General features: G+C 62.1%; 49 protein-coding genes and 3 pseudogenes (2 of these 52 only partly in view). 21 read left to right on the plus strand and 31 right to left on the minus strand.

The window, feature by feature from the left end; translation table 11 throughout:
- Positions 1-98: the 3' portion of a DeoR/GlpR family DNA-binding transcription regulator gene (locus U5A67_RS30175; RefSeq protein WP_321817194.1), read on the plus strand. It extends 658 nt beyond the left edge of the window; only the last 98 of its 756 coding nucleotides appear in the window; its start codon lies off the left edge, out of view; the stop codon is at positions 96-98.
- Between the two features lie 53 nt (positions 99-151).
- Here the strand turns inward: U5A67_RS30175 and U5A67_RS30180 are convergent, their stop codons facing one another.
- Positions 152-481 carry a hypothetical protein gene (locus U5A67_RS30180; protein WP_321817195.1) on the minus strand — a complete coding sequence of 110 codons (330 nt, stop codon included), beginning with the start codon at positions 479-481 and terminating at the stop codon, positions 152-154.
- Positions 482-975: 494 nt separating this feature from the next.
- Here U5A67_RS30180 and U5A67_RS30185 point away from each other — a divergent pair, with 494 nt between their 5' ends.
- From U5A67_RS30185 to U5A67_RS30195, 3 genes are all read left to right on the plus strand, one after another.
- Positions 976-3,249 (plus strand): PA14 domain-containing protein, encoded by a 2,274-nt coding sequence (locus tag U5A67_RS30185; RefSeq protein ID WP_321817196.1) that lies wholly within the window; start codon positions 976-978, stop codon positions 3,247-3,249.
- A 347-nt stretch (positions 3,250-3,596) separates the two neighbouring features.
- Complete coding sequence (locus tag U5A67_RS30190) at positions 3,597-4,124, plus strand: hypothetical protein (protein WP_321817197.1); 528 nt, start codon at positions 3,597-3,599, stop codon at positions 4,122-4,124.
- The gene (locus tag U5A67_RS30195; RefSeq protein ID WP_321817198.1) at positions 4,090-4,842 is read left to right on the plus strand and encodes a nucleotidyl transferase AbiEii/AbiGii toxin family protein; all 753 of its coding nucleotides are present in this window, start codon (positions 4,090-4,092) and stop codon (positions 4,840-4,842) included. Before U5A67_RS30190 ends, U5A67_RS30195 begins: the two co-directional genes overlap by 35 nt.
- Positions 4,843-5,052: 210 nt before the next feature.
- Here U5A67_RS30195 and U5A67_RS30200 read toward each other — a convergent pair whose 3' ends face one another.
- The 5 genes and pseudogenes from U5A67_RS30200 to U5A67_RS30220 form a co-directional block, all read right to left on the minus strand.
- Positions 5,053-5,163, minus strand: coding sequence for a PepSY domain-containing protein (locus U5A67_RS30200; protein WP_415767964.1), 111 nt, complete (start codon positions 5,161-5,163; stop codon positions 5,053-5,055).
- A 185-nt stretch (positions 5,164-5,348) separates the two neighbouring features.
- Positions 5,349-5,636, minus strand: coding sequence for a PAAR domain-containing protein (locus U5A67_RS30205; RefSeq protein ID WP_321817199.1), 288 nt, complete (start codon positions 5,634-5,636; stop codon positions 5,349-5,351).
- Positions 5,637-5,663: 27 nt separating this feature from the next.
- Positions 5,664-6,767 (minus strand): glycosyl hydrolase, encoded by a 1,104-nt coding sequence (locus U5A67_RS30210; RefSeq protein ID WP_321959771.1) that lies wholly within the window; start codon positions 6,765-6,767, stop codon positions 5,664-5,666.
- A gap of 86 nt (positions 6,768-6,853) precedes the next feature.
- Positions 6,854-7,771, minus strand: coding sequence for a hypothetical protein (locus tag U5A67_RS30215; protein WP_321817201.1), 918 nt, complete (start codon positions 7,769-7,771; stop codon positions 6,854-6,856).
- Positions 7,772-7,773: 2 nt separating this feature from the next.
- Positions 7,774-10,448: pseudogene (locus tag U5A67_RS30220) on the minus strand (type VI secretion system Vgr family protein).
- Positions 10,449-10,831: 383 nt separating this feature from the next.
- Between U5A67_RS30220 and U5A67_RS30225 the strand changes: the two are divergent.
- Positions 10,832-11,383, plus strand: a pseudogene (locus U5A67_RS30225) (IS110 family transposase); the annotation flags it as partial.
- Positions 11,384-11,648: 265 nt separating this feature from the next.
- Here the strand turns inward: U5A67_RS30225 and U5A67_RS30230 are convergent.
- The 3 genes from U5A67_RS30230 to U5A67_RS30240 all read right to left on the minus strand — a co-directional run bounded on the left by U5A67_RS30230 (position 11,649) and on the right by U5A67_RS30240 (position 13,978).
- Positions 11,649-12,344, minus strand: coding sequence for a DUF6250 domain-containing protein (locus U5A67_RS30230; RefSeq protein ID WP_321817202.1), 696 nt, complete (start codon positions 12,342-12,344; stop codon positions 11,649-11,651).
- Positions 12,345-12,452: 108 nt separating this feature from the next.
- Complete coding sequence (locus U5A67_RS30235) at positions 12,453-13,424, minus strand: FecR family protein (RefSeq protein WP_321817203.1); 972 nt, start codon at positions 13,422-13,424, stop codon at positions 12,453-12,455.
- Positions 13,421-13,978: a sigma-70 family RNA polymerase sigma factor gene (locus U5A67_RS30240; protein ID WP_321817204.1), complete on the minus strand. Its 558-nt coding sequence runs from the start codon at positions 13,976-13,978 to the stop codon at positions 13,421-13,423. Before U5A67_RS30240 ends, U5A67_RS30235 begins: the two co-directional genes overlap by 4 nt.
- A 310-nt stretch (positions 13,979-14,288) precedes the next feature.
- On the opposite strand from U5A67_RS30240, the gene U5A67_RS30245 reads away from it, so the two are divergent.
- Positions 14,289-16,892, plus strand: a complete 2,604-nt coding sequence (locus tag U5A67_RS30245; RefSeq protein WP_321817205.1) for a TonB-dependent receptor — start codon at positions 14,289-14,291, stop codon at positions 16,890-16,892.
- 98 nt (positions 16,893-16,990) lie between these two features.
- Here U5A67_RS30245 and U5A67_RS30250 read toward each other — a convergent pair whose 3' ends face one another.
- Positions 16,991-18,394, minus strand: a complete 1,404-nt coding sequence (locus U5A67_RS30250; RefSeq protein ID WP_321817206.1) for an oligogalacturonate lyase family protein — start codon at positions 18,392-18,394, stop codon at positions 16,991-16,993.
- Positions 18,395-18,581: 187 nt separating this feature from the next.
- Positions 18,582-18,881 carry a hypothetical protein gene (locus U5A67_RS30255; RefSeq protein WP_321817207.1) on the minus strand — a complete coding sequence of 100 codons (300 nt, stop codon included), beginning with the start codon at positions 18,879-18,881 and terminating at the stop codon, positions 18,582-18,584.
- Between the two features lie 330 nt (positions 18,882-19,211).
- On the opposite strand from U5A67_RS30255, the gene U5A67_RS30260 reads away from it, so the two are divergent.
- Positions 19,212-20,522 (plus strand): dicarboxylate/amino acid:cation symporter, encoded by a 1,311-nt coding sequence (locus U5A67_RS30260; RefSeq protein ID WP_321817208.1) that lies wholly within the window; start codon positions 19,212-19,214, stop codon positions 20,520-20,522.
- 97 nt (positions 20,523-20,619) lie between these two features.
- Here U5A67_RS30260 and U5A67_RS30265 read toward each other — a convergent pair whose 3' ends face one another.
- Entirely contained in the window at positions 20,620-20,742 is a 123-nt protein-coding gene (locus U5A67_RS30265) for a hypothetical protein (RefSeq protein ID WP_277397966.1), read from the minus strand.
- 900 nt (positions 20,743-21,642) lie between these two features.
- Between U5A67_RS30265 and U5A67_RS30270 the strand changes: the two genes are divergently transcribed.
- Positions 21,643-22,722 carry an aromatic ring-hydroxylating dioxygenase subunit alpha gene (locus U5A67_RS30270; protein ID WP_321817209.1) on the plus strand — a complete coding sequence of 360 codons (1,080 nt, stop codon included), beginning with the start codon at positions 21,643-21,645 and terminating at the stop codon, positions 22,720-22,722.
- 96 nt (positions 22,723-22,818) lie between these two features.
- Here U5A67_RS30270 and U5A67_RS30275 read toward each other — a convergent pair whose 3' ends face one another.
- The 5 genes from U5A67_RS30275 to U5A67_RS30295 all read right to left on the minus strand — a co-directional run bounded on the left by U5A67_RS30275 (position 22,819) and on the right by U5A67_RS30295 (position 25,888).
- The gene (locus U5A67_RS30275) at positions 22,819-23,295 is read right to left on the minus strand and encodes a PRC-barrel domain-containing protein (protein WP_321817210.1); all 477 of its coding nucleotides are present in this window, start codon (positions 23,293-23,295) and stop codon (positions 22,819-22,821) included.
- Between the two features lie 110 nt (positions 23,296-23,405).
- Positions 23,406-23,609, minus strand: a complete 204-nt coding sequence (locus tag U5A67_RS30280; protein WP_205987821.1) for a hypothetical protein — start codon at positions 23,607-23,609, stop codon at positions 23,406-23,408.
- 85 nt (positions 23,610-23,694) lie between these two features.
- Positions 23,695-24,723: a flagellar motor protein MotB gene (motB, locus tag U5A67_RS30285; RefSeq protein WP_321817211.1), complete on the minus strand. Its 1,029-nt coding sequence runs from the start codon at positions 24,721-24,723 to the stop codon at positions 23,695-23,697.
- A gap of 46 nt (positions 24,724-24,769) precedes the next feature.
- Positions 24,770-25,639 (minus strand): flagellar motor stator protein MotA, encoded by an 870-nt coding sequence (motA, locus tag U5A67_RS30290; RefSeq protein ID WP_205987819.1) that lies wholly within the window; start codon positions 25,637-25,639, stop codon positions 24,770-24,772.
- A 45-nt stretch (positions 25,640-25,684) separates the two neighbouring features.
- Entirely contained in the window at positions 25,685-25,888 is a 204-nt protein-coding gene (locus tag U5A67_RS30295) for a hypothetical protein (RefSeq protein WP_321817212.1), read from the minus strand.
- A gap of 400 nt (positions 25,889-26,288) precedes the next feature.
- Between U5A67_RS30295 and U5A67_RS30300 the strand changes: the two genes are divergently transcribed.
- The 6 genes and pseudogenes from U5A67_RS30300 (at position 26,289) to U5A67_RS30325 (ending at position 31,101) form a co-directional block, all read left to right on the plus strand.
- Positions 26,289-28,151, plus strand: coding sequence for a diguanylate cyclase domain-containing protein (locus U5A67_RS30300; RefSeq protein ID WP_321817213.1), 1,863 nt, complete (start codon positions 26,289-26,291; stop codon positions 28,149-28,151).
- A gap of 260 nt (positions 28,152-28,411) precedes the next feature.
- Positions 28,412-29,071, plus strand: coding sequence for a biliverdin-producing heme oxygenase (locus U5A67_RS30305; protein WP_321817214.1), 660 nt, complete (start codon positions 28,412-28,414; stop codon positions 29,069-29,071).
- Positions 29,072-29,368: 297 nt separating this feature from the next.
- Positions 29,369-29,761 (plus strand): annotated as a pseudogene (locus U5A67_RS30310) (DUF5672 family protein); the annotation flags it as partial.
- A gap of 232 nt (positions 29,762-29,993) precedes the next feature.
- Complete coding sequence (locus tag U5A67_RS30315) at positions 29,994-30,311, plus strand: hypothetical protein (protein ID WP_321817215.1); 318 nt, start codon at positions 29,994-29,996, stop codon at positions 30,309-30,311.
- 187 nt (positions 30,312-30,498) lie between these two features.
- Positions 30,499-30,681 (plus strand): hypothetical protein, encoded by a 183-nt coding sequence (locus U5A67_RS30320; RefSeq protein ID WP_321817216.1) that lies wholly within the window; start codon positions 30,499-30,501, stop codon positions 30,679-30,681.
- 48 nt (positions 30,682-30,729) lie between these two features.
- Positions 30,730-31,101 (plus strand): nucleotide pyrophosphohydrolase, encoded by a 372-nt coding sequence (locus U5A67_RS30325; protein ID WP_321817217.1) that lies wholly within the window; start codon positions 30,730-30,732, stop codon positions 31,099-31,101.
- Between the two features lie 29 nt (positions 31,102-31,130).
- On the opposite strand, the gene U5A67_RS30330 is transcribed toward U5A67_RS30325, so the two are convergent.
- The 6 genes from U5A67_RS30330 to U5A67_RS30355 form a co-directional block, all read right to left on the minus strand.
- Positions 31,131-31,568: a response regulator gene (locus U5A67_RS30330; protein ID WP_205987812.1), complete on the minus strand. Its 438-nt coding sequence runs from the start codon at positions 31,566-31,568 to the stop codon at positions 31,131-31,133.
- Positions 31,569-31,650: 82 nt separating this feature from the next.
- A complete protein-coding gene (locus U5A67_RS30335; protein WP_321817218.1) occupies positions 31,651-34,050 on the minus strand; it encodes an ATP-binding protein in 2,400 nt (799 codons plus the stop codon).
- A gap of 91 nt (positions 34,051-34,141) precedes the next feature.
- On the minus strand, positions 34,142-36,322 hold the full coding sequence (glgX, locus tag U5A67_RS30340; RefSeq protein ID WP_321817219.1) for a glycogen debranching protein GlgX: 2,181 nt from the start codon (positions 36,320-36,322) through the stop codon (positions 34,142-34,144).
- Between the two features lie 49 nt (positions 36,323-36,371).
- Positions 36,372-37,934, minus strand: a complete 1,563-nt coding sequence (gene glgA / locus U5A67_RS30345; protein WP_321817243.1) for a glycogen synthase GlgA — start codon at positions 37,932-37,934, stop codon at positions 36,372-36,374.
- A 354-nt stretch (positions 37,935-38,288) separates the two neighbouring features.
- Positions 38,289-38,609, minus strand: coding sequence for an antibiotic biosynthesis monooxygenase (locus U5A67_RS30350; RefSeq protein WP_321817220.1), 321 nt, complete (start codon positions 38,607-38,609; stop codon positions 38,289-38,291).
- Between the two features lie 101 nt (positions 38,610-38,710).
- Positions 38,711-39,487, minus strand: coding sequence for a hypothetical protein (locus U5A67_RS30355; protein ID WP_321817221.1), 777 nt, complete (start codon positions 39,485-39,487; stop codon positions 38,711-38,713).
- 128 nt (positions 39,488-39,615) lie between these two features.
- Between U5A67_RS30355 and gcvA the strand changes: the two genes are divergently transcribed.
- Positions 39,616-40,527, plus strand: a complete 912-nt coding sequence (gene gcvA, locus U5A67_RS30360; RefSeq protein ID WP_321817222.1) for a transcriptional regulator GcvA — start codon at positions 39,616-39,618, stop codon at positions 40,525-40,527.
- Positions 40,528-40,676: 149 nt separating this feature from the next.
- On the opposite strand, the gene U5A67_RS30365 is transcribed toward gcvA, so the two are convergent.
- From U5A67_RS30365 to U5A67_RS30385, 5 genes are all read right to left on the minus strand, one after another.
- Entirely contained in the window at positions 40,677-42,116 is a 1,440-nt protein-coding gene (locus tag U5A67_RS30365) for an efflux transporter outer membrane subunit (RefSeq protein ID WP_321817223.1), read from the minus strand.
- Positions 42,113-43,288: an efflux RND transporter periplasmic adaptor subunit gene (locus U5A67_RS30370; RefSeq protein ID WP_321817224.1), complete on the minus strand. Its 1,176-nt coding sequence runs from the start codon at positions 43,286-43,288 to the stop codon at positions 42,113-42,115. The genes U5A67_RS30365 and U5A67_RS30370 overlap by 4 nt, the downstream gene beginning before the upstream one ends.
- Before the next feature lie 35 nt (positions 43,289-43,323).
- Positions 43,324-46,554 (minus strand): efflux RND transporter permease subunit, encoded by a 3,231-nt coding sequence (locus U5A67_RS30375; protein WP_321817225.1) that lies wholly within the window; start codon positions 46,552-46,554, stop codon positions 43,324-43,326.
- A 394-nt stretch (positions 46,555-46,948) separates the two neighbouring features.
- Positions 46,949-48,238 carry a serine hydrolase gene (locus U5A67_RS30380; protein ID WP_321817226.1) on the minus strand — a complete coding sequence of 430 codons (1,290 nt, stop codon included), beginning with the start codon at positions 48,236-48,238 and terminating at the stop codon, positions 46,949-46,951.
- Positions 48,239-48,284: 46 nt separating this feature from the next.
- Positions 48,285-50,048: a CocE/NonD family hydrolase gene (locus U5A67_RS30385; protein ID WP_321817227.1), complete on the minus strand. Its 1,764-nt coding sequence runs from the start codon at positions 50,046-50,048 to the stop codon at positions 48,285-48,287.
- Positions 50,049-50,296: 248 nt separating this feature from the next.
- On the opposite strand from U5A67_RS30385, the gene U5A67_RS30390 reads away from it, so the two are divergent.
- Positions 50,297-50,743, plus strand: a complete 447-nt coding sequence (locus U5A67_RS30390) for a DUF3237 domain-containing protein (RefSeq protein WP_321959772.1) — start codon at positions 50,297-50,299, stop codon at positions 50,741-50,743.
- Here the strand turns inward: U5A67_RS30390 and U5A67_RS30395 are convergent.
- Both U5A67_RS30395 and U5A67_RS30400 read right to left on the minus strand, forming a co-directional pair.
- Positions 50,728-51,786 carry a helix-turn-helix transcriptional regulator gene (locus U5A67_RS30395; RefSeq protein WP_205986791.1) on the minus strand — a complete coding sequence of 353 codons (1,059 nt, stop codon included), beginning with the start codon at positions 51,784-51,786 and terminating at the stop codon, positions 50,728-50,730. The two genes, U5A67_RS30390 and U5A67_RS30395, sit on opposite strands and share 16 nt — an antisense overlap.
- Positions 51,780-51,983, minus strand: a complete 204-nt coding sequence (locus tag U5A67_RS30400) for a hypothetical protein (RefSeq protein WP_321817229.1) — start codon at positions 51,981-51,983, stop codon at positions 51,780-51,782. The genes U5A67_RS30395 and U5A67_RS30400 overlap by 7 nt, the downstream gene beginning before the upstream one ends.
- Before the next feature lie 216 nt (positions 51,984-52,199).
- Between U5A67_RS30400 and U5A67_RS30405 the strand changes: the two genes are divergently transcribed.
- The 5 genes from U5A67_RS30405 (at position 52,200) to U5A67_RS30425 (ending at position 56,690) form a co-directional block, all read left to right on the plus strand.
- Entirely contained in the window at positions 52,200-53,312 is a 1,113-nt protein-coding gene (locus U5A67_RS30405; RefSeq protein WP_321959773.1) for a porin, read from the plus strand.
- 46 nt (positions 53,313-53,358) lie between these two features.
- Positions 53,359-54,564 carry an MFS transporter gene (locus U5A67_RS30410; RefSeq protein WP_321817231.1) on the plus strand — a complete coding sequence of 402 codons (1,206 nt, stop codon included), beginning with the start codon at positions 53,359-53,361 and terminating at the stop codon, positions 54,562-54,564.
- A 31-nt stretch (positions 54,565-54,595) separates the two neighbouring features.
- A complete protein-coding gene (locus tag U5A67_RS30415; protein WP_321817232.1) occupies positions 54,596-55,057 on the plus strand; it encodes a DUF3237 domain-containing protein in 462 nt (153 codons plus the stop codon).
- Between the two features lie 68 nt (positions 55,058-55,125).
- Positions 55,126-55,476: a DUF4148 domain-containing protein gene (locus U5A67_RS30420; RefSeq protein WP_321817233.1), complete on the plus strand. Its 351-nt coding sequence runs from the start codon at positions 55,126-55,128 to the stop codon at positions 55,474-55,476.
- Between the two features lie 95 nt (positions 55,477-55,571).
- Positions 55,572-56,690, plus strand: coding sequence for an MBL fold metallo-hydrolase (locus tag U5A67_RS30425; protein ID WP_321817234.1), 1,119 nt, complete (start codon positions 55,572-55,574; stop codon positions 56,688-56,690).
- A gap of 500 nt (positions 56,691-57,190) precedes the next feature.
- On the opposite strand, the gene U5A67_RS30430 is transcribed toward U5A67_RS30425, so the two are convergent.
- On the minus strand, positions 57,191-57,671 hold the 3' portion of the coding sequence (locus U5A67_RS30430) for a carbapenem self-resistance protein CarG family protein (RefSeq protein WP_205986785.1). Its footprint extends 110 nt past the window's final position; the window shows 481 of its 591 coding nt (coding positions 111-591); its start codon lies beyond the right edge, outside the window; it ends in the stop codon at positions 57,191-57,193.

Here is a 57,671-nt window from a genome sequence, read left to right on the forward strand (position 1 = left end):
GACTGGATCTCGCGCAGACATTGATCGTCGATGCGGCGGCGGGCACGAAGCTCACGCGTCCGCTGGAAGAAGCGGGGCTCACGGTCGTGAAGGCCTGAGCGGATGGATTCAGGGCTGCGCAATCGTGAACCGCAATCTGCGCGGCCCGGCGCTAGTCCGCAACCGGCATGGGCATGTTCGCGACATCGACTTTCACACGCGACAGAAGCCGGTCGGCGTCCTTGCTCTTGAGGCGCAGCGCGCCAGCGGCGACCGCTTTCGCTCGTACGGCGGGGCGAACCCAGTAAAACGGCGCGCCGTGCGGCGTGAAGGTGCCGTCGGCCGTGCGTGCGGGAATCCAGGAAGCCGGGTCCAGTCCGATTTGCGTCGCCATGGCGAACAGGGCGTCGGGCGTCGGATCGTCTGAAAACAGGCGGCAATGTTGGGCTTGCGGCCCCCGAACGCTCCAGGCGCCGCTTTTCAGTTCGTCTACGTAGATCATGAGGGTGGGCTAAGGAAATACAGGTTGGGGGAGCGCAGGATGTGCGCCGCCCACGATTACGAAAATGCGAAGCCGGCGATCACACGATCACGGATCGCGTTGCCAGACGAGAGCCTAGCCGCATGCGTCTCGTGTGGCGATGATGGAACCGTGAAAGTAATTTCATCGCGAGGACGGTCGCTGAACTGACTCCACGAAGCTGGACTGTTGAACGCCAAGCGCCCAAGGGCTGGGTCCGGTATTGCACGGAACTCAGCCCTTTGCTTTTTTGGGGTGACGCAAAGAGATCACCGTTGCGCGCGAGTCAGGGAAACTCCTGGTGCAGGAGTTGATGACTAATAATATTATTAATTTTACCGTATCGCTGCTCTTGTTTCATCGCTTCCGTTTCCCAGTAATTGGATCGCAGTGCATAGATGGCAGCATCGCTATGCCCGATAAATTAATAATAATTTTCGACCTTTTATAAATACGGGTGATTTCAGGAGATACAGGTGCGCAACTTATTCGTGCTTTCGGCAAGCGCGGTGATTCTGGCCGCGTGCGGCGGCAACAGCGATTCACCCACCCCCACAGCGGTAGCGGACGCGCAGACGTCCGCCGCGAATTCAGCATCGGCGAGCGTGCAAAACGAATTCCGGCTGGCGGGCTCCACGCCGCTCGGCATGCGAACCACCACGCCAGCCGTCGTCATCAGCGATCCGGACAAGAATCTTTCGCCGTACACGCCACCCGCGCCACCCGCAGCGCTCACCAGCACCACGCTCAGTTTCGGCGACTTCACGAGCTATCTCGCGGCGGGCTCGACGCAAGGCTGGGTGCCCGGCGCGACGCCATCGAGCATCGCGATTCCGGCGCCCACCACCAACGGCACGGGCGCGGGCGACAAGGCCGTCGCGCTTGGCAGCATGTATGCGACAGCTTCCTACGAGGCGGACGTCACGGTCGGCAATCCAGTCGGCACGGGACCGGCCAACGCCGGCTTCATCGTACGCACGACCAATCCGACGGCGGGCGGCCCGGATAGCCTGACGGGCTATTTCATCGGCCTCGACACGGGCTCGCACACGCTGGTCGTCGGCCGCGAGAACAACAACTGGACGCAGTTCATCCAGTACCCGAACAGCGCGATCGTCGGCGGCAGCACGCACCATCTGAAGGTCACGACGAGCGGCACGGCCATCACCGTCGATCTCGACCAGCAACGCGTGATCAGCGCGAACGATGCGACCAACGCGCTGCCCGCCGCGTTCGCGAGCGGCAGCTTCGGCGTGCGGCGCTTCGGCGTCGGCGCGACGTTCAGCAACATCACTATCAAGACCTATCCGGCCGTGAAGTCGCCGACTTTCGATTTCTCGAAAGTGGTCGGCATGGTCTATACGCCGTCGTCGGCCGTCAATGCAATCGACTTCTGGGAGAACTACGATCCCGCCGTCGTCAATCGTGAACTGACGTACGCGCAGACCTATGGCGTCAACACGATCGCCGTCTATCTGCACTACCTCGTGTGGGCCAACGACCGCGTCGCGTTCCTGAGCAAGTTCGAGAACCTGCTGGAGATTGCTTCGCGGCACGGCATCAAGGTGTCGCCGATCTTCTACGACGACTGCTGGAACCCGACACCGCAATACGGACCGCAACCGGCTCCCGTCTGGGGCGTGCACAACAGCCAGTGGGTGCAGTCGCCGGGCACGCCGGTCGAACAGGCGTACTTCCAGCCGACGGCATCGAACGCGTCGGTGACCTACAAGGCGAGCCTCGCGAACTACATCACCGATTTCGTCGCGCCGCATCGCAACGACTCGCGCATCATCTTCTGGGAGCCGATGAACGAGCCGGGTTGCAGCGGCAACGGTTCGCTGCAGCAAACGCGTGCGGTGCTGATGAACGATGCGCGTATCGCGATCCTGAATGCGGGCGCCACGCAGCCGATCAATTCGCCGCAGGTGCAGGAGGATGAGGGCACGTACTTCTCCGACTTCTACGCGTTCCATCCGTATGGCAATCCGTACACGGGCCCGGTCAACGGCAGCTATGTGAGTGCGCTGAACTCGGAGACGCTACAGCGCGGCTTCACGGGCACGGCGGGGCAGACGATGCCGGGCATCGTGTCGAACTACGGCGGCAGCACGGGCTTCATCGTCTGGGAACTGATGATCGGGCGCACCAACACGCGCTTCCACTGGGGCCAGACGCCGACCGCACCCGCGACCGTCGAACCGGCGACGCCGTTTCAGGGCACGCTCTACCCCGATGGTCACCCGTGGCAGACGTCGGAAGTTCAGGCGCTGACGGGCGGATTCGACGTGAAGCTGCCGGTGCTCAACGTCGCGTACTACAACGATCCGAGTTTCAGCAGCGCGCCGGTGAAGACGTCGGTCACGCCGCTCGTCGATTTCGACCTGAACACGGAGCGCGGCACCGACTCGCCGGATGCCTCGGCGGGCGTCAATGCGACGAACTACGGTATTCGCTGGACGGGGGCGATCGAGGCGTCGCAGTCAGGCCTTTACACGTTCTCGATCGACAGCGACAACATCGCCCGGTTGTGGATCAACAGCGTCGAAGTCATCAACAAGAAGACGTCGACACGCTCGACGACAAGCGGCGTCGTATTGCTGAATGCCCGGCAGCCGACGTCGATCAAGGTCGAATATGTGCACGGAACGGGGCCGGCAAACATGCATCTGTCCTGGTGGAATCCGCTGGCGCAAAGTCCTGCTGCTGTGCGGATCGTGCCGTCGGATCCGCTCGTGACGACGAACTGAGTTTGATTCAGTCATGCTAATGAAACCGGCGTTGCAGCAGCGGCGCCGGTTTTTTCTTATCGTCTGGCATTGGGGACATTGCGCTGTTGGAGTGCGCGGGTTGCCACCTACTTTTGCCAACTGCGCGCGGCGATGCCGAAAAAGACGGTTCGCATTTTCTAAAGCGGTGCTCCGTTTTGAAAAGCCTTTAAAGAGGTGGCGCTGTGAGGGCGGTGATGATCGACATGTATGTCGTCATCGGAAAATAGGGCCGTAGCGATTGCAAAAAAGAAGGCTTGGGTGCGAAAAAATTGACCTAAAGATCAATTGGTCTAAAATTCGGGTTGAACAAATGTATGGAGGTCCCTATGAGCGTCGAACTCGATGCAGGGGCAGTACTTGGCCGGATTTTCGAGGAAGCGAAGGCCAAGGGACTGTCGCAGCGCGATCTGGCTGACCAGTCGGGGCTGACCGCCGAGGGGCTCTCGCGGTTGAAGAAGCGCGGCAAGGGCCGGCTTGACACCGTCGAGCGGCTCGCGAGCCTCGTTGGCATGCGACTGGAGCTTGTGCCGGTCGGTCAGCCGTCGGAGCGCCCCAACCAGCGGATCAAGCGCCCGCCAGCGTCCGCGGCGAGCTTTCGCGAACGTCACCCGGAACTTGTCTGGTCCAACAGCCGCGCTTCAAATGAAGTGTTTATTCAGCGCGCGTTGCTCGACCCGCGCTTCGATGTGATTCTCGATGCAGCCACCGAATTTGGCCCGTCCATAGTCGAGCGGCAATGGCGTGAGCTTGTTGACGCGGGATCGATCGAGGCCCGCCGCGCCGCGCCCACTACCGAGCGAATTTTGAGGCACATCCGTGATGGATACGAGCAAGCTACGCGACGACACGCGTGAAGTCTGGGAGGTCGTGCGCGACAGTCCGCTTCTCGCCGGCTTTGTGCTTATCGGCGGCACGGCCCTGACCCTTCGGATCGGGCACCGCATCAGCGAAGACCTCGATTTTGCCTATTTCGGTGGCGCGAGACTCCCTCGGCGGCGCATCGAGGCGCTCGCGGCTGAGGTGAAAACGCACGGCATCACCATGCGGTTGAACCAGAGTCCGCTGGCGCTGGAGGAGTTCCTCGAGTCCGGCCTTGATCTGGCCGATTACCAGATGAACTATGTAGCGATCGACACCGTCAAGGTGACTTTCGTGCGTCTCGATGAGTTGCCGAACCGGGTCTTCGAAAGTAATCAGCCGGCAGGTCCGCTGCGGGTCGCCACGATCGCCGAGATCTTCGAAACAAAGTGCTTCGTCTGTGCGGATCGCTCGAAAACCCGCGACTGGTTTGATCTCTGGGTTCTCATGACGCAGCACGGTTATACGATCGATGATTTTTATCAGGTCTTCCAGAAATACGATGCCGCCAACAAATTCGCCATCGCGGCGATGCGTTTGCGGTCGGGGCGGCCCGACCCAGGCGACGAAGGTTATGAGCAACTGCTGACGGCTGCGCCGACGCTGCCGGAGTTGACCAACTTTTTTGTTCGAGGCCTGGACGAACTGGAAGTCCAGTTAGCCGCCAAAGCCTTCAGGGCGATCCAGTGTAATCCCAAGCTCGACGTGGACTAGACGCCTGGTGCGCGTCGCCTCGGCGTGGGCGCAGTGAGACGCACCATATATAAGAAAGTCAGTTCGGCGGATAAACACGAACACGGCTTCCGCAACCTCGGGCGACGATCCGTGGCTCCTCACGCTGGAAGATACCGAGAGCAGGTTGGCTGCGTGCCGCGCACCGGATCTCGAGTCTTCTTCACGTTTCGCAGCGGCAAGGGGCAACGTTCATGGCTCGATGCCTGTTGCGACCATTGCCGTACCGGCCAGACCCAGCATGAAATACAGCGCACGGGTAGGCAGGTCCGCGAAGCGACCGATGTGCAACGCGTACAACATTCTCTAGTAAGTTGGATGGATGCCGATGCGTGAAATGATGTCTGGCGAAGGCTTCTAACCGGTGATGCTCGCACAAGCCATACGAATCCCGATCCAGCAGAGTGAATCCTCTGGGCGCGGGATAGTCGCGAGTACTTGCAAGACGAGCAACACCGGTTGCCATGCAGGTTGTGTGTTACAGGCTATCAGGCATCCACGGACATCGACTGCTGCGAAGAAACGAGCCTCGGCGGCGGATCGCAACTGCAAATGCACAGGTCGTCGCTCAACGCAGCATGTCGACCATCTGGCGCAGTCATTACCTGTCGTGGCCCATCACATTTGATTTTCCCGGTCGTTTCGCATGCCGGACATTGCACATCATCGCCTTCGTGAGCAACGTCGCGGCCTTCGAACCGGATCGACGTCGGAGCGGCGACTATCGTTCCGTTCGCAGTGGTCTTGTCGTCGTTGAGTATCAGATAGCGTTGCATGACTGGATCTGTTGGATGAGCCGTTGACTAGAATTGCCGTTTTTTCAGCGTATAAACAGACAACCCGTACTCTGTGTTCGTATCGGAATCGAAATAGCCACCGAACATCAACCCGTCATCCGATTGCCTCCACGACTTGCCCGCGTCGGTGCTGTACAGGCTGTAGTCCTGCGGGGCACCGCTGCCGCTGCTATCTGTTGCATAGGTGATCAGTACGCCTCGCGTACCAACGACCAGACCTCCCATGCTCAGAGGCGCGGCGAACTCATGAAGCTGATGTACTGCTGAGGGTTGTGCACTGTCCCACCTGGAGATAATCCCCCCTTGTCCCATTTCGTCGGAATGCGCGCCACGACTAGAGAGAGCGTAGACCATATAGCTATTCTCATCTTTTGACGTGGATTTCATGTCGACTACAGTTTGACCGGGCAATACGGTTTCCGGCTCAAACTGCTGGTCGCTCCAGCGAAGTCGATAAATTACGCTAGAGGCCTTGGTTTCCTTTAGTTCATTCACATAGTACGCAACACGTAATACCCCGTCCTGACTGAGGTCTACGCCATCGAAAGTCGCCCGCGGCTTTCCTTGGCTTGCAAGCGGGGGGGCGGGAATCTGTTGCCAGGACTCACCACCGTCGTTCGTTCGCCATACGTCTGGTCCCCAGCCAATCGCGTATCCACGCATTGTGTCGAGGAAAAGCAGGTGTCCTATATTGCGGCTTTCCGGCCACTTGAGTTGTGTCCAGGTCTTTCCGCCGTCTCTTGAACGCCAAAGTCTCGTCGTCTGGGGAGTCAGACCATCCGATGGAATGGGCGACGTATAGTCCATCCAACCGGTGCTAACAAACAAAGTGTTCCAGTCGTTCGAATACCACCATACTCCATCCTGCCCGGGTTCCGAAAACAGGCGCTCCAGTCGCCCGTTGATCGAACCTCTCAGGATACTGACTGTCCAGCGATTCATGCGCTGATTCGTGTCGCTCATCCATGCTTGCGTTGGCTCGGCGACATCAGGATTCGTGGACTCGCTCGCCGGCTTGAAGGTGATGACTGGACCCGCGACTTTCAGGCTTATCGCCTTGTCTCCGTGGATGACGAAGCTCCCGCCGCCATAAGGTTTTTCGTCCTTCATGAAATTCGTTGAGATGGTTTCCCAGCTACTCGACATTTTCTCGTATCCGTACGTTACGGCCGCCGCAACTAGCAACGCGCCACAAATCAATTTCCACCGCATGTCAGTGTGCAACTTCGGTTGAACTTGAAGGAAAGTAACCGCTGAACGGTATAGCTAACGGCATCGACACCTTGCCCGATGGCGTCCCCAGCCTCGCTTGTCCTCGTTTTCGCGACCACCCATCCGCTGTCTACGGCCTGCCCCCAGGTTCGCGAGTCTGCCCATTCCTGAATATTAGGCTGCATGGCGATTCTCGCCATATCAACGGGTCCTAGATCAGCCAGGCCACCATCGAGATACGCTAGTGGGTGTGTTTTGAACGCAAACGTTTTGAATGTCTCTTCGTTCAGTTCAAGCATGAATTGCGCAACAGACATATTAAAACTGCCATTACCCGGTTTGCGGCTGGATTGCCTGATGGCGTTGCCGCGCATGTTTTGGCTCAGCCCATCTTCCATGTTGGACTGAAGAAAAAATCGCGCACTTTTCAGCCATGCCTGACCTTTCGGGCTCAGTTTCGGATAGAGCTTCGCGCCATAATTCGAACAGTAGTAATAGCCGTAACTGACGTAGTAGCTAGGCGGGCGGTGGCTGCAACCGATGTGGCGCATCATGAAGTTCCCGTGCCTCGACCAATCCGAGTCTTCGCTGGGTGCCTGAATCAACGATTCTCGACGATTCAGAAGTTCCTGAAATGTCTTCTTGTCCTTGGCAGGCTCCCAGAATTCCGCCCAGTTCTTGACGGCCTCCCACGCGCTCGCGGTGCTAACCTTGGTCACGGTCTCCCAATATTCACCGTGCAGCGGCTGGTAGTAGTAAGGGCACGTTCCGATAAACGATTTCGCGGCGGGAGTCACAATCTTATTGCAGATGGCGACCGGTACTTTCGGCCGGACAGCGTAGCCGCTTGGCGTCAGCATGGACGATCCGGTACCCAACACGCCTGGTTGTTCATCTGCCATTTTCAGCCTTCGAGAAATTGAATCGTGACGTCTTTCGGGACGTGGCTCTGGGTAAGACCCGTCTCGCCAAGTGCATTGGTCTTTCCTTCCATGAGCAGGCTGTCTCCGGAAAACATCCGGAAACGGACATTGGAGGCGGGAATGTCGCTACCCGCCCAATGTGCGATAAATGCCTGATCGTAGTCCCCAGCATCTTCCGGCAAGGACGGCGACGACGTTGACAGGCTAGTCGGGCCAGCAAAAGAATGTTGCGCCCCTTTGATGTCGATCTTTCCGGGGGCGTGAATTTCAATATTGCCATCCTTGATCCGGATATAGGCTCCGCCAGAGGTCAACAGGATTTCCTGCTTCGCGGCTGCTTCGATATTTTCCGTCGCGGACAGCACCTTCAATGTCTTCTGCGCAGTGAGTTCGATATTGTCCGAGTGCGCCTGAATCTCGATCTTTCCTTTCGCCGCGAACCACTTCATTCCGGCGTTCTGTACGAAGAGGCTGATCTTCTCCGCGACGCTCGCCACCAGCGATTTCCCGCTCGCGATAAACGTGCCCTGTCCGCTTACGAAATTGATCTGTCTATCGCTCGCGACATGCACTGACTGCTGCGTTGACAGGGCAATACCAGACGGGCTTGCGACCAGCATCAAGGGCTCCTTGAAGGCATTTACATTGCCTGTTCCGCCACCGGCTGTTCTGCCTCCCGACTGCGAACCTTGCATGCTGTTCTGCGTCGCATCGGTGAAACGCTTTAACGCATCGTGCCCGACTTCAAGGCTTTCTGCCTGATGTTGACGGCTTGCCCGTGATAGCGACTCCATGGCGCTTTCGGCATTGATGAGTTGCTGCTGCGCTTCGCGCACGTCCATCTGCTGACTGTTCGCCGGCTTGGGATGGGTTGTGATGTACAGGCCCTGCGCGGCACTCACGGCACCATATGAATCCGCACTCAGCGCAAATCCGGAGCCAAGATACGAGCCACGTGTGTTGCCGCTTTGATCGATGAGATACCCGAGGTGGAGTTGGCTGTTGGCGGTGCTACTGAATAGCCGGGCGCGGTTTTGCCCCGTTGCATCGTCCAGAACCATTTCGTTGTAACCCGAGCCCGAATACTCTTTCGACCGGTAGCCCGACAAAATGCCGTTTGTATGCCAATGTGGCTGGACGCTCCCGTTGTAGACCCGATGGAGCACTATCGGGCGGTCGCAATCTCCGCCCACATAGCCAATCAACACTTCCTCGCCAACACGCGGAACGTGGACGCTCCCGTAGCCGCCACCAGTATCGGACTGCGCGACTCTAACCCAGCATGACGCGCCGGCGTCGCCGGAATTCTGGCGGTCCCAGACGAACAACACCTTCACCCGGTTCAGTTCGTCCGTATAAACTTCTTCGCCTCGTGGCCCGACAACAATGGCAGTCTCCAGATGCATCTGCGGCTTTTTGTGTTCGAACGGGCTGTGGTACGGCACCGTCACGCGCTGCGCCTCAACTTCGACCAGGTAGAAGCCTGTTGTTCCGTCTACGCAGGTGACGGTCTCTCCCGTGTTCCCCGATTTCAACCGTGACAATTCGTTCTGGAGACTGTGAGGAAAGCTCATCTCCTGATCAGATAGCGGCAGGTTGTTTTCGATGTAGCGCCGCACCTTGATCGCCGCGAATTCGCGCTGGCTAGCCTGATCGCAATCGTGCTGCGGATGACCGCCCAGCTCGAAGCGCCGTCCTGCGTCGATCGCGCGAACGCCACCCACCGCGAAGAATCGTTTGGCGCGAGATTCCCACTCTTCCAGGTGAATCTTCGAGAGATGTTCGCCGCGATCCTGGGACAGGTACGTGTAGGCGCCGGTGTATTCGTAGACTTCGGCCTGCTCTGGCAAGCTTCCCTGGTCGGGCATCGTCGGCAGGGACGTACCTTTGGGATTGACGGAGGAAGAGGGGGCCTTGTAGTCGAACGTACGCGTCGCATACGCGGTACTTTGTAAAGTCCGCGCCCCTGACCATTGTGTGAACGCATCCGTTTCGCTGCCTGTACCTGCCCGATAGAAGCTGACAGGATTCGGTGAGACCTCGTCGAGCGAATGGATATCGTCCGTGACGACGAGTGTATGCGACTTGCCGTCCGTAGCCTGTCGCCAGAAGCCGAACAGTCCTTCCTCCTCCATCAGGCGATGGACGAAGTTCCAGTCGGTTTCGCTCTGGCGGCAATACGAGCGTTCGGGCAGCGGCTTGCGCAAAGCAAACTGAAACTGGCCGCTTGCCTGCGGATGCATGTTGAATACGTCCGTGATGATGGTGTCGGCGCTCTTGTCCTGCCAGTACCGCATGTCGCTGCGGAAACGGAGGAAATGCATCCACGACGCGCAGGTCAATTGGTAACTGGAAAGGCTGCCATCTCCGCCTAGTCTGCGGGCGGTATGAATGTACCCGTTGATCGGGAGGTACGATTTGTCCGCCTGCTGGATCCACAGCGTCATGGGTTGCGCAATCAGCTTTTTAAGCTCGATGTCGCCTGCTGCGGAAACCATGTCGAGCGTGACACTGAAATCACGACCCAATTCAGAATAAATTACCGACCTGCAGGGCGAAAGCGCATTATCAGGTAATACTGGGATGTCTGTTCTTATCAGGCGGTCTTGCTGAACAATCCACCATGGATTAACTGAGACAAATCAGTTGGGTTCATGCGAATTCCATCTTTTTTGCGTGTTACCGCCTGACGCCGGAGTATTTGCCGCGCCGGTCGCCGGACATGTGGCGGCCTGATTCTAGATTTTATGGACCAATGATGTCAACGGAGCGGCCGCTAGAGATTCGCGAATTGATGCGATATCGTGCGTGAATATATTCTTGCTCAGAAATTAGGAAATTTAATTCATGATTTTACGCAGCAAGCATAAAGACGCGCGATATCGATGTGATATTTCGCGGTTGATAATCGAGCGATGGCATCTCTAGAGAGTGAAAGGGACTTCCCCGTCCCGAGGCTGCGGCGGAAGCCGCGAGTCGGCATCAATGTGCCAGGATGAAGTTGCGAACGTTCATCGATACCAGCGAGAGGGGAAATCCATGCCTATTGTCACTATCGGAATCGATCTTGCCAAGAATGTCTTCGCCGTTCACGGTGTGGACGAGATCGGCAAAGCGATGCTGATCAAGCCGCGTGTGCCGCGAGATCAACTGGTGGCGTTGATCTCGCAGTTGCCAGCGTGCCTCATCGGAATGGAAGCGTGCTTTGGCGCTCATCACTGGGCCCGTGTGTTTCAGCAGCACGGCCATACAGTCAAACTCATGGCGCCCAATCTTGTCGCGCCTTATCGCATGTCGGGCAAGCGCGGCAAGAATGACGCGGCGGATGCCGCCGCAATCTGCGAAGCGGTAACGCGACCGAGCATGCGTTTTGTCCCGCTGAAGGACGAACATCAGCAGGCGACGCTTTGCCTGCATCGGACACGACAGGGTTTCGTCGAAGAGAGGACTGCGACCTACAACCGGTTGCGAGGCCTGCTCTCGGAATTCGGTGTAGTGCTGCCACAGAGACCGGAGAAGTTGCGCAGATACATCACTGAACATCTGGACACTTTACCAGGCTGGGCGAAGCGTAGCATCAGCGACCTGCTTGTCCAGGGTGGCTACCGCGCAGGCATCACTTCATCGAGCGCGAAACTCAGCATCCGCTCGATCCTGCCTTAAGCGATGACGCGCAGTTGGGAATTCCTGCAGCCCAATATGGATGTCACCGTTTTTGAGCGGAATGGCGACGTAGTCATGAGTCGTGGTGCGATCGAGTTGGTGGTCTGTGCGCGCAGATCGCACTGGATGCGAGCCGTGCGCGCAATGTGGACGTTTGCCATTAGACGGTTCTTGCCACACATCCGTGGCACAGTCAGGGGAGTGGGCGAATCCTGAAGTCGCGAATCATCTGGCGCGATGCGGTCGAGCGAAAAGCAAACCAGCCCGACTCGGGCAGCGGGCCCGCAGCGGCAAAGCAGGGCGTGCCGTCGAGGTAAAAGCGCGTGCCGTTCGCATCGACGACGATGCGGACGCGATATGCGTGATTGGCGCGCAGCAGCCACGATGGGGTGGTGTATTCGGCGAGCAGGGGGCGCGAGGACGTACCGTTGTAGTGGCGAAAGCGTGTCGTTGTGTTGTCGTTGCCACCCACCCCAGCGTAGTACAGATCGAGCGCGTCGTAGTCGGAGAAACGCCCCGAGCCACCGAAAGGCGCGGTTCGCTGACCCTTCTGGGTTTTGCTTGCGAGCCAAAACTGGTTCAGATCCGAAACGCGATCATGCGGGCCGCCAGCATCGAGCACCATACGCGTATAGGTAATTTCATAGTGTCCTGATAGACGACGGTTGAGCCACACCGTCAGCCCGCGTGCGCTATCGAGCACAAGCGCATGCGATTGCGTGTAGACGGGATGGATGTGGCCAGCGTGCGCAGTGGCTTCCGCTTCGGCTTCGACGATCCAGCGCTGCGTGTTCAATGAGGCAAAATCGTCTTTTATGAGGACGGTCTGAGCGGCATATATAGGGGCCGCGGCCAGCAGCGTGAGCGCCGCGATCAAGGAGTTGCGCACGTGTTGAGTTCCGTCGTGTTGTTCGCTTGTTGCAGGGAGCAGCGTCGTTTGCGACTGCCATGATCCATGTGCAACGAGACGCGCGAACCGTCAGCGCAAAATAGATAGTTAGCTGAATACGCTGAGGTAGTCGCCGATCCGGGTTAGCTCAACAGGTGCGCTGTCTGCGACTTGCGTCAGCGCGCGCGGAACATCGTCGAGCAAAAAAACGCCGCTCACGCGCACATCGGCGGCTGCTCCCGTTACACGTATCACGCCCGTGGAATAGCGGTTGAAGACATCGACGAGCGCGTCCAGCGGCAAGTTGTCGGCGACGAAGATACCGCGCGTCCAGGCACTGACCAGTTCGAACGATTGGGCGAGCGGGCGCGGCCCGGCGGCTGAAAAGGCGATGCTTTCGCCAGCCGGGACACGCAACGGCGCGCGCCCCTGCTGCGACAGCCAGGCTTCTCCCGTGCGCACGGCCAGTACGCTATGCCGATGAATGCGTCCGACATCAAGCGTGCCGCCAACGGTCTCCACAAAGCCGTGCGCGGTTTCGATGCGGCGCGCAATGCCCGCATGCGAACCCGGCATCTGGACCAGGATCTGGCCAGTCGATACGCGTAGTATCTGGTCGCTCGATCCGGCCGTGCGATAGATATGACTGCCCGCGTCGATGGTCATGCGCGAGCCGTCGGCGAGATTGACCGTATTCCGCTCGCCGATGGCGCTGCGCCAGTCGGCGTCCAGCCCGAGCCGATGTGCGCCGCCGCGCACTGCGACGAAACCGAGCACGGCGGCCATGCTGCCGAAACCCGCACGCAGCAGCTTGCGGCGTTTTTCCGAGGGCACACGCAGCGCATCGGCCACCGCCGCTCGCTCGGTGACCGCTGCGGGACGCAGGCGGGCAAGCCGCGTTTGCAGCGCTTCCCATGCTTGAGCATTCGTATCGTCGCCTCGCCATGCTTCGAAATCGGCGTGGTCATGCGCGGTCAACGCGTCGTCGCGCAGCCGTACTTCCCATTCGATTGCCGCCCGCTGCGGCGAGCGGGCGGCCTGTATCGGATCATTCGCGCGGCGTCCACGCAGCATATTCATGCGATGTCGCAACAGAGCGCCAGCGCCTGGGCGATGTACTTGCGCACCATGCTCACGGAAACGCCGAGGCGCGCAGCGATGTCGGCGTATTTCATGTCTTCGAACTGGCTCAGGATGAATGCCTCTCGCGCTCGCGCGGACAACTGCTGTAGAGCCGCGTCGATCAACAGGATGTCCTGCACCGCTTCGAGCGCGACTTCGGGGGCGGGCGCGACTGGCTCCGGTGCGAGCGCGAGCCGCGCAAGGTAGGCGCGTTCGATATCGCGTCGCCTCCAATGCTCGAACGTCAGGCGCCGCGCGATGGTCGTGAGCAGGGCGCGCGGCTGACGGATCGTGCTGACGTCCGGATGGGCAGCAAGTTCTGTGAACGCGCTGGCGGCGAGATCCTCGGCATCGCTGCTGGAACCGACGAGACGATGCACGCAGCCCTTGAGCCAGCCATAGCTATGGCGAAATTCCTCGGTGAGAAAACGTTCGCGAGAGCGTGCCGTGCCGCAAGGCGTATCGGTTTCGACAGTGCGGCCAGTGAACAGGCTGTGGGATCGGGTCGCCATGATGGAGGGGGCTCAGGCAGGAGCGGCGATTCTAAAGTTGCTTGTTCAGTTCCCCAAAGCATGGTTTGTCGAATCGATATGACTCGCGCGCTACTGCGCAATCCACAAATGATTTTCTGCACGTCTCCGAAAAAGACGCGCGATCCGCCATTGTCTGCTGACGCTTTTGCGTGCTCGTTGCACATGTCAATCGTTCGAGTGTGCGCCGCGTTGATCGCTTTCCCCGCTGCCGCGCGCCGGAACGACGATGAAACAAGAGCGCCAAAACACCGAAACAGTAACGAAACAACTACGCAACGACAGGCACAACGTGAAACGAACCCGCAACCCGGTCCAGCCACCAGGCGCGCGCCGACCTTCGAGCGCAATTGGCGCGCTCGCCGCTGCACTCCTTTTCGTGGCAGGCGCAGCGCTCGCGCAGGACACCGCCACGCACCAGTTCCATCTGGCGGCACAGCCGCTCAATCGCACGCTGCTTTCCATTGCGGCGCAAAGCGGCGTGGCGCTGAGCTACGATCCGAAGCTCGTCGAGACTGTCACGGCGGCGCCGGTGAGCGGCGAACTCACTGCACAAGGCGCGATCGCGCAGGCGCTCAAGGGAACCGGTCTCGAAGTCGTAATCACGGATAGTCACGCGTTAAGCGTGCGGCGCGTAGCGAGCGCCACGGCGACGGAGGATGCGCGCCCAAAAGTTGACCGGCCGAAGCGGCCGGCGCCCCCAACCGCAAGCACCGAGGTGAGCACGACGCAACTCGGCACCGTAACGGTGAGCGCCGCACGCACGCGGCGCGAAGACCCGCAGCGCGCGCCCACTTCTAGCTACCGCGTGACGGGCAGCGAACTGCAACAGCAGCACATCACGTCGCTTGCCGATCTTCAACAGCTCGTGCCGGGGCTGAACGTACAGAGCACCGATCCGTCCGACACGCAGATCACGATTCGCGGCATCGGCGACGGCGGCGGCCAGACCAGCGGCGAACAGAACATCGGCATGCCGAGCAGCGTGGCCGTGTATCTCGACAACGTGTATCTGCCGCGCCCGGGCATGCTCGCGGGTGCGCTCGCCGATGTCGATTACGTCGACGTGCTGAGCGGCGCGCAAGGCACGCTGTTCGGCGCGAATTCCACGGGTGGCGTGATCGATATTCATACACCGTTGCCCAGTTTCAAGCTGACCGGCTCTGAGAGTCTCTCGATTGCCGAGCGCGGCACCGTGCTCAATCACACGATGCTCTCCGGACCGATCTCCGACACAGTCGCGGGCCGCATCGATTACGTGCATAACAGCACGAACGGCGATGTGACCAACATCTCCAACGGACATACGCTCAACGGCAACGCGAGCAACGCCGTGCGCGGCCAGTTGTTGATCCGGCCCAGCAGCCAGTTCAGCCTGCGCCTGAGCGCCGACTACGACAACGAAAACGGCTCGCCGACACCGGTGCTCTACGGCTCGAGCGCGGTCAATGGCGTCAATTCTTTTCTGACTCATTCGGCGAAGGTGGGCAATAACGTGGTCTACGGCGGCAGCGATCATGTCGTTGCGCTGGACGACGAAAACAGCTTCCATCTCGTGCAGGGCGGCGCTTCCGCCGAGGCGAACTATCGCTTCGACAACGGCTACAACCTGCGTTCGGTTAGCGCGTATCGCTACTTCAGCTCCGTGCCGTCCACCGCAGACAGCTTGAGCGTGCCGGTCTACGCAAACAGCGGCACGCAGTTTCTCGACCGTTCGTGGCTGCAGGATGTGCGCCTCGATTCGCCAAAGGGGAAGTATTTCGACTTTGCGCTGGGCGCGACCTATATGGGCGAAAACCAGTCGACTCAGGCCTTCACGCGCTATGCCGATACGACCTTGCCGAATGTCTATTACGACTCCAGCATCTATGACGGCCTGACCGTGATTCGCGACGGCACGCTGCACGACGAAACGTGGTCGGGTTTCGGGCAAGGCACGTTTCACGCGACGCCGCGTCTGGATATCACGGCGGGGCTGCGTCTCACGTACGACAAGAAGGGCGGCCAGTTCGTGCGCTACAACAAGCAGGCGTTCAACTCGGGTTATCTGACCCAGTACAACACGCTGCCCTCGGCGACGCTGAATTTCAGGTATCTGATCACGCGCGAGCTTTCCAGCTATCTTGCGCTTTCCTATGGCGAGAAGGCGGGCGGCCTCAATGTGTCTTCGGGAGCGGCGGCGAAGGAAGGGCTCGATTCGCTCGTGATCCGGCCGGAGCGCACCAAGAGCGCGGAGCTCGGAATCAAGGGCACGTTGCTCGACGGCACGCTGAACGCAAAAGCCGACGTGTTTCTTACCTACGTCAACGACTTCCAGACGCAGGGCTACGACCCGACGACGCAATCGACGTATCTCACGAACGCGGGCACGTTCCGCTCGCGCGGCGCTGAGTTCTCGCTGCAATACACGCCCGACGATCACGTGCTGTTGCAAACATCGGCGGTCTATAACGATGCGCGTTATCTCAACTATCACCATGCGATCTGCCCACCCGAAGTCACGCTTGGACCGGCTGGCTCGACGGCGGTTTGCGATCTGACTGGCAATCAGGTTTTTAACGCACCCAAGCTGACTTTCAATGCGACAGCGCGTTATACGTGGCATACGCTCAACGGGTTGAACTCGTACGTCAGCGCCCGTTATTCGTATCGCACATGGACCTACGGTACGGTTGACGATTCGTCGTTCGCGCGCATTCCTGGCTACGGATTGGTGGCGATCTCGGCGGGGACGGGCGGCAAGTTCAGTCGCGGTAGCTGGACCGCTTCGGTTTGGGTCAACAACCTGTTCAACAAGACCTACTACCGTCGTCTGGTCGAAAGCGATTACGGGTCGGTGGTCGGCTGGATTGGCGAGCCGCGCACGATTGGCGGCACGCTGACTTACCAGTTCTAAGGCTCCCACCAATCCGGCAGATCAACGCCGGATTGAGGATGTCTCAAGCTGCGGAGCGTGGCCAGAACGGTCCACGCTCCTTTCATTGCGACGCGAAATCAATGAGCCGGAGTGAGCGGGACAGAGCGCGCTACTTCGACCGCAAACACGTAGGTCGGGCCGAACATGTTCGAACGGAAGATCAGATATTTGCCGTCGGGCGTGAAGCGCACGTTCGGCTCCAGGCGGTAGTCGTGGCTGGACATGTTGACGACCCGCTCAGCCTTCAGGCGGCCCGGCTGGATCAGATTCTCGCCGAGGCTGCGATCATCCTGTACGAGTTCCGGGCGGAACAGATAGATCCACTGCGCGCCGCGCGTCGTGCTGCCGTCTCCCGCGAATAGCGTGCCGTCGGCCGAACGAGTAAAGTGAATCGACGATTCCTGCTGGTCGTAGTGATACCAGATCCGCTTGCCGTTCCCGACGTTATAGCTGGCGACGAACGCGTCGATGCCTTCCGGAAAGTGCAGGTCGTACCAGATGTTGCCGCTGTTGTCCCACCACTGGTGGCCGCTGCCCTCCATCGCCATGATGCGCGGGTCGATGTGCCGGTTTTGCGACCCGTCGGTGCGGATCGTCCAGAGCTTCTCCACCTGCTGCCATGCGCCCTGATGGGCGTACATCAGCAGCGTCGGGTCGGTGGGTGAGAACTGCAGGTGATCGATCCAGTCCGAGCTGGCGAAGACGGGCTTCGTGCGGCCGGTTTTCAGATCGACGGTGAACACGATCATCGGCAAACGCGCTGCCAGCCGCCTGGCCATTTTTTCCTGTTTGTTGAGCGGCTCGGCGACCCAGTCCGTGGGCGTGGCCTGGCCTGCCTGGCGGCCGTTGAAATCCTCGCCGTCGCCGACGATGTAACTGCCCACACCGAGGGTTTCGTCGGCGTTGATCGAAAAAATGCCCGCGCGGCGTGGCAGGTCGGCGACTTTGTGCTGCGTGCCGGTATCGATATCGGCAGCCCAGAGCGACGCCGATTTCGGATCGTCCGGGGAACCCTTGAAGTAATAGACTGTGGGTGTTTTTCGGCCCACAACGACGGCGCCGGGACCACCTCCGACCGGGCCGTCCACCAGCAGACGCGAAGTGAAGGTCGTCAGATCGACTACGCCGATGCCATGGTCGGCCGTGGTGTACACCATGCGCTTTCCATCGGGCGTAAATGCATTGATGTTGAAGTACAGGCTGGCCGATCCGGGCTCATCGGTCAGGCGAATGACACGATGACCGGTATCCGGATCGATCCAGTTGCGTGGCGGTGCCGATGGTGCTTCGCTTGCCAGTGCAACGGAACAGAATGAGAAAATTGCGAGGCTTGAGCAGAAGCGGTTCAACCGTATCAGGAACGTCGTCATGGGAAACTCAAAAGAAGGTGGAATGACCCCCGCGCGGCGCGCGAGGCACTCGACCTTCTTGTGCAACGGGGAGCGAAAAGCGTCAGCGCGTACAGTTTGCTTCGTGATCAATGTGGATCCGGAGTTCAAGCTGCTCTATGGCATTTCGTTTGGTTCGTTCGATTCGTTTCGTAATCCCGACGAGGACCACTCGGTGGCTTACCACTGAGCAGGCGTGCATCGCCGCTGCGTGCGTCGACGCGCAGGAAGGGATTGACGCAAATTGGGAGGCTGCCTGGGAGTTTGACGCACGACGTTCTCATTGACCCGGGCGGCTAACCTCCCATCTCGGCTGTATCGTCACTTTTGCCAGCTGCTGGTAATACGCAACGAAGCCAATGGCGGCTGGCGTCGCGGTCGCATCGACCGGCAAAGTGGGGATTTTCAGTGCCGTCACTGTGATCACATAGAGATGCGTGTCGCCCTGCGGTGGGCAGGGTCCGAGATACACGTTCTGTCCCGCGTCATTGCGGATCGGCAGCGCTCCGGTCGGTAATTTCGCGACATCGTTACCGGCACCTGTTGCGAGCGAGTGAACGGACGCGGGAATATCGGCCACGACCCAGTGTGGTTACATTTATCGTCCAGAGTCGCTGAAGCTTGCATACGTGTTGCGGGAGCTATTGCCGCCGGAATCTTCTTAAACCCAATATTCTGCGTGAATTGAGCTACTTGCACCCCGATCAATTTTGTTCAAATGAGCTAATTCTTGGAGCTGGTTTGTTTGTGCCAAACCAGAATTCGTTTGCGTACCAGACCCGAGCTCTCCCCACCCACCAGGGTTTTTGATAAGTTTGCAACACTTGATGCGAAGAAGTAGAGTGTCGCAACAATTGGATTACTGGTCGGAATGTAGGGCCGCATTGGACGGCCGAGGAGAGTGGACGCTATGAAACGTATGAAGCTGACGACCTGGATCGTCATCGGCATGGTGCTGGGGATTGCAACCGGCTACGCGTGCCATCGAGCGATTGCCGATGAGCCGACGCTGAAATCGGTCGCCGACGCCTTTGGCCTCGTCACGGACCTGTTCCTGCGCCTCATCAAGATGATCGTCGCGCCGCTGGTGTTCACGACGCTCGTGGTAGGCGTGGGCAAGATGGGCGATGCGAAGGCGGTCGGACGTATCGGTGTGCGAACGATTGCCTGGTTTCTTGGCGCGACTTTTGTTTCGCTGCTGCTGGGCGCGCTGATCGCGAACTGGCTGCAACCGGGTGCGAGCCTGAATCTGCCGTTGCCCGATTCGCACGCGGCCACCGGTATTCAGGCCGGTTCGATCTCGCTCAAGGAGTTCATCACGCATCTCGTGCCCAAGAGCGTCGTGCAGGCCATGGCCGAAAACGAAATTCTGCAGATCGTTGTGTTCGCAGCTTTCTTCAGCCTCGGCATCATTGCGATTGGCGAGCCTGCGCAAGGCATCGTCGCGCTGTTCGAGCAGATTTCGGCGGTGATGTTCAAGGTCACCGGCTATGTGATGGCTTTCGCGCCGGTAGCGGTATTTGCGGCGCTCGCGCACGTGGTCGCGATTCAGGGCTTGGGCGTGCTGTTGAGCTACGGCACGTTTATGGGTGTGTTTATCGGCGCGCTGGTGTTGTTGTGGTGTGCGATTGTGGGCGCGGGCGGGCTGGTGCTGGGCGCTCGCGTGTTCGGTCTGGTGCGCGCCGTGCGTCTGCCGATGCTGCTGGCGTTCAGCACGGCGAGCAGCGAATCGGCGTATCCAAAGCTGCTGGAACAACTCGAACGCAGCGGCGTGCCGCGCCGCATTTCAAGTTTCGTGCTGCCGCTGGGCTATTCGTTCAACCTCGATGGATCGATGATTTACTGCACGTTCGCCACGCTGTTTATCGCTCAGGCCTACGGCATTCATCTGTCGTTCATGGAGCAGGCCACCATGCTGGCGATCCTGATGCTCACGAGCAAGGGCATGGCGGCGGTGCCGAAGGCCTCGCTTGTGGTGATCGCAGCTACGCTCGGCCAGTTTCATATCCCCGAAGCTGGCCTGCTGCTGATCATGGGCGTGGACACGTTCCTCGACATGGGCCGCACGGCCACCAACGTGCTTGGCAACAGCGTGGCCGCGGCGGTGGTGACGAAGTGGGAAGGGCAGCTTGGCCCCGTGCTCAGCGACGACGAATACGACGCGCTGCTTGGCGAACGGGAGCGCGAAGCGGCCGGCTCTGGGCCGCGCGTTCTGGCCTGAGCGATATTGGCACAGAAGTACTCAGGGCTTGCGGCCGAAAGCGGCGCGCAGGCCTTTGCGAAGTGTTTCCAGCGGCGCTCACGATGTTAGCGGCCGTTCAACACCACACCACGCGGTCGTACGCCACGGTACGCCGATAGACGTTCTTGCCGCGCCAGCTCGAGAACTCCATGTAGGCACATTCGAGCACCAGAATCCAGTTCGTTACGCGCATCGCCATCCCCATCGTTTGATTGAATGCAGAACCAGTCTAGGGCCGCGTCATGCGAGGCGAATCCTCGAGCAAGCGCGGTTTAACCGCTCAGTTCATGCAATTCATGCCGGATGCCGCGCCGACCCGACGCAATTTTTACCGCTTTTTCGTGCATTTTCCGTGCAGCAGGCCGGTGTCTCACCATGTTGCACCGCAACTGCGATGCCTGGTTTTTGCACACAGGCTGGGCCGCGGTTCGGGCCCTTTGTCGGTCAGGCGACGATTGCGGCGCATTCCTGATCTGCACTCATCCTCGCACGCCATTCGCGTTCGAACCGTGCGCTTGCGGACGTTGGCGAGCAGTCCGGCGGCGATTTCGTTGCGCGGACACCCGATGCGGCGACTATTCCGGAGCGCGATCTGGCGTTTAAACGCGAATCCCGCACCGCAAAAAGGCGGGTCATCGTGCCCTTATCCGTCAAGATCGCCGCGTTTTCGGACAGCGACGTCGCACGACGAAAACGAGCCGCTATGCTTGGTTTGTCGCATCGCACGCGCCTGCTGAACGACTCGCCGGCAGGCCGCGTTAGGCGATGATTTCCTTTCGTTTCATTACCCGGATTACCCAGATTTCCCCGGATTCAGCCGATGCGCGCGTCGCTCGCGCGCTCGCGAGTGGTCCCGAGATGGCCTCCCCCGCCGTCTCGCTCTTCGCCTGCCGTGTCCGCGAGGGACGGCAGGCTTTTTTCTGGTGCGGAGCATTGCGGTGCGAGTGCGGTTCGGCGTGGGATTTCGCGTGCGGTTGTCTGCGCGCGAAGCTGTCGTGCGGCTGGCGCGCGTATTAGACTGGCGCGTCATGCTTGTAGGGCGCCATCGCGCCTATGAGTTTTTACGTGCTATCCATGCACGCATTACCGCACGAACTTCATGCTCAAGAATCTCTGGTACGTCGTGGCCGCATCGGCCGATTTGCGCGACGCGCTGTTGCCCGTCACGGTGCTGGGGCATCGCTTTGTCGCGTATCGCGATGCGGCTGGCACGGCGCGTCTGCTGTCCGATATCTGCGTGCATCGCGGCGCTTCGTTGAGTGCGGGGCGGCGCGTGAACGGCGAGGTGCAGTGCCCGTATCACGGTTGGCGTTATGGCGGCGATGGCGTTTGCACGCATATTCCCGCGCAGCCGCAGGCGCGCGTGCCGGTGAAGGCGCGCGTGGATGGTTATCCGGTGATCGAGCGGCATGGCTGGGTGTGGGCGTTTATCGGCGATCTGCCGGAGGGCGAGCGGCCGCCGTTGCCCGCGCTCGATTGGGCCGACGATCCTGACGTGCGTGTTGTGCATGGCACGTTTGACTGGCGCGCAAACTGGGAACGCATCGTGGAGAACGGGCTCGATTTTGCGCATGCGCCGTTTGTGCATGGGACTTCTTTTGGCGCGCCGGATCGGCCGGAAATCGACAGTTTCGAAGTGAGTGGCGCCGACGAGTGGGGCGCGCATGCGCGCATTCTCATGCAGCGGCCGGTGCGCAAGGGCTTATTGCGGCGTAGGCTCACCGGCGAACATGTCGATGTGGTCACGCAGACCGGTTTTCATTTGAGCGGGCCGTGTGCCACGCTTGAATTGACGCTTGGGAATGGGTGGCGGATTTTTATCGCTTCAGCGCATGTGCCGGTTGATGCACTGCGTACGCGCACTTACTGGATGATGGGGCGGACTTTTCTGAAGCAGGCCGTTTTTGATGGGCGCTTCCGAGCGCGGAATCTGCGGATTTTCGCTGAGGATCATTCCGTGCTCGAGCGGATTCGGCCGGAGTGTGTGCCGGATGGGTGGCAGAGCGAGGTATCGGTGAAGTCGGATGCTTTGCAGATTGCCTTTCGGCAGAGGGTCAGCGGCCTCGAGGCGCGTGGGTGGAGTGTCGGCGATGCGGCTGTTGCTCAGATGAAGGTGGTCAAAGTGATTGGCGGGCCTGCCAGGCGGGAAGGTGGGGCTTGGGCGTTGGACGCTTGCTGAGGTTCTTTTTGGGGCGGTGTCGGCATTTCCGTGTGTGACGCGAAAACAAGGAAATGCCAACTCCGCCATAAACACCCAAAAAACACGCGCAAAAAATCAATGCATCCCGGCATCATCCCGCGGAGGCACCACCGGATCGACCGCCTCCCAATAAGGCTCGCTACCGTAATAAGCGTGCACAGTACTGCCCCACTTGGCGTCCGCCATAGCTGGCCATTGATCCTTATCGAAGCCCGGCGCACTCCTGACCCTCTCCGCCGACACATTCAGCAAAAAGCACTTCCGGCTGGTATCGAGCGTCAACGCTCCCCAGGGAATCGCCAGAAGCTTATCTCCGATCCCCAGAAAGCCACCGCCCGACATCACCACATAAGCGATTCGTCCGCTTTGCACGTCGAGCATGATGTCCTTCACCTTGCCGATCTCTTCGCCATCCGAACTTAAAATCTTGTCGCTATCGAGCGTACTGGCCGCCATGACATCCGGCCCTGGCCCGGCAGCCGTCGACTTTCCCTTGCCGACAATACGCGCACCGTTTCCCGTGGGCATGGGGTTAGGAGTAAAGGTAGGCATGTCCGTCTCCTTGCGTGAGGCACTCCATTGAGTTCGGCCGGGCTATCGTGCCCCGGCCGCCGTGCCTTCTCTAGCGCAATGTGCGTGCCGCACGCGCAATTCGAAACGCTTCAGCCTACCGGCGTTTCCCCTTCGCCCGGCTGCTTGCCCGGACGGTCCGCAGGCGACTGCTTGCGCCCTTCGTCGTGACGTTCCGGCATCTTGCTGCGCTCGTCGTCGTTATGTTGCGCGGGCTTGGGATGACGCAACGCTTCTTCGTGTGCGCTATCGTCGCGGCTCTTCTGTTCGCTGTCCTGCTGGGTATTCGCATTCATGGCATCGCTCCCTTGATGGTCAATCGATGTTCAGCCGGCGCGCTGCCGGTCGATGCATGCTTGCCGAGCAAAGCCTGCGCCCGCGTTACGAGGTCGTGCCCGGTTTCGCGTTGTTTGCAACACTGTTGAGCGCGCCGATTTTAGGACCCGTCGCCGCTCCAATTCCCACGCCAGCTTGCACACGCGCGGCCGCGCCAGCGCCCCCGGCAGTCAGATGCCCCGCGTTCTCGAAGAACGCGCGCTCGGCCGCCTGGTTCATCACCAGAATGCTGATGCGACGGTTCAACGGGCTATCCGATTCGCCCTTATCGAGCGGCAGCACATCGGCCAGCCCGCGCACCTGCAGCAGCCGGTCCTCGCGCAGATGGCCGGCCACCAGCGCGCGCCGCGCGGCATTGGCGCGTTCGCTCGACAATTCCCAGTTCGAGTAGCCAGCGAGGCCGCCGGAATAGGGCACCGAATCCGTATGGCCCGCGATTGAAACGCCGCTGTCGACGTCGTTCAACGCACTGCCGATCTCGACGAGAATCGTGTACGCGTAGTCTTCCAGCTTTGCGCTGCCGGTTGCGAACATCGGGCGTTTGAGCGAGTCGACCAGTTCGATGCGCAAACCTTCGTCGGTGATGGTCACGCGGATCTGGTCCTTGAATGCGCTCAGCGCGGGCTTTTGCTCGATCAGCGCGGAAAGCCGCGCTTTCAGTTGCGCGAGCCGCGCCTTGTCGGCCGCCTCGCTGGGCGCGATGGACATCTGCACCGCGCGCGTAGCCTGCGGTTGCGCATTCGCGCCGCCCACGGCCGGCAGTTTGTTCGACAGATCGTGGCCGCCGCCGTTGATGATGCTTGGGCTGGGATTCGCCGAATTCGGTTTGCCGCCCAGCATGCTCGAAAGCGGCGTGTTGAAGTACTTTTCGATGCCGTCGCGATCGTACTGCGAGGTCGAACCCAGCAGCCACATGAGCAGGAAGAACGCCATCATCGCCGTCACGAAGTCGGCATAGGCGATCTTCCATGCGCCGCCGTGATGACCTTCGTGACCCGCCTTTTTCACACGGCGCACGATGACCGGCGCCTTGCTGCTCTGGCCGTCCTGCGCGCCGCGCTGTCGTTCTGCCATGTCGTTCTCCTGAATTGTCTGCGCTGCCGTTACACAGTGCGCCGGGTTACGCGGCCTTAGGCGTCTTGGTCGCGCGCACCGTTTCGTCGAGCTCCTGGAAGCTCGGACGATCCGCCGTGAACAGCACCTTGCGGCCGAACTCCACCGCCACCGGCGGCGCATAACCTGCGAGCGACGCCAGCAGCACAGCCTTCACGCACTGATACGGCTTGGACGCCGCACGCCCCTTGGCATTGAGCAGATCGGCGATCGGGCCCACGAAGCCATAGGCGAGCAGAATGCCGAGGAACGTGCCCACGAGCGCGCCCGCAATCATTTCGCCGAGCACGGCGGGCGGTTGACCGACCGAGCCCATGGTGTGCACGACGCCCATCACCGCCGCGACGATGCCGAAAGCGGGCAGGCCGTCGGCCATCTTCTGGATCGCGTTGGGCGCGACCGAGACTTCGGCGTGGTGCGTTTCCAGTTCCTCGTCCATGAGGTCCTGCATTTCCATCGGATTCACGTTGCCGCCCGACATCATACGCAGATAGTCGACGATAAAGTCGAGCAGATGATGATCGGCCAGCACGCGCGCGTACTTCTGGAAAATCGGGCTGCTGTCGGGCGCTTCGATATCCGCTTCGAGCGCCATCATGCCTTCCTTGCGCGCCTTCTGAAGCAGTTCATAGAGCAGCGCGATGAGTTCCAGGTATTGCGCCTTGGTATAGCCGCCGCCCTTGAAACACGAGGGAATGGCCTTGAGCGTCTTGCCCAGCGTCGAGCGCGGATTGCTCACCACGAACGCGCCCAGCGCCGCGCCGAAAATACATAGAAGTTCGAACGGTTGCACGAGTGCGGGCAGATGGCCGCCCACACCGACAAAGCTACCGATCACCGATCCAAGGACCACGATCCAGCCGATTGCGACGAACATGATGTTTTCTTGCCTCCCTGTGAATCAAATCAAATGTGCGCGGCGCTAGGCGCGGCGCGTGCGATGGCGTGCCAGCAGACGCCGCGTCGCAAAGTTGGTGGCCGCGCCTGCGTGGCGCGCGCACAGCACGCCGGCGCGACGGGCGCGCGGTGCTGCGCTCGCGGCGCCTTGCTGACTGCCCGCGAGTCGAGCCGCACTCGCAAACGCGTGACGGAAAGTCATTTTTACTGCCTGTTCCGGTGATTTCATGATGCTTTCGTTAATGAACCGTGGTCTGCTTTACGGCGGCGCAACACGTTGCTGAAGTCATCTGAAAGATTTTTTTGCGGGGATCGATCAGGCAATATTTGCCATATGATTCGATATCCGAATTAATTGGATCTCATCGAATAGGCAGAAATGCACTCGTAGCAAGGCTTCGAACCCAGATGCCGCTCGCGAGTCGGTGCGGGTCGCGCCGGTCTGATTCGCACGCGTGCGCACGTCAAACGTTTGCGCGAGCGGTGAGGGTTTTCGGCTAGGGGCGATGCCTGGGGTAAAAATTGCCGGATTGCTGCCGTAAACACAAGCAAGGCGCAAGCCGCCTCGTGTTTTCACCCCGCACGCGTGCTGCGCTGCGCGCCATTTCCGCCGAGGCGAGACTCACCTAATGATTACCGCACCGCTCCCGCTCGACGAAGATCTGCGCCTGCGGGCGCTCCAACGGCTCGACATCCTCGATTCTGATCCCGAGGAAGCGTTCGACCGCATCACGCGTCTTGCCGCGCGGGCGTTTGGCGTGCCGGTCGTGCTGGTTTCGCTGGTCGACGAGGATCGCCAGTGGTTCAAGTCGCACTACGGCATCGCGGCTTGCGAAACGCCGCGCAGCATGTCGTTCTGCGCGCATGCGGTGCTCAGCAAACGCATGCTGGTGGTGGAAGATGCGCTGGACGACGAGCGTTTTCTCGACAATCCGCTAGTGCTGGGCGCGCCTTATATCCGCTTTTACGCGGGCGCGCCGCTGCGTCTCGCGGACGGCCAGGTCATCGGCACGCTTTGTCTGATCGACACGCAGGCACGCAGTTTCGAGCCCGGCGATGCCGAAGCGCTCGCCGATTACGCGCAACTGGTCGAACGCGAACTCGAAGTGCGCCGCCAGTTGATCCGCTCGCGCACGGCGCACGAACGCGACCGCCGCTCGCTGGCGATCAGCGAGGCGCGCTTCACGACGGTTTTCAAGGAAACGCCGATCGGCAACGCGCTGGTCGCGCTCGATGGGCGTTTCATGGACGTCAACGAGACCTTCTCCGACATCACCGGCTACGACGAAGCGACGCTGCGCACGCTCACGTTCGCCGAAGTCACGCATCCCGCCGATGTCGCTTCGGATGTGGCGCTCACGGCGGAACTGGTGGCCGGCAAGCAGAGCACCTACACCACCGAAAAGCGCTATATGCGCCCGGACGGCACGGCGATCTGGGTGAATCTTGCGGTGACGCTGCTGCGCGATGCGGCAGGTTTGCCGCTGCATTTCATCGCCGCCGTGCAGGACATCGACACGCGCAAGCGCAGCGAGGAAGCGCTGCGCAACTATCACGCGGAACTCGAAGACCGCGTGCGCGAACGCACGACCGAATTGCGCCGAAGCCGCGACGCGCTGCAAACCATCACCGACAATCTGCCCGTGCTGATCGCCGTGGTGGATCGCGATCTGCGCTATCGGTTCAACAACGAAACGTTCAGGCGTGTGCTGTCCACGCCGGGGTCGGTGCTGCGCGGCGCGAGCGTGCGCGATACGTTGCGCGCCGAGGTATTCGAGCGTTTGCAGCCGTACTTCACGCGCGCACTCGCGGGCGAGCGTGTGACCTGCGACGAGGTGCGTTATCGCGCGGACGAAGATCGCGTCTGGTGCACGACCTATATTCCCGCCGAGCGCGAGGGCAAGGTGACAGGCTTTTACGTCATGTCGCACGACGTTACCGAACAGCGTCGCACCGAGCAGCGGCTGCGCGAGAATGCGTTGATCGACCCGCTCACGGGTCTTGCCAACCGGCGGGCGCTGGAAGAAGAACTGGGCGCGACGTTGGCCGAAGCGAGTCCGTTCGTGCTGTGCTTTATCGATCTCGACGGATTCAAGGGCATCAATGACCGTTTCGGCCACGATACCGGCGACGCGTTGTTGCGCGAAGTGGCGAGCCGGCTCACGTCGACGGTGCGTGCCGGCGATTTCGTGAGCCGCCTAGGCGGCGACGAGTTCGTGGTGCTCAGCCGCGGCGTGACCGAAGCCGCGAGCGCGGAGCGTATCGCCCAGGCGATTTGTCAGACGCTTGCGCGGCCTGTCGTGGCGGGCGGGCAGATGGTCGAGGCGAGCGCCAGCGTGGGCGTGCTCCTGCACGATACGGACGAAACCGGCGTGGGGCCAGACGAGCCGCTCAGTCTGGCCGACGCCGCCATGTACGAGGCCAAGCGCGCGGGCCGCAATACGTGGCGGATGGCGCGCGCCGCGCCGCGCGCCGCCTTGCTGCCGCAATAGACTCCCGCGCCTCTCAAGTAGCGCTTTCTCGCTGCTAAGCCTCGGTGCAATGCCCGGGCACGAAAACTGCTGCCACTTCCCGCAATGCCTTTGTAGCGGCGATCCGGCGCATATTTCACATGTTCCCCGTGCGTAAATGCGAGCGTGACGCGATAATGCCCCGATTGTGTGGGCCTTCGCGTGGCGCAGCAGCGACCGCGCGAGCCACTACAGGGCCAACCACTCTTTACGCTTTGCGTTTACTTACCCGGACCCGACCCGTGACCGCAATTCGATCCGCAGCCGAATCCTCGTTCGTCGACGTCCTCGGCGCTTTGCGCCTCGCGACCGCGTCCCGCCACGACAGCGTGGAGCGGGCCATGCCGCTCGCCGCAGCAACGCCGACACTGGCCGATTACCGGCAACACCTGCGGGTTTTACACGCCTGGCTCGCGCCGCTGGAGGCCTGGTTTCGGCGCTTCGCCGACGGCCCGCAAGATCCCACCTTGTTGCCGCCGCTTGCGCGCCTTGCGCTGATCGAGCGCGATCTCGCGCATCCCGCCTTGCAAAGTCTGCCGACGCCGGACGCGGTTGCCGTGCCTGCTGCGGATCGCCCGCTCGTGCCGTTCGAAGCCAGCGCGGCGTGGCGCTGGGGCGCCTGCTATGTGGTGGAAGGATCGCAACTGGGCGGCGCCGTGCTGCTGCGCCGTTACGCAGGCACCTTTGCGCCGCATCCGCTCGACTATCTGAGCGGCGATGGCAACGCACCCGGCCCGCGCTGGCACGCCTTCGTCGCCGCCATGCGTCGCGACGTGCACACGCCGCGCGAAGTCGATCAGGCCTGCGCGGGCGCACGCGCCGCATTCGACCGCCTGAAGGCGCTGCTGCCCGAGGCCGCGCCGGTCGACACGCCCGCCGCATCGCGCGCCGAAACGGTCTGAGCGCGTCGCGCCTTTTTTTCGTTTTTCCTCCCGTTTCGATGCCCGCCGTCACCTCGGTTGACGGCGCTCGCCTGTTGAAAACACATAGGATTACCAGGGTTTTCAGGCGACTCGGACATCCGAAACGCGGTCTCGATGATCGACGCCTATAATTTTCGCGTATTGTCAGTTTCAGCGATTGCCACGACCGGAGAGTGACGTCAGGAAACGTCTCGCTGGCCATTCAAGCCGGCACAGGACAAACACGAAAGAACAGGATGGCGACCGTGGACCTGCAAAACGAGCGATGCTTTCTTCGATTACGACTATATCGGCGCAGTCTGGCCGTTTCATCGCGATCGCATGACCGTGGGCAATGGCGGTTTTTCGCTGCGCTCGGCGAAGCTGCTGCACGCACTGGCCGATGAGCGTATCCAGTTGCCTTATGGCGTGAGCGAAGACGAATTCATTTGCCGGCAGTTTCGGCCGCAACTCGAAGCGGATTCCGGCATTCGCTTCGCGCCTGCGGAAATCGCTTCGCGCTTCGCTTATGAACATGAAAGACCTGGCACGCCGACGTTCGGTTTTCATGCTGCATTCAATATGTGGCGTCACGTCGATGACGACACGATGATCGGCATGATCAATACGCTCGAGCAACGCACCTATGCCTCGCGTGAAGTACTGCAATTGCTGATGGTTGATTGTTGATTGCGAACTCCGCAAATTCGACCGCATCAAGGCGATGTATATGCGTTACCGGCAGATATGGAATGAAGCGCAATTCGTGCAGAGGCTGCAGGCGACCGGCGTTTCGCACGATCTGGTTATGCTATGTGCCGATCTTTGCGGAAGATCAATCGGTAACGAAGATCGCAAAGGCTTTTGCGAGTGACAATAGCCGTGGAGTGACCTCAATGCGTCTTTGCACCGGAGAATGTCCATGCACCTCACCGCCCTGAAAAACGCCCGCGAGTTTTTTGATTGCTACGCGCCGCATATTGTTTCGCCTGACACGCAAGCCAGCATCATCGAAATCGGCAGCCAGGATGTCAACGGCTCGCCGCGCAGCGTTTGCCCGCAAGGCGTGAGCTATACCGGTGTGGATTTCGTGGAAGGGCGGGGCGTCGATGTGGTGCTGCAAGACCCTTATGTGCTGCCGTTTGACGATGCCAGTGCAGATGTGGTGCTCGCCAGTTCTATTTTTCTAGCACTCCGAAATGTTCTGGATGCTCTTTCTGGAGATTATGCGCGTTCTTAAACCCACGGGCCTGTTTTATCTGAATGTGCCTTCCAATGGGGACTTTCATCGCTGGCCGGTCGACTGCTGGCGCTTCTATCCAGATAGCGGTAACGCGCTGGTCACCTGGGCGAAACGCAATGGCATGCAACCGCTTTTGCTCTAATCGTATACGAGCCTGCAGCAGACCGGCTTGTGGAATGATTTTGTGGCAGTCTTTCTGAAAGACCAGCAATTCGCCGAACGCTATCCCACGCGCATCCTGCATAACAAGTACGATTATCTCAACGGCATCGCCTTTTTCGAGCCAGCCCGGTTCCACAACCAGTCCACCTTGACGGAAGACCGGCTCAAATTGCAGGCAGCCGGGCAGGGTTTCGCCGAGGAATGACACAGGCACAGCGGTACAATCCGCACTTTGCACCGCGAACCCGTTGTCATGACCGAAGCCAAACCCGACACGCCGCTCGATCGACTCATCGAGCAGGTGCTCGCCTTTCGCGAAGCGCGCGACTGGCAGCAATTTCATACGCTGCGCAACCTCATCGTCTCCACCAGCATCGAGGCGGGCGAACTGCTCGAAACGATCCAGTGGAAAGACGACACACAGATTGCCGCCATGCTCGCCGACGCGAAAGGACTCGCGCATCTCAAACAGGAATGCGCCGATGTCTTTATCTATCTCCTACTCGTGGCGCAGACCGCAGGCTTCGACCTCGTGGAGGCAGCCGCCGATAAAGTGCGCGTGAACGAAACGCGCTATCCGGTCGAGAAGGCGAAGGGCAGCGCGAAGAAGCACAACGAGCTTTAACGAGCGGCTACATTTGCCGCATACCCGCATTAGCCGCTATAAGGCGGCGGTTCGTTGAGCACGGCCCAGAACACGCCCAGATCATTGATGGCGTCCATGAATTCGTCGAACTCCACGGGCTTCACGACATAGGCGTTCACGCCCAGATCGTAGCTGCGCAGCAGGTCTTTTTCCTCGCGCGACGACGTGAGCATGACAATCGGCACGCGTCTGAGGCGGTCGTCCTCGCGCACGATCTTGAGCACTTCGTGGCCGTCTACCTTCGGCAATTTCTTGTCGAGCAGGATCACGGCGGGGTTTTCATCGGGGCGCTCGGCCCATTGGCCTTCGCGACGCAGATAATCAAGCGCTTCCGCGCCGTCGCGCAGCGCCACGACCGGATTGGCGAGCCTGGCTTTTTCGAGCGCGATCAGCGTCAGCTCGATATCGTTGGGATTGTCTTCTACCAGCAAAATGGGTCTCAGCACGACGATTTCCTTCTTCTACTGCGCCTTGGGCGCGTGAATGCCTGTTGCAAATTGAAAGCCTGCAAATAAGGTGCGAGTGGCCTTATTCCGGTTTGCGCACGTTTCTGAACGGCTGCGCCTCGGGTGTCACGTAGGCGAGCCGCGCGACGGCCGCCGCTGCGGTTTCTGGCCCGCTTTGCGCGGGCGCCGCGCCAGCCGAACGCGGAATCGCAAACGAAACGGTCGTCCCCACGTCGAGCTTGCCCTCCGCCCACGTGCTTCCGCCGTGCCGTTCGACGATCCGTTTGACGCTAGCAAGCCCGATGCCCGTGCCTTCGAAGTCCTCGAAACGATGCAGGCGCTGGAACACGCCGAACAGCTTGCCCACGTAACGCGCGTCGAACCCCACGCCGTTGTCGCGCACGAACACGATGTCGTGATTGGCGAGCGGCGAATCGTCCGCGCCCGCGCTACAGCCGATTTCGATGATCGCGGGATCATCCGCGTTGGCGTGATTGCTGGTGAACTTCACGGCGTTGTCGATCAGATTGCGCAGTACGACGTGCATCAGCACCGGGTCCACGATGAGCGCATGCAGCGTATCGATACGCCATTCGATCGTGCGTTGCGGATGATCGCGCTGTTGATCGGCGACGAGTTCCTTCACGAGCCGGTTCAGATCGACGCGCTGTTTGTGGAGCGCCGCGCGGCCCATTTGCGAAAACGCCAGCAGATCGTCGACGAGCTTGCCGCCGAAGCGCGCCGAATCGGCGATACGCTCGATGAAATGTTTGCCGCGCGCCGATATACGCTCGCCTTCGTTCTGTGCCAGCAGATCGGCGAAACCGACGATATGGCGCAACGGCGCGCGTAGATCGTGCGAAACCGTATAAGAAAAGCCTTCGAGTTCCTGATTCGCGCGGCCCAGTTCGAGCGCGAGTTGCGCCAGTTCTTCGGCGCGGCGCAGTACGATATCGAGCAGCGCGGCGCGAAATTCCAGCGCGATTTCCTGCTCGGCGACGTGCCAGGGCAGCGAGCGTTCACGCACTTCCTCGGTCCAGACTTCGAAACTCGCACGTGGCGAAAGCGAATTCGCGAGAGTTGCCAGCTTCGCGTGCGGGTCGCCCGCCCATTTGAGCGCGCGCACGACTTCTGGCCGGAACCAGATTACGTAATTGCGAAAGAGCCGCGAGATCGATACCGCGAGCATGCCGGCCGCGTCGCGATGGAAGGGCACGACGGCTGCGTCGCCGGCGAATTGATCGGCGGCATAGATTTCGCTGTCTTGACTATCTAGCCAACTGAGGATCGCTTCGATCTGCGCCTGGTCCGGCGTCGTGCCCACCGTCACGATGCGTCCGTCGAACACGATGGCCGCGCCCGTCGCATTCGCGAGCCCAAGCAGATCGCGCGGCGCGTCGCTGAGCGCCGTGACGAAGTGCTCGCTATTGGCCATCGCCGCGAGCAGGCGCGAAAGTCGATGGCGCAACGCAAGCCGATATTCGGCCTGGGCGCGATCCTCGCGCGCTTCCACCTGCAGCGAAAGCATCTGCGCGATGTGCTCGCAGGCGGCGCGAACCTCGAAAGCGGGTACGCGCGCATGCGCGTGATGACACGAAATGAGTCCCCAGAGCCGCCCGCGCACGACGATCGACATCGACATTGACGAACCCGTGCCCATGTTCTTCATGTACTGCACGTGTACGGGAGAGACGCTGCGCAGCGACGCCCAGGTGAGATCGGTCGGGCGGCCCGTGGCCGGATGCAGCGGCGGCACGAGTGGCACGCTGGCGTAACCGGCATCGGCGATCAGACGGATGCGGTTGTGCACGTAGAGCGCGCGTGCCTGCGCGGGAATATCGGCGGCGGGGAAATGCTGGTCGAGATACGACGCGTAGCCGGTGTCGAGCGCTTCCGCGATGACGTGGCCGTTACCGTCGTCATCGAAATTATAGACGAGCGTGCGGCCAAAGCCGGTAATGCGCTTGACTTCGTTCGCGGCGAGCCGGGCGAGATCGTCCACTGTCTCGCATTCCTGCAGGCCGCGCAGGAATGTGCGCACGAGCGGATAGAGCGAGGAAAACACATCAGCGGTGCCGAGCGCGGGCTCAAGCTCGACGATCGCGATGCCGTCGTAGCGATGCGCGACGATGGCGAGCGGCGGGTGTGCATCGGCAGGCGCATCTGAAGGCGTGCGTAGATCGCGCGGATCGGCAATCGCGCCGATAAAACGCGGCGTGCCGTCCGAAGCGGGCTCGACGAGCGCAGCGAGCGTGGCCTGCGCCGCGCTTTCGCCAATCAGTTGCGCGAGCGGCGCGCCCAGCAGCGCTTGCGCCGTGGTGCCCGCGAGCGCGCCTGCATTGGCGCTGAGTTGCGCGATGCGGCCGTCATGGTCGAGGCTGATCAGAAACCCATGTGGCTGGATGCTGCCGGGAAGGTGGATCGGCTCACTGGCACAGTCCGCTTGCGAAGCGTGCGTGCTGGCCGGTGCCTGATGGGTCATGAATACTCCGTGATGGGACATGTCGAGGGTTCGGCATGCTTCAGCAAATCATGTGCCGCGCTCGCGGCACGGTCATTACGCCCGCACCCGCTCAACTCGTGAGGTTTTCCTCCAGCCGCTCGAACACGCGCTGCGTTGCGCCGCGCGCATGCAGTGCGAACAGCAGCAGCGAGCGGCCAGTCACTTGGTAGATATCGCCGGCTTCGAACTCCGGCAACTCGTCGCGCACCGGCATATTGGTGTCGATCAGGCAACTCCATTGATCGTTGCCCGGCACCGAAGGCAGCGTGAATTCCACAACGTCGTGATAGGCGTTCAGCACGATCAGCATGGTGGCGTCGGAGGCCAGGCGCATGATGCCGCTGGTCTGCGATCTGCCATCGATAAGCATTCCGAAGCATCGCATCTGCGCATCGCCCCATTGATCGCCGGTGAGCGGTACGCCTGCAGGCGAGAGCCATTCGACATCGGTGACGTCGAGCGTGGCGTTGTGCTCGCCGCTCAGAAAGCGATTGCGGCGCAGCACGGGTAGCGCATGACGCAGCGTCGTGAGCTTGCGCACGAAATCGGCGAGCGCATGGCCGTCTTCGTCGATACCCTCCCAGTCGACCCAACTGATGTCGTTGTCCTGGCAATAGGCGTTGTTATTGCCGCGCTGCGTGCGGCCGAATTCGTCGCCTGCCAGCAGCATCGGCGTGCCTTGCGAAAGCAGCAGCGTGGCGAGGAAATTGCGTTTCTGGCGCTCGCGCAGCGTGCGGATTTCGGCGTCCTCGGTCGGGCCTTCCGCGCCGCAATTCCACGAGAGATTGTCCGAATGGCCGTCGCGGTTTTCTTCGCCATTGGCTTCGTTGTGGCGCTCGTTGTAGGACACCAGATCATGCAGCGTGAAGCCGTCGTGCGCGGTGACGAAGTTCACGCTCGACCACGGGCGGCGCCCGCGCCGGTTGAACTTGTCGCCCGAGGCGGCCAGGCGCGTGGCGAGATCGGCGGCCTGGCCTTCGTCGCCTTTCCACCAGCCGCGCACGGTGTCGCGAAAGCGGTCGTTCCATTCGCCCCAGCCCGGCGGGAAGCCGCCCACTTGATAGCCGCCGGGACCGCAGTCCCAAGGCTCGGCAATCAGTTTCACGCTGGAGAGAATCGGGTCCTGGCGGCAACTGTCGAGAAATCCTCCGCCTTCGTCGAAACCATACGGCTCGCGCCCGAGGATCGTCGCCAGATCGAAGCGGAAACCGTCGACGCCCATTTCCACCACCCAGTAACGCAGGCTGTCCGTGACCATCTGCAGCACGCGCGGATGCGAGAGATTGAGCGTGTTGCCGGTGCCGGTGTCGTTGATGTGATAGCGCGGGTTATCGTCGACGAGGCGGTAGTACGAGGCATTGTCGATGCCGCGAAACGACAGCGTCGGCCCGAGTTCGCTGCCTTCGGCCGTGTGGTTGTAGACCACGTCGAGGATCACTTCGAGGCTCGCCTGGTGCAGCCGGTCCACCATGTTCTTGAATTCGTCGATGGAACCGTGCGCGCCCACCGAATAACGCGGATCGGGCGCGAAGAAGCCGATGGTGTTGTAGCCCCAGTAGTTCTTCAGGCCGCGTTCGAGCAGGTAGGAATCGTTGACGAAGGTATGCACGGGCATCAGTTCGACCGAGGTGACGCCAAGGCCGCGAATATAGTCGAGCACCTTGGAATTCGCCAGGCCCGCGAAGGTGCCGCGATCGCCTTCGGGCACGTCGGGATGGCGGATCGTATAGCCGCGTACATGCGTTTCGTAGATCACGGCGCGCTCGCGCGGCACCCGTTCGCGCAGCGGGTGATGCCAGCTAAAGGTTTGATCGACCACGCGGCAGCGCGGCACGTAGCGCGCGCTGTCACGCGTGTCGAAGGACAGATCGGCGTCGGGGCTGTCGAGCGTGTAGCCGAATACGGCCGGATGCCATTTGAGCTCGCCCACGTGCGCTTTCGCATAAGGGTCGAGCAAGAGCTTGTTCGGATTGAAGCGATGACCGGCGTCCGGCTCGTACGGTCCATGCACGCGATAGCCGTAGATCGCGCCGGGTTCGAGATCGGGCAGGAAGACGTGGAAGATTTCGTCGGTGTACTCGGGCAGTTCGATGCGCTCGATTTCGCGCAGGCCGGTTTTGTCGAACAGACACAGTTCGACTTTGCTGGCGTTCGCCGAGAACAGCGAGAAGTTCACGCCGCGCCCGGTCCAGGTGGCGCCATGCGGAAACGGCTGGCCTTCTTCGATGCGGGTGGCGGTCTTCTTGCTCATGGTGGCTCGCTGGCGTGAGTGGGACGGGGGGGAGGGCGTCGCGCGGATTTCAGGCGATGCGGCGCACATCGGCGAGCGCACGGCGATGGCGCTGGGACGTGCTGGTGCGGCGCGACTTGGCCGCGGCGCTGAGATTGCGCGGCGCGTGCGCGCCGGGCTTGCCCTGTACGCCGGTCAGCGCCAGGTAAAGCTCGTGATAACGGGCGGCGCTCGTTTGCCAGCTCGAATCGCGCTGCATGGCGTTGCGCTGGAGCACGCGCCACGTCTGCGGCTGGGCGAAGGCGTCGAAGGCGCGGCCAAGCGCGTGAAAGAGGTCGCTGGCGCGTTCGCCGTCGAACAGGAAACCGGTGGCGTGGCTCGTGGCGCGCGGCGGGCAATCGATGATCGTGTCGGCGAGGCCGCCCACGCGCGAGGCCACAGGAATCGTGCCGTAGCGCATCGCGTAAAGCTGAGTGAGGCCGCACGGTTCGAAGCGGCTCGCGTGCAGCAGGATATCGGCGCCCGCATGCAGGCGGTGCGCACACGCTTCGTCATAGCCGATATGCAGGCCCAGCCGCCCCGGCCACGCGGCGGCCAAGCCGCGCAAGGTCTGCTCGATGGCGGCGTCGCCCTGGCCGAGCACCACGAACTGCACGCGCGGCCAGCGTGCGAGTGCGGCTGGTAGCGCTTCGCAGACCACATCGGCGAGTTTTTGCGCGCTCAGGCGGCTGCCGATCGCCACCAGCGGCGCGAACGGATCGACGCGCAGGCCATAGCTGTGCTGCAGGGCTTTCTTGCAGGCGTGCTTGCCCGCGAGATCGTCGTGACTATAGGGCTGGGCGAGCGCGGGATCGTCGAGCGGGTTCCACTGCGCATCGTCGATACCGTTGACGATGCCCGTGAGCTTGTGCGCGTGCGCGGCCAGCACGCCTTCCATGCGATTGCCGAAGTGCGGCGTGAGAATCTCGCGCGCGTAACGCTCGCTCACGGCGGTGAGGCGATCCGCATGGACGATGGCGGCTTTCATGAAGCTCAGCGTGTCGTAGAACTCGATGCTGCGCGGCTCGCGCGGCGCGGGCGCGAGCAGTTCGGACGGAATGCCCGCATACGGCGCGAGCCCGAGCGGATAGTTGCCCTGAAAGGCCAGGTTGTGGATCGTGAACACGCTGCGCGCCGAAGCGCCCGCGAGTTTCATCAGCAGCGGCGTGAGGCCCGCGTGCCAGTCGTGCGCATGCACCACGCGCGGACGCTTGACGCCGCGCACGCCGGTGGCAATGCGCGCCGCCGCAGCGGAAAGCGAGGCGAAACGCGCGAAGTTGTCGATGTAGTCGCGCCCGCATTCGTCCTGATAGAGCCCGCTGCCGCGCCCGGCGAACAGATGATCCATTTGCAGCAGCAAGACCGGCACGTCGGAATCGGGCATCGCGGCGCGCCAGAGCCGCGCGTCGCCGCCGGGCAGATCGCGGATATAGCCGAGCGGCGTGGGCGCGATCACGCGCTCGAACGCACATTCGTAGCCGGGCAGGAGAATCGAGACATCGACACCGCGACGGCGCAGCGCCATCGACTGGCTGCTGACCATGTCGCCCAGACCGCCGCTTTTCGCAAGCGGCGCGGCCTCGGCGGCGACCATCAACACGTTGAGAACGTTGGACGACAAGGTGACTCCCCCGGTGAGTGCAGGTGAACAACGCTTGATGAACACTTGATGCGGTTGCTGAACGGCGCGCGGAGGACGAAGCAGAAGGTGCGGTGGAGGCTGCCCGGCTCAACCCTTTATAGCGATAGCAAGCTTCGGGCCAATGGCGAGGGGCGTGATGCGCGAGAGATGTTGCGGCGCGGCGAAACGCTTATGGCGCAAGGTGTTCGCGCGATCTGTAAGCGTGCCGCGAGCGGCGGGGAGGGCGGCCGCGCGTCGCGCCGCGTGTAGCTTTGGCGTGACGCGCGTGCAGTTTTCACTCTGAAGCGTGCGGGCCGATGTGCGTGCTCACTTGACCGTCTGCACGACTTCGAAGCCTTCGAATTCCGGGTGGCTCAGATAGAGCGGGCGGCTTTGGCCCGCATTGCCCGCATTGCGGTGCGCGGCGCGGAAGGCGTCCGAGCGCGTCCAGTCGTCGAAAGCGGCGTGGTGCGCCCAGATCGTGTGGCTCGCGTAGAGAACGTGATCCTCGCGCTGCGGACCTTTGAGCAGATGAAACTCGATAAAACCGGGCACTTCTTTCAGATGCGTGTCGCGGTTCGCCCAGACTTCCTCGAACGCGGCTTCGGAGCCAAGGGCAACCTTGAAACGATTCATGGCGATATACATGCGGCAATCCTGTTAGAGCTGATCGGTGGCGGGAAGCCGCGCGCGGCGGGTGCAGCAGAAGGCCGGGCGCGCGGCGCTCACCGATTATAGGAGTGCCGCGTTTATTCCACCGGCAGCGCGGCAGGCATGCGCATGCGATAGAACGACAGCGCCTGGATCGCGAGGGTGCAGAAGATTGCGCAGCCATAGGCGACCACCAGATGCGTGCGGGTGAGCGCGAAACTCAGCACGAAGAAGAACGCCGCGAAGCCGAGCAGCCCCGTGACCATGCCGCGCATCACCTGCTGGGCGGCCGCGGCGCCGTTGGAACGATGTGCAAACACCGCGAGGATGATCGCCATGAACGGGAACGAGGCGATCACCCCGGCCACCCCCGCACCGACGAACGGAGCCAGCAGCGTCACGCTTACCACCAGCGCGGCGATCAGCACCATGCGCAGCGGCAGATCCCACCACGGCGCTTCGACGCGTGTGCTCGACGTTGCTGTGTTCGGCATGAAGTTGAGCGCGAGCGTGATGGCGATCAGCGCGAGCAGGAACAATAGCGTTTGCGGCAGGGCGCTCCATTGCAGCAGCGCGGCCACGATCACGAACGCGCCGCCTGCGCCAGTGAGTGCGAGACGCCAGCCCGACGACGCCAGCCGGCAATACATGAAGCAGAACGCTGCCTGTGCCGCCGTGGCGACGAGCGAGCCCGCCGTGGCCTGCGTGGCGAATACCGGCCCGTGCTCCAGCGCGAGAAACACCGAGATCGGCCCAGAAGTCAGCGGCATGCCGACCAGCAATCCGCCGACGGCCTCGCCCCAGCGGCGCACGGCGAGCGAAGCGGCCAACAGCAATAAAGGCGTGACGAAGAGTTTGAAAAGCAGGAGATCCATGATGGGCAAGCGGCGTTCAGTGAGTCTGTGATGAAGCGTCTTTGAGCCCAGTTTGGCGGCCGTCGGCGGGGCTGACAAACCATTTATCGTCATATAATGCGTGAGTTAAACTCACGCATGGTTCGAACGTGTTCGATCGGCTTCCCCCTTTGCAAACGCTGCGCGCCTTCGAAGCGACCGGCCGCCATCTGAGCATGACGCTGGCGGCTCAGGAACTGCATGTCACTCACGGTGCGGTTAGCCGGCATATCAAGACGCTCGAGGAGCATCTGGGCGTGGCGCTGTTTCAGCGGCTGACGCGCCGGATCGTGTTGACCGAGGCGGGGGCGGAGTTTCTGCTGGCGGTCACGCGGGTGTTGGGCGAACTCACTAAAGAAGCCGATCGTGTGCGCGGGCACGATGGCGTCGAGCGGTTCAAGATTAACGCCAGCGTTTCATTTGCGAATAAGTGGCTTGCGCCGAGATTGTATCGGTTCAAGGCCCGCTTTCCTGGGCTGGATGTTCATCTCGATGTGACCGATAAATTCATCGATCTGAATGAGGGCGAGGCGGATGTCGCTATTCGTTATGGTAGCGGGCGGTATCCGCGTTTGCTTGCCGAGCGGATTCTTGAGGAGACGGTGACGCCGGTTTGTAGTCCTGCTTATCGCGAGAAGATGCGTGGGTTGCGGGCGGTTTCGCAGCTTGCGGGGTGTACTTTGCTGCATGAGGGAGGGATGCTCGCGAACTGGGAGCAGTGGTTTGCGCTTGCGGGTGTCGAGAAGGTGCGCAGCGATCGTGGGCCTGCTTATAGTCATGGGAGTCTGGCGATCGAGGCGGCTATTCGGGGGGAAGGGGTGGCGCTCGGGCGGAGTGTTATCGTCGCCGATGATATTGCTGCCGGGCGGCTGGTGGCGCCTTTTCCGCATGTGAGGCTTAAGTCAGAGCGCGGGCATGATCTGGTTTATCGGATCGGGAGTCGGGATGATTTTAAGGTGCGGGCTTTGAGGGGGTGGCTTGCTGATGAAATTGAAGCGTTTCTGGCTGGTCTTTCTGATTAGTCTGGATTGCGAAACTTTGAGTTCGTGTCGGTCTTTGCCGCTGCAAAGAAAAGTAGGTGCCGCCCCGCACAGGGGCAACGCTAATAGACCGACACACGAACACAAGGAAATGCCAACCCGCACCACCAAAACTACTACGACAACAACAACTAAACCCCACCCTCACTCCACCCACCACCCAGCGCCTGAATCAACCGCACACAAGCCTCCATCCTGCGTCCCTCGATAACCACCGCGTCGCGTTCATCAGCAAGCGCGATAGTCTGCGAAGTCACCACATCCAGATAACTCACCGCACCCGCATTAAACCGATTAGTCGTCAGCACCAAAGCCTGCCTGGCGGCCAGCGCAGCACGCTGTTGCGTAACCGACTCATCCCCAAGCGCCTGAAGCGCCGAAAGATTATTCTCGACCTGTTCAAACGCAGAAAGCACTGCCTGCCGATAATCCGCCACAGTCCCGTCATACCGCGCAGTCGCCGCATGCAACGTAGCCGTACGCTTGCCGCCATCGAAAATCGTGCCAACGAGTTGCGGCCCAAGTGCCCAGAAAAGACTCGGCGCACTCAACCACGGCGAAAAGACCGAACTCTCCAACCCAGCGGTAGCACTCAACACAAGATCCGGAAAAAACGCCGCATGCGCAGCACCAATCTGCGCATTCGCCGCCGCAACGCGCCGCTCGGCCGCCGCGATATCCGGCCGCCGCTCGATCAACTGCGACGGCAACCCAGCCGGAATCTCCGGCAAACGAAACCCGCCCTGCGCCCCCGAAACAGCCGGCAATGAAAAAATCGAAGCCGGCTCGCCAATCAGCGTAGCGATCGCGTGTTCCATCTGCGCACGCGCCACATCGATATCGCGCGCCTGCGTGCGCGTACTGTCGAGTTGCGCCTGCGCCTGCGCGACTGCCGAGGCGTCGATTGCACCATTACGCAACTGATCCTGAACAATCGATAGCGCACGCGAATAAGCCGTCACGCTATCGTCGAGCAGGCGCTTTTGCGCATCGAGCGAGCGCAAGCTGAAATAGTCCACCGCCAGTTGCGACGTCATCGAAAGCCGTACCGCTTCCAGATCGGAGGCGCTCGCCTGGGCCGTCGCGTTCGCGCTCGTGACTTCGTCGCGAATACGCCCGAAAACGTCGGGCTCCCACGTCGCCGTCACGCCCATGCTGTAATCGGGAATCGTCTTGCCCGCAAGCGACGATCCCTGTTTGTTTGCCGATGTGCGATAGCGATCCTGCGCCACGCCAGCGGTAATCGTCGGCAGAAAACCGGCACGCTGATAATCGGTGCTCGCGCGCGCTTCGTTCAGATTCGCGAGCGCTTTGCGCACGCTTTGATTCGATACGTCGATGCGCGCTTCGAGCGTGTTCAGTTCAGCGTCGCCAAATACGGTCCACCACGCGCCACGCGGCGCGGCATCGGCGGGCGAGGCGGGTTTCCACGCGGCGTCCGACGTTTCGCCCGCATAGTGCGTGGGAATCTCCACTTTGGGCGGCTGATAGGGCGCGGTGGTCGAGCAGGCGGCAAGCGCAACGGCAATCGCCATTGCGCCTGCACGCAAGGTGAATCGGAAGGCGTTCATGATTGCGCCGCCTTCGTCGTGGCCGCGATGCTCACCGGTTCGCCGTTGCTGATGCTGTCGCCGGGATTGTCGATCACGCGGTCGTTGGCGCTTAGGCCCGAAGTGACTTCCACATGCGTGCCGAAGTCGCGCCCCAGATGCACGGGTTTGAGCAACACCTTGCCAGCGGCATCGACGGTTGCAACCGTTACGCCATCGGCGCGAAACAGCAAGGCCGTCACGGGCACATCGAGTGCGGGCGTGCTGGTTTTCAACGCGAGATGCGCCTGCACATAGCCGCCTGGCAACAGCGCGCCGTCCGCATTGTCGACATCGATTTCCACGCGCAACGTGCGGCTGGTCGGATCGATTGCGCCCGCGCTGCGCGCCACGTGCGCAGTAAAGCGGCGGCCCGGATATTGTTGCGTCGTCAACCACGCTTCGGTGGCGGGCGTGACGTCGGCGGCATCGTCCTGCGGTACATCGACGAATACGCGCAAGGTCTGTGTCTGCGAGAGATGGAACAGTTCGTTCGTGGACGACGGCGCGCCCGGCGTGCCGCCTGCCGTAACGAGTGCGCCCACGTCGACGTCGCGAGCCGTCACCACGCCATCGAACGGCGCCGTGACTTTTTCATACGAAACCAGTTCGGCCAGTCGCGCAACGTTGGCCTGCGCGGCCGCGAGCGCGGCCTGTCTGGTCTGCATGTCGCTGACTTTCGCGTCGGCGTCCTGCTGCGCGACGGACTGGCTGGCCAGCATCGTTTGCCAGCGCTGTGCGGTGGTTTTCGCGTAGTTGTAGGCCGCTTGCGCGGAAGCTTCGTCGGCCCGTGCTGCGCGCAGTTGCGCGTCCAGATCCGGCGCGGCGATATCCGCGAGCATCTGGCCCGCTTTCACATGCGTACCGATATCCGTGTACCAGTGCGCAATGTAACCGCTCGTGCGCGCGTAGATCGCGGCATCGGCGAAGGGCGTGGCGGCGCCTGGCAGCACGAGGTCCTGGCTCGCAGGCGCGGGTTGTGGACGCACCACGGCAACGGTGAGCGTTCTTTGCGTTGCAGTCTGCGCGGCGAGCGCGCGGCTCGCCTGCAATCGCGGGACGACGCCCGCGGCCAGCAGTGCGAGGGCAAGCGCGGCGAGGGCGAATGCCGCCTTGCGGCGCGGCGCAGGAGTCTGTTTTTCGAGGTCGTTCATGATCGGCGATGTGATAGGCGTGAATTCGGAATGCGTTACTGTTCGGCGTCGGCTGCTTCGGGAGATGCCAGTTCGGCGCGCTCGTCGTGCCGCTGCTTGCGCCGTGCCAGCCAGCCGTGCGCGATGGCAAACACCACCGGCACGAACATGAGTGTCGAGACCGTGCCGCACGCCAGCCCGCCGATCACGGCGCGGCCCAGCGGCGCGTTCTGTTCGCCGCCGTCGCCGAGTCCGAGCGCCATCGGCAGCATGCCGATCAGCATCGCCAGCGCCGTCATCATCACCGGACGAAAACGTGAGAAGCCGGCCTGTTCGGCAGCATCGAAAGGCGAGAGCCCTTGCGCGAGCTTTTCGCGCGCCGCCGTGACCACCAGAATGCTGTTCGCGGTGGCAATGCCGATACAGAGAATCGTCCCGGTCAGCGCGGGCACGCTGAGCGTGGTGTCGGTTGCGAACAGCATCCAGACGATGCCCGCGAGCGAGGCGGGCAGGCCGCTCAGAATCACGAGCGGATCGAGCCACGACTGGAAATTCACCACCATCAGCAGATAAACCAGTGCGACGGCGAACGCGAGACCAATCAGGAGTCCAGAGAAAGCTTCGTGCATGGCCTGAACCTGGCCGCGCATCACGATCGAGGAGCCGGGCGGCAGTTTGGCTTTTTCGCTGTCCACGACCTTGGCGATATCGTTCGCGACCGATCCCAGATCGCGTCCCTGCACGGCGCCGAAGATGTCGAGCACCGGCTGCACGTTGTAATGCGAAACCACGGCCTGCTGCGTGGCGCGCGAGAACGTGCCCAGCGAGCCGAGCAGGTTCTGCACGGGCGCTGCGCCGCCAGGGCTTTTCGCGCTGGTCGAGGAACCCGTCAGCGGCAGATTCGACAGCGCCTGCAGCGAATTCATGTCGTACTGCGGCATCATCACCATCAGCGGATAGCTCACGCCGTTCTTCGGATCGAGCCAGAAATTGGGCGTCGTCTGCGAACTGCCGGAGAGCGCGATCAGCAGATTCTGCGCGACATCGCGTTGCTGCATGCCCGCCTGCATTGCCCGGGTGCGATCGACATCGATATTGATCGCGGGCGCGTCGCCGGGCTGCTGGATGCGTGCGTCGACCAGACCGCGCACATGGCGCAGCTTCGCGAGCAGATCGTCGGCGACCACGCGATTCGCGGCGAGCTTGTTGCCGACGATCTGGATGTCGATCGGCGCGGGCAGGCCGAAGTTGAGAATCTGGCTGACGATATCCGCCGGCAGGAACGCGAACGTCACGCCCGGAAACGCCTTGGGCAACTGCTTGCGCAATGCGCTGACGTATTGGGCCGTCGGGCGATGGCCCGGTTTGAGCGAGACCATCACGTCGGCGTCACCTGCGCCAATCGGGTCCGACGAATCGTAGGTCAGGTTGATGCCGCTCACCGGCACGCCGATGTTGTCGAGCATCGCGCCTTGTTCGCTCGCGGGGATGATGCCGCGAATCGCCGCTTCGACCTGGTCAGTGAGACGCGCCGTCTGCTCGATACGCGTGCCCGTGGGCGCACGCAGATGCAGGCGGATTTCGCCGGTATCGACACTCGGGAAGAAGTCGCGGCCGGTGAAGTAAAGCAGCGACATCGAGGCGACACAGCAGGCGAGAAACATCGGCACGAAGCGGCGACGTTGTGCGATGGCGCGCGCGAGTGTCGCGCGATAGCCCAGACGCAGCATTTCGAAACGGGCTTCGAATGCGGCCTGGAAGCGCTGCAGGCGTGCAACAAGCGCGTTTGCGGGCCGCGCGCTGCGAGTGCGTGGCTTGAGCAGATAGAGCGCCAGCGTAGGCACCAGCGTGCGCGAAAAGAAGTACGATGCGGCCATCGCGAAGATCACGGCTTCGGCCATCGGCACGAACAGATAGTGCGCGACGCCCGTGAGCATGAACATCGGCGCGAACACGATGCAGATCGACAGCGTGGAGACGAAAGTCGGCACGGCGATTTCGCCGGAGCCATTGAGGATCGCGTCGTAAAGCGGCTCGCCGTTTTCGAGGTGATGGGTGATGTTTTCGATCGCGACCGTTGCGTCGTCAACGAGTATGCCGACTGCCAGCGCGAGTCCGCCCAGCGTCATGATGTTGATGGTCTGCCCGAGCGCCGAAAGCGCGAGGATCGACGTGAGCACGGCCAGCGGAATCGACACCGCAATGATCAGCGTCGCGCGCCAGCTACCCAGAAACAGCAGGATCATCAGCGCGGTGAGGCAGGCTGCGATCAGCGCTTCGCGCACCACGCCGCCAATCGCCGATTTCACGAACACGGATTGATCGCCGAGCGGCGTGATCGTCAGCGCCTTGGGCAAGCCCGCCGAGATATGCGGCAACATCGCCTTGACCTGACCGATGATCGACAGCGTGGACGTGTTGCCAGTTTTCTCGACCGTGAGCAGCGCCGCGCGCTTGCCGTTGCTGCGCACGATATTGGTCTGCGGCGCGTAGCCGTCGCGCACGTGGGCCACGTCGCGCACATAGACCACGCTGCCGCCGACGGTTTTCACCGGCAGATTGTTGAGCGCGGCGATGGAATCCGTGCTGCCGTTCATCTGGACGTTGTATTCGCGCGCGCCGATCTTCGCGGTGCCGCCGGGCAGGATCAGGTTCTGCGCGTTGATCGCGTTGACCACGTCGAGCGGCGCGAGACCCTTGGCCTGCAGCGCGTGCGGGTCGATATCGACCATGATCTGCCGCACCTTACCGCCGAACGGCAGCGGCACCGACGCGCCCTGCACGGTGGCCAGCTGCGTGCGGATAAAGCTGTTGCCGAGGTCGTAAAGCTGCTGTTCGGCGAGCGTCGCGCTGGACAGGCCGAGTTGGAGGATCGGTACGGTTGAGGCGTTATACGTGATGATGTTCGGCGGCAGCGTGCCGGGCGGCAGCACGCGCAGGATCGACGCCGAATTGCTGGCGGCCTGCGCAATCGCACGGTTGATATCGGCGCCCGGGTGGAAAAACACCTTGATCACCGACACGCCGTTGAGCGACTGCGATTCGATGTGCTCGATATCGTCGACGTCCGAGGTCAGCGCGCGTTCGTAGTTGGAGGTGATGCGCTGCGCCATATCCTGCGCCGAAAAGCCGTTATACGACCAGACGATGCTGACGACCGGGATGTCGATATTCGGAAAAATATCGGTCGGCGTGCGCAGGATCGCGAGCGGGCCCGCGATCAGGATGAGTATCGCGAGCACGGCGAAGGTATACGGGCGGCGCAGGGCGAGCCGGACAATCCACATGACGAACCTGTTTGAGCGTGATGGCGCGCTGGCCAGCCATCGACAGGCAGTCGAGGCAGACATGCGCGCGCGGCGGTATGGAGGTTCGCAGTCTGCGGGTGCGGGCTTTGCCGGAGGGTGACCGTTGGATTACGAAATTGATATGTTGGTGTGGGGCCGGATGGGCAGTGTGAGCTGGCAGCCGGCTAGCGCGGCGTGCCGAGCGTGCCGAGCGTGCCGTGCTCGATGGCGGCAAGAAAGTAATGGAGCTGCTGGAGTGTCATAGGCTTCGCATCACATCGAGGATGCTGAGATCTGCACTCAGCGGGACGCTCCTGTCAACCGTATTCAAAAATTCGCGGGCATCGCGCTGCCATGGGGGGCTGGCTGCCTGCGCGATGTCCGCTGCGTCGCTTCAACCGCGTGCCAGATGGGCCGCGATCTGCTGCACGGCCAGCCATGTGTCGATACCGAGCAGATCGATCGCCTCGGGTGTCGACGACTGTTTGACGATCACCACGCGCGCCGCGAAATCGACCACCAGCATCTGCCCGTGCACGCCTAGCGCGACCAGTGCCTCCCCATTGCGCACATACCATTGGCTCTTGTACGACAGCCCATGGAACGGCGCGAAGTCTTCGTTGCGCGCGAATTCTTCGACGCTGCCACCGGCGAGCAGCGTGTCGATCACCGCTTGCGGCAAGACCTGACGGCCATCGACCTGACCGCGATCGAGCAGCATCTGGCCAAAGCGTGCGATATCGCGCAGCGTCGCGCTATAGCCCGCGCCCGCCACGTTGCGGCCCAGCGGGTCGGCGATAAAGTAGCCGTCGCGTTCGCAGCCGAGCGCCTGCCAGAGCCGCTCGAGCTGCACGTGGCAGGCTTCGCCGGTGGCGCGCTCGATGACCCAGGCGAGCGCTTCGGTGGTGGCCGTCACGTAGTGAAAGAAGCCGCCGTGCCCGCCGCGTTTGCGCAGGCGCGGCAGGAAGGTGTAGAGGCTGTCGAGGCCTGCGTATTCGGGCGGCAGCGGATCGCCTTCGGCGAGCGGTCCCGGCGTCAGACCGCAGGCGTAGCCGAACTGCGAGCTTTCCGAGGTGGCGTCCGCATAGTCTTCACGATAGTCGATACCCACGGCCATATCGAGCAGATGGCGCACCGTGGCGTCGCCGAATGCGCTGCCGCGCAGTTCCGGCACGTAGTCGCCGGCGAGCTTCGTATCGTCGAGACGACCATCGTGCACGGCCGCCTGACCGAGCGTGCCGATCAGCGATTTCGTCACGGAAAACATGATGTGGCGCTGCTCGGGACCATGACCGTTTGCGTAGTGCTCGTGCACGACGCTGCCGTTGGCCAGCACGAGGAAGCCGTCGGTGCAGGTGGCGGCGAGATGTTCCGCGAGCGGCACCTGTGCACCGCTCAGGCTGCGCAGCGTAAATGCGTCGAGTGCGTGCGTCGAGCGGATTTCCAGCGGATGCGCCGCGCGGGGCGCGCGCACCGTGATGGTGGGCAGCAGGCGGTCGATATGCTGGAAACCCCAGCGGTTATACGGCGCACGCATGAAATTCGAGCGCTTCACGCGCGCTTCGGGCGCGGGCGGAAAGCCGGCCATCAAGCCCTGTTCGTGCCAGCTACGCGGCGGTTCGGCACGCGCGGCGGCGTAGGCTTGCGGTATCAGGGCGACGGGATCAAACGGCGGGTTCGGCATGGTGTTCTCCAGATTGTTCAAGTCAGAATGCGGTCGATTGGGCGTGCTACTGCGCGGCCAGCGGATCGGCGCGTAGTGGCTGTTTGAGGATCGTCGCCGGGCTGGGGCGTTCGGGCGGCGCGACGACGTCCGGCAACACACCCAGCACCAGTCGCGAGGGCGGCGTGCGATCGTGCAGCACGGTCACGCGATCGGGCGTGCTAATGCTGTCGAAGCCGTAACCGCCCGTGCGGCTGGGCGTGTCCAGCCAGATGCGCAAGGCCGAGCCGCTGCGGAAGGTGTGCGAGAACGGCACGATTTCGACGCGGGCAAACACCGCCTCGTGCGGATAGAGCGGCGCGGCGGCGTCGCCGCGGTCGATGTGCCAGGGGCGTAACTCGGTGCTATGGCGCTTGTCGAGGGCGCGCAGCGACAGGCGCAGCCAGCCGCGCTGCACGTACATTTCGCGGCCGTCGGCGAGCACTTCGGTTAGCGTCACCTGAATGTCTGCGTCCGGGCCGTTTTCGAGGGATAGCCAGAGGTCGACGCTGGCCGGGCCCAGGGCGGTGAGCGAGGCGTCCAGCGGCGCGCTCGTATAGGCGAGGCTGCCGCTGCGCCAGCCGGCGGGCTGGGCGCCCCAGGCGTCGGTGTCGTCGTCGCGATTCACATCGGGGCCTGGAAGGGGAGACAGGTAGCTGCGCGATGGCGGGTTGGTGTCGTGGCCGTCGCTCAGGCGGGCGTCGCCGGAAAGCATCCAGGCGCGCGCCAGCGTATGCGGGTGGGCGTGCGGCCATCCTAGAGTCCAGCCGGGCGCGGCGCGGTCGTCGCGCGTCTTGCCTTCGCCGTGTTGATCGAAAGCGTCTTGCCATAGCTGCAGACGCGGCTGATGCGTGAATGCCTCGGGATCGCCTTTCACGAAGCGATCGTAGAACGCCAGCAATGTGCGATGAAAATGCGCGCTGCGATACATCTCGTGCCCGCCGTTCGTGCGCACGAGCCAAAGCAGATCGGCGCGCAAGGTCTCGTGATAGTAACCTTCGCGCGACAGCACGGCTTCGTCCTGCCAGGCGAGAAACGATAGCGTGGGCACCGCAATGTCGCCGGTTATCTTGCGCAGCGCGCGCTGTTCCTGCCACGCATCGCTTTGCTGGCGCGTGATGACGTAACGTGGCAGCGAATGCGCGAGGAGCGCGGCGCGATTGCGCTCGAGTTGTGCGAGGCCTTCGCGATCTTCTTCGGCGCGCGCGCTCAGTTCGACGGCATGCCAGCGATCTAGCAGATAGTCGTGCCAGTGCGAGGCGAACGCAGGCGCAAATACGCCGCCGGGTGCCCAGCTATCGCGGCGCGGATCGCCCAGCGTCGCGCCCGGCGCGATGGCGCGCAACGCCGCAGGACGCTGCGCGGCCGTGGCGAGTTGCGACATGCCTGCCCACGACCAGCCGCTCATGCCGACGGCGCCGTTGCACCAGCCCGCCGCCGCGATCTGCTCGACGACATCGCGGCCGTCTTCGCCATAGTGATGGCCGAGAAAATCGAACTGGCCTTCCGAGCAGCCGGTGCCGCGTGCACTGACGCCAACCACGGCATACCCACGCGCGACGAGCGCTTCGTCCAGTTCGATCGAAAAGGTTTCGTTGCCGTCCAGATAGGCCTTGCCGCCGAGGCTGCCGGAATCGTAGCCGCTGTATTTAAGTATGGCGGGAAAGGCTTTTTCGGTGTTCGGCAGCAGCGCGCAATAGCGCAGCCGTGTGCCGTCAGACACGGTGAAATAGCCGGTGATGCGTGTGCCCCAGAAAGTGTCGGCACTGCGCGTGAACGTATGCGTTGTCATAGGAGAAGTGGTGGGTGGACCGGGTCTTGCTGCGTGACCCACCGAGTGTATTGAGGCGGCGCGCGGTAAATAAAGATTCGCGGCACCGGCTATGCCCGCACGGCCCATTTTGCCGTTTCGGTTCTATCCTTATCAATAATCAGGCATCCGAAACATACCATCTCGGCCCATGGCTTGCCGGTTGGACCAGGTCGCGCGATTTTCCGCCTCGTATGATCGATTGCTCATGCAACCTACTTCTATCGTCTATGAATCTCACGTTCTCTTTTGAAATCCGCGTGGATATTGCGCCTTCCATCGACACGCACACGCCGCGCGGCAGCGGCGGCTTCGTGCCGATCACGGGCGGCACGGTCAGCGGCCCGGCATTCAACGGCGTCGTGCTGGGCGCCGGCGGCGACTGGTTCCATAACCTCGATGCCGAATGCTGTCATGTCGATGCCACCTATCTGCTGCGCAGCGACGACGGCGTGACCGTGCGTATCCACAACCCCGGCGTCTACGTGGCGAGCGCGGCAATCAATGCACGACTCGAGCGTGGCGAAGCCGTGCCAGGCGATGCGTATTACTTCCGCACGACGCCGCGTTTCGACGCACCCGAAGGCCGTTATGGCTGGCTCTCGCGGCGCGTCTTCGTGGCCGACGCGCGCGACGAGAATGGCCAGATCGTGATTCGCGTCTACGCGGTGGAGTAACGCGCGCTGCGCGCCGGGGTGGCGGCGTCGCGGCGCCACCGGCCGGGCGATGTGCCCGCATAGCGCTGGAACGCGTAGACGAAGCTCGATACATCGGCGAAACCGACTTTTTCGGCGATGAACGCGACCGGATGATCGCTCGTCGACAACAAGCGCATGGCGTGATCCATGCGCACGCGCGTGACGATCTCGCGCAGATTCGTGCCGTGTTCGCTGAGGTGTTTGCGCAGCGTGCGCTCGGCAATGCCCAGTTGGCGCGCGAGATCGGCTGGCCGCGCGACATCGGGCAGCGCTTTGGCCACCAGATCGCTCACGCGGCGCACGAGCGATTCGTCGGCGCGAAAGCGGCTCTGCTCATCGAGACAATACTGGTTCATCAGCGCATAGGTGCCGGGGTCGGCGAACACCGGCTCGATTTCAAGCGCATTGGCTTCGAAAACCAGCTCGGTCTGGCCGTCGTGAAATACCACCGGGCAGCCAATGGCCGATTCGAACAGTTCGCGCGATTGCGCCAGATGCGCTTCGCGCCGCACGCGCACTTCGCGCAGGAAGCGCGCGTCGGTGCCCACGATATAGCGGCAGAGCGTGGCCATCGATATCAGCGAAACATCCATGAAAAAGCGTTCGACCACGCTCGCGTGGTCTTCGGGCAGGAAGCGCCAGATGGCGTCCTGTGCGTCGAATTCCACCGCGACGTGGCTGCCCACGAGCGAGAAGTAGCGCACATGGGTTTCGAACGCCTCGCGTAGCGTGGGCGCGCACATCATCGCAAAACCCAGCACTCCGAAACTCGATGGCTTGCCGAATTGCGCGCCCGCGTAAATGCCGGCCTGATCGGAAAAGCCGCGCGCCAGACCATTGGCGAGCAGGCGCGCTTCCTGCCAGTCGCGCACCACGCGCGAAGTGTCGCTCAGGAGCGAGCGTGTGAGATGCGTGCCTTCGAGCAGGACTTCGCCGGAGGTGTCGTCGGCTTGCAGGATCGACAACATTTTGAGCACATCGGCGGCGGACGAGCGGCTCGCCCGGCGGGTTCGTTTCAGCATCGTTCGATCCAGAGTTTTTTGACGGCTTCGTGAATCAGCATAGCGGCCAGCCAGCCTGGAAATGTGCCATTTCGGCATCGAGTTTGTAAATACGGCACAAAAAAACATTGCGCGTCCGTGCGGCGTTCTCGCTGGCGGCGCTGTCCATTAACGTGTTTTCCCGAGGTTTGCGGGCGTTGCGGGTTGCCGGCGTTCATGGTTTTCCCGCATGCCGCCAGGCGTCGCCGTACCACGCACGGAAATTACGACCGCACACGCCCATCGCTTGCCGCGTCTGGAAATTGGCGCACTCAGGCCGACCGAATAATCGGCAACCGGAACACAGGCCGATGTCATCGCATCGGCCCGCGCGTCGCAGCAACGCGAACGTGCAGTTCGATCCTGACACGAACCACTTTCATGAATGGGCAAACATGGGAAGCAGACGCAAGGTACGGGGAGGAGCAGGTTGGGTGGTCGCGGCAACGTGCATGGTCGCGGGGCCGTGCGCTCACGCGGAAGTGACGTTGTACGGCAATCTCGACGTGTCGGTGGACAACTTCCGCACGTCGGGCGCGCCCTCGGGCAACATCAAATCGACCACGGCGATGACGTCGAATATCTCGGACATCGGCATGCGCGGCTCGGAAGATCTGGGCGATGGCGTGAAGGCGATATTCCAGATCAACGGCATCGTCGATGTGAATAGCGGCAGCGGCTCGCTGGTGGACGGCGACAGTTATGTGGGGCTTTCTTCGGCAAGCTATGGCCAGTTGACGCTCGGACGTGGCCACACGCCGCTGATGCGCTCGACCGTATTGCTCGATCCTTTCGGCGACGGCTGGTACGGCGCGGTGGCCGCCTACGACAACATCATCGGCAGCAGCCAGGGGCTGACGGGCGGCGGCGGATATCCGTGGGACGTGGTGCAGTCGAACGCGATCCAGTATCAGACGCCCACGGTGTATGGCGCGGCGGGCTGGCTTTATGTGGGCTTTTCCAACAGCACCACGGCCAAAACGGTTTCGGTCGTGAGCGCGGCCGTGAACTATCTGTCGAACGGACTCTATCTGAGCTACGCGTTCGAACAGCACAACGGCTGGCTGCTGGGCGAAGGCGTGGGGTTCACCACGCCCGCAACGAGTTCGACCGATACCGATCATCGTATCGGCATGGGGTATCGCTTTGGCTCGAATCAGCTTTCGGCAATTGTCGAGCGGATGAGTTACGAACAGAACCACAACGAAAGCCTCAATCACTGGTCGATGCTGCTCGGTTATCTGCGATTCGTGGGGCCGCATGTGTTTCGCGCGTCGTATATCAAGGCGTGGTCGGAGTCGGGCAGACCGGATTCGGGCGCGCAGCAATTTGCGCTGGGATATGGCTACAACCTCTCGAAGCGCACGCAGGTCTATACGGCGATTTCGTATCTCGACAACCAGAAGCAGGCCAATTACAACCCGCTCTCGATGATTCTGAACGGCGCGTATACGCCCGCTGGCGGCCGCGCCGTGCTGTATTCGGTCGGCATTCACCATGACTTCTGATTCGATGTCGTGAATCATATGGATAACTAAGGAGAGTATTTTGGAAATGAAAACGACGCTCGAACCGCACGAAGGCGCGGCGCTCGACGCCACGCGCTATTCGGGCTGGACGCTGATGTCCATCATCATCCTCGGCGCGATCATTTCGCTGCCGGGCTTGATTGCCCCAGCGCTGGCCGTACAACTCGCGCAGCAGTTGGGACTGAGCGCTTCGCAGATCGGCGCGTACTTTTTTATCGAGTTGATGGCGTTCAGTTCGGCCGCCTTGCCCGCGCAGTTCTGGATGGGGCGTTTCGACGAACGGCGCGTGGCGCGGGTGGCGGCGGTGGTGTTCGTGGTGGCCAATTGCGTTACGGCGGCCATGCCGTTTCATCTGGGCGAGTTGCTGGCGCTGCGCTTCGTGGCGGGACTTGCGGGCGGCACGCTCGGTTTGCTGTGCATGACGAGCGCGGGCATGAGTCCGAATCCGGATCGCGCATTTGGTTTGTGGATTGTCGGGCAACTGGTTGCTGGCGCAATCGGTTTGTATTTTCTGCCGCAGCTGTTTGCTGTTTTCGGCCTTAAAAGCCTGTTTCTGTGTGTGGCGGCGCTGACCACGCTGGCGTTGCCGCTATGCGGCGCGTTCAGCAGCCGCTTGACGAAACCGGTGCGACGCCCGCGCGGTGCGGGTCGCGTACGACAAGCGGGTGCGCCGGGACGCGATGGCCGCTTTGCTCTGCTGGTAGTGAGCGCGGTGTGCGTGTTCTACCTCGCGATTGGCGCGGTCTGGTCGTTCTCCTCGCGTGCGGCGGCGGGTGCGGGACTGGATCCGATTCTCTCGGGAAAGATCCTTTCGATTGCGACGCTGATGGGGATTGCCGGCGCGATGACCGCTTCGGTGATCGGCGGGCGCGGCAGTCGCCGGCTGATTCTGGGCCTGGGTTACGGCCTGCTGATCGCCGCGCTGGTGGGGCTGTGTACAGGCCCGCATCTGGCCGGTTACGCCGTGTCCGTGTTCGCCTTCAAGTTCGCGTGGACGTTCGTGATTCCATTCGTGTTCGCCGTCGCGGCGAAAGAGGACGCGAGCGGGCGGCTGACTTCGGCGGTGGGTTTCATCACGGGCGTGGCGCTGGCGGTGGGGCCGCTCGTAGCAGGCGTGCTGCTCGACCATGGCGTGAGCTACGGCGCGTTGTGCGGCGGCGCGGCGGTGCTGTGCGCAATCTCGTTCCTCTGCATGCTGCTGGCCAACCGGCGCCTTGCCGGTGCGGCTTGATGCGATCGACCCGAAGCTACGCGAGGCAATCATGACAGCAGGACGAACGCTGCAAAGCGAATGGTGCATGCGCATCGACGTGCAATGCGGTGAGCCGCAGATGCTGGGCAGGACGCCGGGTGGTCAGCGCATCAATTTCCCGATCGTATCGGGCAGATTCGAAGGCGCGTCGATGTCGGGCGTGGTGCTGCCCAGCGGTTCCGACTTTTATCTGGAACGCGCCGATGGCGTGGGCGTGCTCGACGCGCGTTACACGCTGCAGACACGTGAAGGTACGCTGATCAACGTGTGTAATCGCGGTTTGCTCGTGATCGAGCGTTCGGCAGGGCCGGGCGTGTGGCCGTTGCCGCCCGAAGCGTACCGGTGCCGCTGCACGCCAGTTTTCGACGCTCCCGACGGCGAGTGCGACTGGCTCAATCGATCCGTGTTCGCAGGCACGATCGGCTATCCGGCCGTGGGCGAGGTCGTGGTGGACGTCTGGCGGCTGACCTGAATGCCGGATTGACGCGCTTCAAACTTAACTCGTTGCATACACAACCAGAACGACAGGAGAGGTGACCCATGCGCTTTTCTATCCGCAAGCCGATATGCGTGCTGACGCTCGCCGCGAGTCTGTGCGGCGCGGCCGCTGGCGCTAGCGCGCAGGACGGCGCGAGCACGCCAGCAGACGCGGAAATCGCGTCGAATGCCGCGCCGCTGACCAAAGCCGAACAAAGAAAGCAGGCCCGCGCGCAACGCAAGGCGGCGCGTAAGGCGGCGCGCGCGAAAAACGTCGCCGAACTGAACAAGCTCAAAGGGGCGGGCTACATCGCCGGTGGCGGACGCGATCTGGATTACCCGCAGAATATTCAGAAGGCGCAACAAAAAGAACTGAAAGAACAGAAAGCCGCGTCGGGCGCCGCAAGCCACTAGCCGCAGCGCCATCGACCCCACTATTTACACCCGGCAGTTTACTTTCTTATGGGATAAACTACACTGCATAGTCTACTTTCTGACGGAAGCCTTCCATGGCATCGATCCCTGATTTTCTCCGCCACGCCCTCGGTCTGAGCGCTGCGAACCGCTCGCGCGCCTTGTCGGGCGGCTCGCCGCAACATGACGGCGAGCGCTTTCGCAACGTGCAGCCGCGTCCGCAGGAAGGGCTGAAGAAGAGCCTCGGCATCATCTGGAATGTGCTGTTCCGCAAGCCGTCCGGCACCGTGCCGTCGGGCGCGCTGCCGATTCAGGCGCTCAGCCGCGCCGATCTGGACGCCGCGCCCGACCGCAGCCTCTACCGGCTCGGCCACTCCACCTTGCTGCTCAAACTGCGCGGCGGCTACTGGATCACCGACCCGGTGTTCGGCGAACGCGCCTCGCCGTTCAAGCGGCTCGGCCCGAAGCGTTTTCACGCGCCGCCGATCGCGCTGGCCGATCTGCCGCCCTTGCGCGGCGTGATCCTCTCGCACGATCACTACGATCACCTCGACCGCGAAACGGTGCTCGCGCTGGCCGCCACCACCGAAGTGTTCCTCACGCCGCTGGGTGTGGGCGACCGCCTGATCGAATGGGGTATCGACGCGAAGAAGGTGCGCCAGCTCGACTGGTGGCAGAGCGCGCAGATCGACGGCATCACGCTGACGGCCGCGCCCGCGCAGCATTTCTCGGGGCGCAGCCTGTTCGATGGCAACCGTACGCTGTGGGCCTCGTGGGCGATCGCCGACGACGATCTGCGTATCTTCTTCAGCGGCGATACTGGCTATTCGCCGCATTTTCGCGAGATCGGCGAGCGTCTGGGGCCGTTCGACGTGACGCTGATGGAAACCGGCGCGTATGACCCGCAGTGGCCGTATGTGCATATGCAGCCTGAGGAAACGGTGCAGGCACATGTCGATGTGCGCGGCCGCTGGCTGCTGCCGATTCACAACGGCACGTTCGATCTGGCGATGCATCGCTGGCAGGAGCCGTTCGAGCGCGTGACGGGGCTGGCGGTGGCGCGTGGCGTGACGCTGGCGACGCCGCGTATCGGCGCGCGTTTCGATCTGGCCGATCCGCAGCGCGGCGAGCGCTGGTGGCGTGAAGCCGAAGACGAACAACTGGCGCAAGGCGGCCGCAAGCGCGCTGGCTTGTGCCGGCAGGCGGGCGTCTGATTTCGGAATTGTCGAGATCGTAGAGGTCAAGGCGTGCGCATGGCCGGCGCATGCCACGCCGCCTTAAGAGAAATCCGCGGGACACTCCGGCACGCACGTCCAGTCCTCGCGCGCTGCGCAGGCAACCTGGGCGCAGGGCAGCGGCCACGCGTGTGCCGGTCTGGCTGGCGGATCGATTGCGCTCGATCGCAGGCTGCCGCCGGCGGTGGCCCTCGGTGGTGTTGTCGTGACGTGTAGCCGCCAGCCCGGCGCAGGTCTGCGCGGTGGCCGGCCGGTTGCGCGCCGGGCGGCTCCCCTGTGAGCGCGCGCAGCGTCAGGCTCCCGGCTGGTCACCGGCGCGTGAGTCAGCGCGCGCCAGAGTGTCCCCCGTCTTCAAGCCTGGCGTCTCTCCGTCACCAGGCGCGAGCCACGATAGCCGGTTTTTCTGCAGACGATTGACCGTGCGTCTCAGAAATCGCCGCGTCGATCGGAAAATCGCTCCATCGATGCCGGATGCGGACTCAATCCGTGCCCGCGCCGCCCTGGCCGCTGCTCGGCCCCAGATGCAGTTCATCCCGGAAAGCTTCGTTGACGTCGCAATAAGGGCGGCTCGCGATGCGCGACTTCTTCCACTCGAAATACATGCGCGGACGGCCCGCGCTGCCTTCGTCGTTGCTGGTGAGCACGTAGTAGTCGAAGCGCACCTTGGCCGGATCGGCGTAACTCTCGCCCATTTCGCGCGTGGCGGTGACGAGCGAGGTCGATTTGCCGTCGGCCGTGCTGACGAGGCGGAAGTCGCGCAGCAGACAATCGGCACCGCCGCTCACGACGATCTCCAGATGCTCGGGCCTCGCGGAATCGTGATCGAACACCGGCACGATGTTCCACGCGCCGGGCTTCGCGCCGCCATCCTGCATGTACAGCGTCACCACGTCGAAGCCGTGCGCGTTGAAGTTCTCGCGCCATGCCCGCACGGCCATCGCCCGCTGGCCTTGCAGCTTG

The organism is Paraburkholderia sp. J69-1, assembly GCF_905220255.1.
Classification (GTDB): domain Bacteria; phylum Pseudomonadota; class Gammaproteobacteria; order Burkholderiales; family Burkholderiaceae; genus Paraburkholderia.

Bases quoted from the DNA above. Each gene is read 5' to 3' on its own strand.
- U5A67_RS30180 (WP_321817195.1), bottom strand. From the start codon at position 481: ATGATCTACGTAGACGAACTGAAAAGCGGCGCCTGGAGCGTTCGGGGG.
- U5A67_RS30190 (WP_321817197.1), top strand. From the start codon at position 3,597: ATGAGCGTCGAACTCGATGCAGGGGCAGTACTTGGCCGGATTTTCGAG.
- U5A67_RS30195 (WP_321817198.1), top strand. From the start codon at position 4,090: ATGGATACGAGCAAGCTACGCGACGACACGCGTGAAGTCTGGGAGGTC.
- U5A67_RS30200 (WP_415767964.1), bottom strand. From the start codon at position 5,163: ATGTTGTACGCGTTGCACATCGGTCGCTTCGCGGACCTGCCTACCCGT.
- U5A67_RS30205 (WP_321817199.1), bottom strand. From the start codon at position 5,636: ATGCAACGCTATCTGATACTCAACGACGACAAGACCACTGCGAACGGA.
- U5A67_RS30210 (WP_321959771.1), bottom strand. From the start codon at position 6,767: ATGAAGGACGAAAAACCTTATGGCGGCGGGAGCTTCGTCATCCACGGA.
- U5A67_RS30215 (WP_321817201.1), bottom strand. From the start codon at position 7,771: ATGGCAGATGAACAACCAGGCGTGTTGGGTACCGGATCGTCCATGCTG.
- U5A67_RS30235 (WP_321817203.1), bottom strand. From the start codon at position 13,424: ATGAATATGCTGCGTGGACGCCGCGCGAATGATCCGATACAGGCCGCC.
- U5A67_RS30240 (WP_321817204.1), bottom strand. From the start codon at position 13,978: ATGGCGACCCGATCCCACAGCCTGTTCACTGGCCGCACTGTCGAAACC.
- U5A67_RS30260 (WP_321817208.1), top strand. From the start codon at position 19,212: ATGAAACGTATGAAGCTGACGACCTGGATCGTCATCGGCATGGTGCTG.
- U5A67_RS30265 (WP_277397966.1), bottom strand. From the start codon at position 20,742: ATGGCGATGCGCGTAACGAACTGGATTCTGGTGCTCGAATGTGCCTAC.
- U5A67_RS30270 (WP_321817209.1), top strand. From the start codon at position 21,643: ATGCTCAAGAATCTCTGGTACGTCGTGGCCGCATCGGCCGATTTGCGC.
- U5A67_RS30275 (WP_321817210.1), bottom strand. From the start codon at position 23,295: ATGCCTACCTTTACTCCTAACCCCATGCCCACGGGAAACGGTGCGCGT.
- U5A67_RS30280 (WP_205987821.1), bottom strand. From the start codon at position 23,609: ATGAATGCGAATACCCAGCAGGACAGCGAACAGAAGAGCCGCGACGAT.
- motB (WP_321817211.1), bottom strand. From the start codon at position 24,723: ATGGCAGAACGACAGCGCGGCGCGCAGGACGGCCAGAGCAGCAAGGCG.
- motA (WP_205987819.1), bottom strand. From the start codon at position 25,639: ATGTTCGTCGCAATCGGCTGGATCGTGGTCCTTGGATCGGTGATCGGT.
- U5A67_RS30295 (WP_321817212.1), bottom strand. From the start codon at position 25,888: ATGAAATCACCGGAACAGGCAGTAAAAATGACTTTCCGTCACGCGTTT.
- U5A67_RS30300 (WP_321817213.1), top strand. From the start codon at position 26,289: ATGATTACCGCACCGCTCCCGCTCGACGAAGATCTGCGCCTGCGGGCG.
- U5A67_RS30315 (WP_321817215.1), top strand. From the start codon at position 29,994: ATGCACCTCACCGCCCTGAAAAACGCCCGCGAGTTTTTTGATTGCTAC.
- U5A67_RS30325 (WP_321817217.1), top strand. From the start codon at position 30,730: ATGACCGAAGCCAAACCCGACACGCCGCTCGATCGACTCATCGAGCAG.
- U5A67_RS30335 (WP_321817218.1), bottom strand. From the start codon at position 34,050: ATGACCCATCAGGCACCGGCCAGCACGCACGCTTCGCAAGCGGACTGT.
- glgX (WP_321817219.1), bottom strand. From the start codon at position 36,322: ATGAGCAAGAAGACCGCCACCCGCATCGAAGAAGGCCAGCCGTTTCCG.
- glgA (WP_321817243.1), bottom strand. From the start codon at position 37,934: ATGGTCGCCGCCGAGGCCGCGCCGCTTGCGAAAAGCGGCGGTCTGGGC.
- U5A67_RS30350 (WP_321817220.1), bottom strand. From the start codon at position 38,609: ATGTATATCGCCATGAATCGTTTCAAGGTTGCCCTTGGCTCCGAAGCC.
- U5A67_RS30355 (WP_321817221.1), bottom strand. From the start codon at position 39,487: ATGGATCTCCTGCTTTTCAAACTCTTCGTCACGCCTTTATTGCTGTTG.
- U5A67_RS30365 (WP_321817223.1), bottom strand. From the start codon at position 42,116: ATGAACGCCTTCCGATTCACCTTGCGTGCAGGCGCAATGGCGATTGCC.
- U5A67_RS30370 (WP_321817224.1), bottom strand. From the start codon at position 43,288: ATGAACGACCTCGAAAAACAGACTCCTGCGCCGCGCCGCAAGGCGGCA.
- U5A67_RS30375 (WP_321817225.1), bottom strand. From the start codon at position 46,554: ATGTGGATTGTCCGGCTCGCCCTGCGCCGCCCGTATACCTTCGCCGTG.
- U5A67_RS30380 (WP_321817226.1), bottom strand. From the start codon at position 48,238: ATGCCGAACCCGCCGTTTGATCCCGTCGCCCTGATACCGCAAGCCTAC.
- U5A67_RS30385 (WP_321817227.1), bottom strand. From the start codon at position 50,048: ATGACAACGCATACGTTCACGCGCAGTGCCGACACTTTCTGGGGCACA.
- U5A67_RS30390 (WP_321959772.1), top strand. From the start codon at position 50,297: ATGAATCTCACGTTCTCTTTTGAAATCCGCGTGGATATTGCGCCTTCC.
- U5A67_RS30395 (WP_205986791.1), bottom strand. From the start codon at position 51,786: ATGCTGAAACGAACCCGCCGGGCGAGCCGCTCGTCCGCCGCCGATGTG.
- U5A67_RS30400 (WP_321817229.1), bottom strand. From the start codon at position 51,983: ATGAACGCCGGCAACCCGCAACGCCCGCAAACCTCGGGAAAACACGTT.
- U5A67_RS30405 (WP_321959773.1), top strand. From the start codon at position 52,200: ATGGGAAGCAGACGCAAGGTACGGGGAGGAGCAGGTTGGGTGGTCGCG.
- U5A67_RS30410 (WP_321817231.1), top strand. From the start codon at position 53,359: ATGAAAACGACGCTCGAACCGCACGAAGGCGCGGCGCTCGACGCCACG.
- U5A67_RS30415 (WP_321817232.1), top strand. From the start codon at position 54,596: ATGACAGCAGGACGAACGCTGCAAAGCGAATGGTGCATGCGCATCGAC.
- U5A67_RS30420 (WP_321817233.1), top strand. From the start codon at position 55,126: ATGCGCTTTTCTATCCGCAAGCCGATATGCGTGCTGACGCTCGCCGCG.
- U5A67_RS30425 (WP_321817234.1), top strand. From the start codon at position 55,572: ATGGCATCGATCCCTGATTTTCTCCGCCACGCCCTCGGTCTGAGCGCT.